55 protein-coding genes and 1 pseudogene (1 of these 56 running past the window's edge) are annotated in these 57,671 nt (G+C 33.7%); 28 read left to right on the top strand and 28 right to left on the bottom strand.

Going from position 1 to position 57,671, the window contains the following annotated elements; translation table 11 throughout:
• Nucleotides 1-410: 410 nt before the first annotated feature.
• The 9 genes from HM990_RS11605 to HM990_RS11565 all read right to left on the bottom strand — a co-directional run bounded on the left by HM990_RS11605 (nucleotide 411) and on the right by HM990_RS11565 (nucleotide 7,896).
• A complete protein-coding gene (locus HM990_RS11605) occupies nucleotides 411-1,598 on the bottom strand; it encodes a M24 family metallopeptidase (protein ID WP_178989095.1) in 1,188 nt (395 codons plus the stop codon).
• A 151-nt stretch (nucleotides 1,599-1,749) separates the two neighbouring features.
• Nucleotides 1,750-2,721: a hypothetical protein gene (locus tag HM990_RS11600; RefSeq protein ID WP_178989094.1), complete on the bottom strand. Its 972-nt coding sequence runs from the start codon at nucleotides 2,719-2,721 to the stop codon at nucleotides 1,750-1,752.
• Nucleotides 2,722-2,786: 65 nt separating this feature from the next.
• Entirely contained in the window at nucleotides 2,787-3,386 is a 600-nt protein-coding gene (locus tag HM990_RS11595) for an IS3 family transposase (protein WP_178989093.1), read from the bottom strand.
• 278 nt (nucleotides 3,387-3,664) lie between these two features.
• The gene (locus tag HM990_RS11590; protein ID WP_178989092.1) at nucleotides 3,665-4,030 is read right to left on the bottom strand and encodes a transposase; all 366 of its coding nucleotides are present in this window, start codon (nucleotides 4,028-4,030) and stop codon (nucleotides 3,665-3,667) included.
• Between the two features lie 369 nt (nucleotides 4,031-4,399).
• Nucleotides 4,400-5,218 carry an SDR family oxidoreductase gene (locus HM990_RS11585; RefSeq protein ID WP_178989091.1) on the bottom strand — a complete coding sequence of 273 codons (819 nt, stop codon included), beginning with the start codon at nucleotides 5,216-5,218 and terminating at the stop codon, nucleotides 4,400-4,402.
• Nucleotides 5,219-5,221: 3 nt separating this feature from the next.
• A complete protein-coding gene (locus HM990_RS11580; RefSeq protein ID WP_178989090.1) occupies nucleotides 5,222-6,166 on the bottom strand; it encodes a dioxygenase family protein in 945 nt (314 codons plus the stop codon).
• A 15-nt stretch (nucleotides 6,167-6,181) separates the two neighbouring features.
• A complete protein-coding gene (locus HM990_RS11575) occupies nucleotides 6,182-6,586 on the bottom strand; it encodes a DoxX family protein (RefSeq protein WP_178989089.1) in 405 nt (134 codons plus the stop codon).
• Between the two features lie 77 nt (nucleotides 6,587-6,663).
• Nucleotides 6,664-7,263: a GTP cyclohydrolase II gene (ribA, locus tag HM990_RS11570; RefSeq protein WP_178989088.1), complete on the bottom strand. Its 600-nt coding sequence runs from the start codon at nucleotides 7,261-7,263 to the stop codon at nucleotides 6,664-6,666.
• 105 nt (nucleotides 7,264-7,368) lie between these two features.
• On the bottom strand, nucleotides 7,369-7,896 hold the full coding sequence (locus HM990_RS11565) for a Crp/Fnr family transcriptional regulator (protein WP_178989087.1): 528 nt from the start codon (nucleotides 7,894-7,896) through the stop codon (nucleotides 7,369-7,371).
• 386 nt (nucleotides 7,897-8,282) lie between these two features.
• Here HM990_RS11565 and HM990_RS11560 point away from each other — a divergent pair.
• Nucleotides 8,283-9,253: pseudogene (locus tag HM990_RS11560) on the top strand (IS110 family transposase).
• A gap of 47 nt (nucleotides 9,254-9,300) precedes the next feature.
• Here the strand turns inward: HM990_RS11560 and HM990_RS11555 are convergent.
• Nucleotides 9,301-10,089, bottom strand: a complete 789-nt coding sequence (locus tag HM990_RS11555) for an energy transducer TonB (protein WP_178989086.1) — start codon at nucleotides 10,087-10,089, stop codon at nucleotides 9,301-9,303.
• A 149-nt stretch (nucleotides 10,090-10,238) separates the two neighbouring features.
• On the opposite strand from HM990_RS11555, the gene HM990_RS11550 reads away from it, so the two are divergent.
• On the top strand, nucleotides 10,239-11,195 hold the full coding sequence (locus tag HM990_RS11550; protein ID WP_178989085.1) for a lipid A deacylase LpxR family protein: 957 nt from the start codon (nucleotides 10,239-10,241) through the stop codon (nucleotides 11,193-11,195).
• On the opposite strand, the gene HM990_RS11545 is transcribed toward HM990_RS11550, so the two are convergent.
• Nucleotides 11,192-11,596, bottom strand: a complete 405-nt coding sequence (locus tag HM990_RS11545) for a hypothetical protein (protein WP_178989084.1) — start codon at nucleotides 11,594-11,596, stop codon at nucleotides 11,192-11,194. The two genes, HM990_RS11550 and HM990_RS11545, sit on opposite strands and share 4 nt — an antisense overlap.
• A 150-nt stretch (nucleotides 11,597-11,746) precedes the next feature.
• On the opposite strand from HM990_RS11545, the gene HM990_RS11540 reads away from it, so the two are divergent.
• A complete protein-coding gene (locus HM990_RS11540; protein WP_178989083.1) occupies nucleotides 11,747-12,400 on the top strand; it encodes a GNAT family N-acetyltransferase in 654 nt (217 codons plus the stop codon).
• 85 nt (nucleotides 12,401-12,485) lie between these two features.
• Here HM990_RS11540 and HM990_RS11535 read toward each other — a convergent pair whose 3' ends face one another.
• The 6 genes from HM990_RS11535 to HM990_RS11510 all read right to left on the bottom strand — a co-directional run bounded on the left by HM990_RS11535 (nucleotide 12,486) and on the right by HM990_RS11510 (nucleotide 20,465).
• A complete protein-coding gene (locus HM990_RS11535; protein ID WP_178989082.1) occupies nucleotides 12,486-13,025 on the bottom strand; it encodes a hypothetical protein in 540 nt (179 codons plus the stop codon).
• A gap of 208 nt (nucleotides 13,026-13,233) precedes the next feature.
• On the bottom strand, nucleotides 13,234-17,196 hold the full coding sequence (locus HM990_RS11530; RefSeq protein ID WP_178989081.1) for an AsmA family protein: 3,963 nt from the start codon (nucleotides 17,194-17,196) through the stop codon (nucleotides 13,234-13,236).
• Between the two features lie 294 nt (nucleotides 17,197-17,490).
• On the bottom strand, nucleotides 17,491-18,255 hold the full coding sequence (locus HM990_RS11525; RefSeq protein WP_178989080.1) for a hypothetical protein: 765 nt from the start codon (nucleotides 18,253-18,255) through the stop codon (nucleotides 17,491-17,493).
• 140 nt (nucleotides 18,256-18,395) lie between these two features.
• A complete protein-coding gene (rsmD, locus tag HM990_RS11520) occupies nucleotides 18,396-18,932 on the bottom strand; it encodes a 16S rRNA (guanine(966)-N(2))-methyltransferase RsmD (protein WP_178989079.1) in 537 nt (178 codons plus the stop codon).
• The gene (locus HM990_RS11515) at nucleotides 18,932-19,738 is read right to left on the bottom strand and encodes a DUF3822 family protein (protein WP_178989078.1); all 807 of its coding nucleotides are present in this window, start codon (nucleotides 19,736-19,738) and stop codon (nucleotides 18,932-18,934) included. The genes rsmD and HM990_RS11515 overlap by 1 nt, the downstream gene beginning before the upstream one ends.
• A 1-nt stretch (nucleotide 19,739) precedes the next feature.
• Nucleotides 19,740-20,465 (bottom strand): hypothetical protein, encoded by a 726-nt coding sequence (locus HM990_RS11510; RefSeq protein WP_178989077.1) that lies wholly within the window; start codon nucleotides 20,463-20,465, stop codon nucleotides 19,740-19,742.
• Nucleotides 20,466-20,633: 168 nt separating this feature from the next.
• Here HM990_RS11510 and HM990_RS11505 point away from each other — a divergent pair, with 168 nt between their 5' ends.
• The 7 genes from HM990_RS11505 (at nucleotide 20,634) to HM990_RS11475 (ending at nucleotide 26,221) form a co-directional block, all read left to right on the top strand.
• Nucleotides 20,634-22,076, top strand: a complete 1,443-nt coding sequence (locus tag HM990_RS11505; protein ID WP_178989076.1) for an ATP-dependent DNA helicase — start codon at nucleotides 20,634-20,636, stop codon at nucleotides 22,074-22,076.
• 8 nt (nucleotides 22,077-22,084) lie between these two features.
• The gene (locus HM990_RS11500) at nucleotides 22,085-22,657 is read left to right on the top strand and encodes a DUF4126 domain-containing protein (protein ID WP_178989075.1); all 573 of its coding nucleotides are present in this window, start codon (nucleotides 22,085-22,087) and stop codon (nucleotides 22,655-22,657) included.
• A gap of 60 nt (nucleotides 22,658-22,717) precedes the next feature.
• The gene (gene kdsB / locus HM990_RS11495) at nucleotides 22,718-23,446 is read left to right on the top strand and encodes a 3-deoxy-manno-octulosonate cytidylyltransferase (protein WP_229719253.1); all 729 of its coding nucleotides are present in this window, start codon (nucleotides 22,718-22,720) and stop codon (nucleotides 23,444-23,446) included.
• Between the two features lie 74 nt (nucleotides 23,447-23,520).
• On the top strand, nucleotides 23,521-24,225 hold the full coding sequence (locus HM990_RS11490) for an HAD family hydrolase (RefSeq protein WP_178989074.1): 705 nt from the start codon (nucleotides 23,521-23,523) through the stop codon (nucleotides 24,223-24,225).
• Nucleotides 24,226-24,230: 5 nt separating this feature from the next.
• Entirely contained in the window at nucleotides 24,231-24,431 is a 201-nt protein-coding gene (locus HM990_RS11485; RefSeq protein ID WP_178989073.1) for a hypothetical protein, read from the top strand.
• Between the two features lie 44 nt (nucleotides 24,432-24,475).
• Entirely contained in the window at nucleotides 24,476-25,558 is a 1,083-nt protein-coding gene (locus HM990_RS11480) for an iron-containing alcohol dehydrogenase family protein (RefSeq protein ID WP_178989072.1), read from the top strand.
• A gap of 114 nt (nucleotides 25,559-25,672) precedes the next feature.
• Nucleotides 25,673-26,221 (top strand): 1-acyl-sn-glycerol-3-phosphate acyltransferase, encoded by a 549-nt coding sequence (locus HM990_RS11475; RefSeq protein ID WP_178989071.1) that lies wholly within the window; start codon nucleotides 25,673-25,675, stop codon nucleotides 26,219-26,221.
• A 113-nt stretch (nucleotides 26,222-26,334) separates the two neighbouring features.
• On the opposite strand, the gene HM990_RS11470 is transcribed toward HM990_RS11475, so the two are convergent.
• The 4 genes from HM990_RS11470 to HM990_RS11455 form a co-directional block, all read right to left on the bottom strand.
• Complete coding sequence (locus tag HM990_RS11470; protein WP_178989070.1) at nucleotides 26,335-26,811, bottom strand: nuclear transport factor 2 family protein; 477 nt, start codon at nucleotides 26,809-26,811, stop codon at nucleotides 26,335-26,337.
• A 164-nt stretch (nucleotides 26,812-26,975) separates the two neighbouring features.
• Nucleotides 26,976-28,073 carry a heparan-alpha-glucosaminide N-acetyltransferase domain-containing protein gene (locus tag HM990_RS11465; protein WP_178989069.1) on the bottom strand — a complete coding sequence of 366 codons (1,098 nt, stop codon included), beginning with the start codon at nucleotides 28,071-28,073 and terminating at the stop codon, nucleotides 26,976-26,978.
• Nucleotides 28,074-28,144: 71 nt separating this feature from the next.
• Nucleotides 28,145-28,516 (bottom strand): RNA methyltransferase, encoded by a 372-nt coding sequence (locus tag HM990_RS11460; protein WP_178989068.1) that lies wholly within the window; start codon nucleotides 28,514-28,516, stop codon nucleotides 28,145-28,147.
• Between the two features lie 37 nt (nucleotides 28,517-28,553).
• Entirely contained in the window at nucleotides 28,554-29,141 is a 588-nt protein-coding gene (locus HM990_RS11455; protein WP_178989067.1) for a non-canonical purine NTP diphosphatase, read from the bottom strand.
• 116 nt (nucleotides 29,142-29,257) lie between these two features.
• On the opposite strand from HM990_RS11455, the gene HM990_RS11450 reads away from it, so the two are divergent.
• Complete coding sequence (locus tag HM990_RS11450; RefSeq protein ID WP_229719252.1) at nucleotides 29,258-30,253, top strand: DUF4421 family protein; 996 nt, start codon at nucleotides 29,258-29,260, stop codon at nucleotides 30,251-30,253.
• A gap of 146 nt (nucleotides 30,254-30,399) precedes the next feature.
• The gene (locus HM990_RS11445; protein ID WP_178989066.1) at nucleotides 30,400-30,699 is read left to right on the top strand and encodes an HPF/RaiA family ribosome-associated protein; all 300 of its coding nucleotides are present in this window, start codon (nucleotides 30,400-30,402) and stop codon (nucleotides 30,697-30,699) included.
• A gap of 37 nt (nucleotides 30,700-30,736) precedes the next feature.
• Here the strand turns inward: HM990_RS11445 and rlmH are convergent, their stop codons facing one another.
• Complete coding sequence (rlmH, locus tag HM990_RS11440) at nucleotides 30,737-31,210, bottom strand: 23S rRNA (pseudouridine(1915)-N(3))-methyltransferase RlmH (protein ID WP_178989065.1); 474 nt, start codon at nucleotides 31,208-31,210, stop codon at nucleotides 30,737-30,739.
• Nucleotides 31,211-31,373: 163 nt separating this feature from the next.
• Between rlmH and nadC the strand changes: the two genes are divergently transcribed.
• Together nadC and HM990_RS11430 are read left to right on the top strand one after the other, a co-directional pair.
• Nucleotides 31,374-32,231: a carboxylating nicotinate-nucleotide diphosphorylase gene (gene nadC, locus HM990_RS11435; protein WP_178989064.1), complete on the top strand. Its 858-nt coding sequence runs from the start codon at nucleotides 31,374-31,376 to the stop codon at nucleotides 32,229-32,231.
• Between the two features lie 82 nt (nucleotides 32,232-32,313).
• On the top strand, nucleotides 32,314-33,303 hold the full coding sequence (locus HM990_RS11430) for a YihY/virulence factor BrkB family protein (protein WP_178989063.1): 990 nt from the start codon (nucleotides 32,314-32,316) through the stop codon (nucleotides 33,301-33,303).
• Here HM990_RS11430 and HM990_RS11425 read toward each other — a convergent pair.
• Nucleotides 33,296-34,030 (bottom strand): LytR/AlgR family response regulator transcription factor, encoded by a 735-nt coding sequence (locus HM990_RS11425; RefSeq protein WP_178989062.1) that lies wholly within the window; start codon nucleotides 34,028-34,030, stop codon nucleotides 33,296-33,298. The two genes, HM990_RS11430 and HM990_RS11425, sit on opposite strands and share 8 nt — an antisense overlap.
• A gap of 116 nt (nucleotides 34,031-34,146) precedes the next feature.
• Complete coding sequence (locus HM990_RS11420; protein WP_178989061.1) at nucleotides 34,147-35,871, bottom strand: tetratricopeptide repeat-containing sensor histidine kinase; 1,725 nt, start codon at nucleotides 35,869-35,871, stop codon at nucleotides 34,147-34,149.
• 246 nt (nucleotides 35,872-36,117) lie between these two features.
• On the opposite strand from HM990_RS11420, the gene HM990_RS11415 reads away from it, so the two are divergent.
• The 7 genes from HM990_RS11415 to priA all read left to right on the top strand — a co-directional run bounded on the left by HM990_RS11415 (nucleotide 36,118) and on the right by priA (nucleotide 43,780).
• Nucleotides 36,118-36,546, top strand: a complete 429-nt coding sequence (locus HM990_RS11415) for a hypothetical protein (RefSeq protein WP_178989060.1) — start codon at nucleotides 36,118-36,120, stop codon at nucleotides 36,544-36,546.
• Nucleotides 36,547-36,571: 25 nt separating this feature from the next.
• The gene (locus HM990_RS11410; RefSeq protein ID WP_178989059.1) at nucleotides 36,572-37,462 is read left to right on the top strand and encodes a tetratricopeptide repeat protein; all 891 of its coding nucleotides are present in this window, start codon (nucleotides 36,572-36,574) and stop codon (nucleotides 37,460-37,462) included.
• 85 nt (nucleotides 37,463-37,547) lie between these two features.
• Nucleotides 37,548-38,090 carry a hypothetical protein gene (locus HM990_RS11405; protein WP_178989058.1) on the top strand — a complete coding sequence of 181 codons (543 nt, stop codon included), beginning with the start codon at nucleotides 37,548-37,550 and terminating at the stop codon, nucleotides 38,088-38,090.
• A 272-nt stretch (nucleotides 38,091-38,362) separates the two neighbouring features.
• Nucleotides 38,363-38,887: a hypothetical protein gene (locus tag HM990_RS11400; protein WP_178989057.1), complete on the top strand. Its 525-nt coding sequence runs from the start codon at nucleotides 38,363-38,365 to the stop codon at nucleotides 38,885-38,887.
• 224 nt (nucleotides 38,888-39,111) lie between these two features.
• Nucleotides 39,112-40,239 carry a hypothetical protein gene (locus HM990_RS11395; RefSeq protein WP_178989056.1) on the top strand — a complete coding sequence of 376 codons (1,128 nt, stop codon included), beginning with the start codon at nucleotides 39,112-39,114 and terminating at the stop codon, nucleotides 40,237-40,239.
• A 6-nt stretch (nucleotides 40,240-40,245) separates the two neighbouring features.
• A complete protein-coding gene (locus tag HM990_RS11390) occupies nucleotides 40,246-41,247 on the top strand; it encodes a T9SS type A sorting domain-containing protein (RefSeq protein WP_178989055.1) in 1,002 nt (333 codons plus the stop codon).
• Between the two features lie 79 nt (nucleotides 41,248-41,326).
• Nucleotides 41,327-43,780, top strand: coding sequence for a replication restart helicase PriA (priA, locus tag HM990_RS11385; RefSeq protein ID WP_178989054.1), 2,454 nt, complete (start codon nucleotides 41,327-41,329; stop codon nucleotides 43,778-43,780).
• A 277-nt stretch (nucleotides 43,781-44,057) separates the two neighbouring features.
• Here priA and HM990_RS11380 read toward each other — a convergent pair whose 3' ends face one another.
• Nucleotides 44,058-44,753 carry a LytR/AlgR family response regulator transcription factor gene (locus tag HM990_RS11380; protein WP_008271090.1) on the bottom strand — a complete coding sequence of 232 codons (696 nt, stop codon included), beginning with the start codon at nucleotides 44,751-44,753 and terminating at the stop codon, nucleotides 44,058-44,060.
• Nucleotides 44,754-44,955: 202 nt separating this feature from the next.
• Here HM990_RS11380 and rpsF point away from each other — a divergent pair, with 202 nt between their 5' ends.
• The 5 genes from rpsF (at nucleotide 44,956) to HM990_RS11355 (ending at nucleotide 47,589) form a co-directional block, all read left to right on the top strand.
• Nucleotides 44,956-45,306, top strand: a complete 351-nt coding sequence (gene rpsF / locus HM990_RS11375; RefSeq protein WP_178989053.1) for a 30S ribosomal protein S6 — start codon at nucleotides 44,956-44,958, stop codon at nucleotides 45,304-45,306.
• Nucleotides 45,306-45,605: a 30S ribosomal protein S18 gene (gene rpsR, locus HM990_RS11370; protein ID WP_173280593.1), complete on the top strand. Its 300-nt coding sequence runs from the start codon at nucleotides 45,306-45,308 to the stop codon at nucleotides 45,603-45,605. The genes rpsF and rpsR overlap by 1 nt, the downstream gene beginning before the upstream one ends.
• A gap of 12 nt (nucleotides 45,606-45,617) precedes the next feature.
• Nucleotides 45,618-46,079: a 50S ribosomal protein L9 gene (rplI, locus tag HM990_RS11365; protein WP_178989052.1), complete on the top strand. Its 462-nt coding sequence runs from the start codon at nucleotides 45,618-45,620 to the stop codon at nucleotides 46,077-46,079.
• Between the two features lie 141 nt (nucleotides 46,080-46,220).
• Nucleotides 46,221-47,090: a glycerophosphodiester phosphodiesterase family protein gene (locus HM990_RS11360; RefSeq protein WP_178989051.1), complete on the top strand. Its 870-nt coding sequence runs from the start codon at nucleotides 46,221-46,223 to the stop codon at nucleotides 47,088-47,090.
• A gap of 25 nt (nucleotides 47,091-47,115) precedes the next feature.
• Complete coding sequence (locus HM990_RS11355; protein WP_178989050.1) at nucleotides 47,116-47,589, top strand: DUF6495 family protein; 474 nt, start codon at nucleotides 47,116-47,118, stop codon at nucleotides 47,587-47,589.
• Between the two features lie 792 nt (nucleotides 47,590-48,381).
• On the opposite strand, the gene HM990_RS11350 is transcribed toward HM990_RS11355, so the two are convergent.
• Nucleotides 48,382-49,623 carry an ABC transporter permease gene (locus tag HM990_RS11350; protein WP_178989049.1) on the bottom strand — a complete coding sequence of 414 codons (1,242 nt, stop codon included), beginning with the start codon at nucleotides 49,621-49,623 and terminating at the stop codon, nucleotides 48,382-48,384.
• A 218-nt stretch (nucleotides 49,624-49,841) separates the two neighbouring features.
• On the opposite strand from HM990_RS11350, the gene hisS reads away from it, so the two are divergent.
• Nucleotides 49,842-51,482, top strand: coding sequence for a histidine--tRNA ligase (gene hisS / locus HM990_RS11345; RefSeq protein ID WP_178989048.1), 1,641 nt, complete (start codon nucleotides 49,842-49,844; stop codon nucleotides 51,480-51,482).
• Between the two features lie 228 nt (nucleotides 51,483-51,710).
• Here hisS and HM990_RS11340 read toward each other — a convergent pair whose 3' ends face one another.
• The gene (locus HM990_RS11340; protein WP_178989047.1) at nucleotides 51,711-54,425 is read right to left on the bottom strand and encodes a LamG-like jellyroll fold domain-containing protein; all 2,715 of its coding nucleotides are present in this window, start codon (nucleotides 54,423-54,425) and stop codon (nucleotides 51,711-51,713) included.
• A gap of 221 nt (nucleotides 54,426-54,646) precedes the next feature.
• Nucleotides 54,647-55,381, bottom strand: a complete 735-nt coding sequence (locus HM990_RS11335; RefSeq protein WP_178989046.1) for a hypothetical protein — start codon at nucleotides 55,379-55,381, stop codon at nucleotides 54,647-54,649.
• Between the two features lie 459 nt (nucleotides 55,382-55,840).
• Between HM990_RS11335 and HM990_RS11330 the strand changes: the two genes are divergently transcribed.
• A protein-coding gene (locus tag HM990_RS11330) for a PKD domain-containing protein (protein ID WP_178989045.1) crosses the window boundary here: on the top strand, nucleotides 55,841-57,671 show its 5' end (the start). 3,845 nt of this gene lie beyond the right edge of the window; only the first 1,831 of its 5,676 coding nucleotides appear in the window; the start codon lies at nucleotides 55,841-55,843; its stop codon lies beyond the right edge, outside the window.

Genomic DNA, 57,671 nt, shown 5'->3' with positions numbered 1-57,671 from the left:
TTCTAAATAAGTTAACTCGTAATTTGCTAACACAAATTTCGATTATTTTATATTAGCAGCACCTATTAACAGAAACTCTTTATTATTATTATTATTTCAATTGATTAGGTGCCGTTTTGCGCTGTCGCATAATTTTTAATTCTGCCAACAAGATAAACGCTTAAATAGTGTCTAACTTTTTGAGGGTAGTTCAAAATCCGCGAGTCGCGATAGCTATCCGGATTCATAAGTAGGCTAGAACTAGCAATTAATAATATACCGTTTAAGTTTACAATTCATTAAATTTAAGCATAGATCAGAAAGAACAAAAGAGAGGGTTGATATATGATGAAAATTATAAAAGTACTTTAGTAAAAAATTAATGAGATTTTACTTGTTTTTTGCCACAGTACTTTGTTGATGGTAGTTATTTATATTCCATACATTTTCTTGATAATGTTTCCTTTTAATTTTTGTATTGGTTTTAAGTTTGTAAAAGTTAAACTATTTATGTCATCAGGACAGTTCGTTAATATTTCATAACCATTTTTAGTAATTAATACTGTGTCAGAATGTCTAAAACCTCCAACGCCTTCTATGTAAATTCCGGGTTCAATACTAACAACCATTTTTTCCTTTAGAACTGTCTTATCTCCTTCAGCTAAATAAGGACCTTCGTGATTTCCTAAACCTATTCCATGACCAGTTCTATGCATTAAGTTTTCTTTAAATCCTTGTTCAATTAAAAATTGTCTCGCAGCTAAATCTACATCTTCTGCAATAACACCTGCTTTTAATACAGCATAACTTCTGCGTCTAGCTTCCATCATTAATTCAAATGCTTCTTCTTGTTTTTTGGTTGGTTTACTTGTGAAAAATGTTCTTTCCAATTCAGCAGAATACCCATTTACTCTTAAAAATGCTAAACTAATATGTGAGCCGTCAACTAGTACATCTGAAACTTTGGGTATTCCGTGAGGCTGATAAGAAATTCTACTAGGCCATGCCGCAACCAAAATATTTGTAGCTAAATAGTCAAAAGGTGTTTCTTTGATTACTTTTTGTTGAATAGAACGTCCAATTGAAAAAACTTCAAGTTCCGACATTCCGAAATATGCATTTTTATTTAATTTCTTAATACTAATATCACAACATCTCGATGCTTGTTTTATTAACTCAATTTCTGTATTACTTTTTATCCAACGCTGTTCTTCCAATATCGAATTTTCTACGATATTAAGATTAACCGAATTCAAAAAAGCTAAAATTTCGAAAGGTGTTTTAGCTCCAATTCCAATAAGTTTACTGTCTTTTACTATTTCAAGAAGTATATCGTTCCAACGTTCTGGTTCTTGAGCAGGATATTCCCAATAACTTTTTATTACATCGACATGATCAACCTTTTTTAAATGAGCAAGTTCCATTTTTGGAACAATAAAACTGACTTCGCTTTCTGTAATTATTAGTAGAAATAATCTTTCAAGACTTTTGTAAGTTAATCCAGTTAAATAGTAAATATCTTCTTCTTCCGAAATGATTAAAGTGTCAAGTTTGTCTTTCTTTAACCTTTCTTTAATTGAGTTTATTCTCTGTTTGTATTCTAATTTACTTATTTTCAAATTTCAGTTTTTATTGCGTTGTTTTAATTACTGCCAACGTTTTTCTTTAGTTTACAATAAATATCTTTATATAGAAAAAGAGGAGAACTATAACGTGTTTTAGATTAGCGATCCCTTATAAGTTGTTGGCAATAGTGATTTTTTTAAAAAACTATTCAGATACTACAAAAGTCTTTAGCATATTTTTACTTGAGGCGTTTGGTACTTCCGAAATTAGGACATATTTTCCAGATTCAAGTTCAGCTGTAAAAAAACCTTTGTTTCCACCAGGCATATCATTAACACCACCAATAAAAGTAACAGCATTTGGCGCTGGTTCTATCAATCCTTTTGGATCTGCCCAATTCATCCAATTTTCCAACTCCTCAAGATTAGCATTTTCATCTAGCTTAACAAGATTAATATCGTGTCCGACAAAATTTTCATGCACAATCTGATCTTTATATTTTACCATAAAGGTGTGTTTACCCGAACTAATGGAGTCATTAAATACAATTCCATCAGTACTCGAAATATTAATGTCAATATCCGCAGTTGGTTCATTGTTCTCCGAATCAGTTCCTGATACTACGATATCTTTTGTCATACCCATAGATGTATGAAACATGCCATTGCTCATTTTTACATAGCATTCAACAATGTATTTTCCTGGTTTTAGATTAAGTGTCGTTTCTCCTATTTGATTTGGCGAGAGTAGTCCTGAACCACCAACAAACTCAACTTCACCAAACCAGTCAGGAAGTTTTGCAAATTCAGCATATCCTTCTTCAGTTTTTCCTTCCATAATTAGTTTCATGGCACTATCAAATACTGGAGCTACTAGTTTTTCCGCATCTTCTGAAGTCTTTCCTTCAGGGTATTTATCTATAAGGAAAAAGTGTGTTTGAGGTGATAAATTCTTATAACGAAAGGTATTCCAGCCAGAGGTAATAGTATCAGCCATTTGAAAATCCATATTCCTTGTTATAATTTCTATAACATTATCTTTTTCTTCAATAACAGTTTCCAGTTGCATTTCTTTTTTATCAGTTTTACAAGACTGCATGAACAAAAATGTAAACGCAACGATTATAAACAATGCTATCGAGCTAGCTTGTACAGTATAATTTTTAAAAGTTCTCATAATTTTGTGTATTTGGTTAGTTGTTATGTTTTGTCCTGAAATATGGCTACAGGTTAAAATTGAATTTACGCTGATAATTTACCCGCCTGCCGGACGGGCAGGTATACCATATTAGGTGTTTTATAATCTAAAGATAAGTGTAATCTTATTTCATTGTATAAATTAATAGCACTTTTTGCAGCTCTCTTTGCGTGTGCTACGTTATCAAAGGTCTGGTCGAGATAAAACTCATCTTTTAAGATGCCATTTACCCGTTCTGCCATGGCGTTTTCATAACAATGGTTTTCTTCTGTCATACTGAGATCTATCTTTTTTCTTTTGAGTATCTGTGTATACACATTACTACAATATTGTATTCCTCTATCAGAGTGATGTATGAGTCCTTTAATGTTTTTAGCTTGATAAATGGCCTTATTAAGCGCTCTTACACATCCTTTTAGTTCTAGGCTATCACTAAGGTCGTAGCCCACAATTTTACGAGAATGCACATCAGTTATTAAAGCTAAGTAACAAAAGCCTTTTACAGTTCTAATGTAAGTGATATCACTCACCCAAACTTGATTAGGTCGCGTTATTTCAAGGTCTTTTATAATGTTGTTATACTTGTAAAAGCGATGATATGAGTTAGTGGTTCTGGCACTGGTTTTCTTTCTAATTGTTAGCATATTATGTTTTCAAAGGACGTTAAATAGCGTATTTCTACCAACTTTAATGTTGGCTTTTTTAAATTCATCATCTAATGATTTTATGAGTTTACGTACGCCTTCTCTAGGAAGGGATTTGCGTTTTTTACTGACTATGTTTATAATCGGTTGTTCTAGTCTTAAACGCTTATCAGCTCTAGATTTGTATTTATAATACGCATCACGTTTAAGTCCAAAACAACTTGCTATAGTAGATAAAGAAGCAAATCCCTTAGCTCTATTTCTAGTTTTAATAAAAGCTAGATATTGAGCTTTTTTTTAAGTTGCTGAACATTTTTATATCCTAATTTTTCTGCAGCTACTTCAAGATAGGATTCCTCCACCATTGCATCCAGATCCTTTTTAAGCATTAGCTTTTTAAGTTTTTCATTCTCTTTTTGCAATGCTTTGATTCTAGATATTTCGTCTTTAGTTTCCACTTTTACTCTGGTGTTCATTAAGTCTTTACGATTATACTTTTTAATCCACTCATTGACTGTTGTGGGTGCAATAGAATAGAGTTTACAAAGTTCGCTCATTGTGTGTTTACCTTTACTAAGTTCGTCAAGAATTTTAAGTTTAAAAGGCTCTGAATACCGTCTAATTACTTTGTCATTTTTGTACATAATATTTAAAATTATGTAGCCTTATTTCAGGACGGGTCAAAATTAGGCACAATGGTTCTGTATATGGTTTGTTGCATGATTAAGCACCTAATTTAGCAAATAAAAACCGAATATAAAATTCACGATAATTTTCGTAAGTAAGCTAGAACTAGCAATAAATTATATACTTTTTTATGCATAGTTATTTATTGAGTTTTATCTCAAATTTTTTAAGACTTGTTTCTTTTCGCCACCATGAGTATTCTATAAGATTAGATGTATAATAAAAGGCTATGACCTTTGGTTTACGAAATACTTATTTAAATATAAAAACGGCTTAGGTAAAACTCAAGCCGTTTTTTTAATATTCTGTAATGTATAGTTTTTGTTTTATTGTGTTAACCAATCACTCAAAGTAATACTTGGTGTACCAAGAAGGTTATTTGTGTCATCACTAATACCAACTTCTTTTGTTTTTTCAAAATACTCGAACATTGGGATGATATTTTTCAATTCCTTGTTTCTTGTGATGAAGGCAATAATTTTAAGCAACCCAAAAGGTGCGTTTGCTACTTTATTTATGCTTGGGTGTTTTACCTTAATATATTGCTCTAATGCTTCTTTAAGGGTCAACTTTTCTGGGCCATAAGAATAAAACTCCCGATTTATAGATGCTTCAATCGCATAGGCTTTACTTAGCTGTTTTGCAAAATCCTTAGAACTAATCCAATGTAATTTTAAAGGCTGTTTTCCCATTACGTTGGCCTTTCCGTTTTGAATCATCATATCCAAGGATTCCATAAACCAGGTAGGTCTAAAAATCATATAGGGTATGCCATTTAATTTAAGTAATTGTTCGGCCTTATATTTATTTCCTACCATGGTAAACCAGCTATTTTCTTTGCTAACCGTTGCACCACTTACATAACTGATACGTTGTATGTTTTTCAATTTTGCTATGGCAACAATGTTTTGAACTGCTAATGCCTCATCTGGTGTGTTGATTGTATTATGTATCGCATCACAGCCGTTAATAGCTCTTTCTAAGTCACTCTTTTTTAATACGTCACCTGGTGCAACTTCATGGTTAGGGTAATTTTCTGCTTTAATTCCTCTAGAAAACAATCGTAACTCGTTTCCTGCTTTTGATAATTCTTTTATGCATTCTTGGGCAATCATTCCTGAAGCACCTATTATTAGTATTTTCATATTTTAACTATTTTCGGGTTGAATAATAAAACTACGCTCGCTAAAGGCAGGAATAGTAGGTGTTGCTTCGTAAAAAAAGTCTAGTTTGTCTATTGTGTCCATCATACCTAAGCTGTAAAGTAATGGTACATAGTGGTCTGGTGTAGGTGCTGCGAGTTTACCTAGTTTATGACTAGTAAGGTAATTGGTTAAGTCTTTAAAGTTTCTAGCTTCAAGTTGCTGTTTTAACCAAGCATCATACTCTGTTTCCCATCCAAAAATAGAGCGATCTCCTGTTCGCATTTTCTGCATCACTAAGCTCAAATTGTGAATTAATGAACCACTACCAATCACCAAAACGCCTTTTTCTCTTAAAGATTTGAGTTGCTGCCCCATATTAAAATGGTATTCAGGTTGTGCGTTATAGTTAATACTCATTTGAAAAACGGGCACATCTGCTGCTGGAAATAAGTGCATCAACATGGGCCAAGCGCCGTGGTCCAAACCCCATTCATCGGTTTCTTCTATTGTAGTTACCAATTTGGTGATTTCCTTTGCAATCTCTGGTGCGCCTTGTGCACTATATTTTGGATCGTAATAATGCTCTGGAAAGCCATAGTAATCATAAATCTGTTTTTGCTGTACCGAATTATTAACCATGGTTTTGCCATTGGTACACCAATGTGCAGAAACCACCAAGGCTGCTTTTACTTCATAGTTCTGTTTCAATTCCTTTCCTAAATCGTATAATTTCATCCAAAAAGGGCGTTCTTCTTTGCTTATAGGAATGTCCATAGGATTACCATGAGAGGTAAATAGAACAGGCATTTTTTTAGACTGCTTTGGTAGCTTGTCGGTATATTTTTTAAGGTCTTCTAATCCGTTCATAGTGTTAAAGGCATAGGTGGCACCAAGTATTATGCTACCACCTAATAAAATGGACTTTTTTGTAAAATCTTTTCTAGTCATGCTAGAATGTTCAATCTACTGTTTTGGGAAAATAGGTGCTTTTTTAGTACGTCCCCATACCACAAACACAGCAAGTATTAAGAAAAAGATATTCATACCTATTAATGATGCTTCTCCTCTTGAAATATGAAAAACACTTGCAGCTATCATCAGTGCAATGGTTCCGTAAGCAGCAAAAACAGATAGTTTGGGCTGTATTTTAAGAGCTGCTGGTAAAATGATGCCTATACCACCAAGTAAATCTATGATTCCTGTAAATGTAAGTAGCCCAGGATTATCCAATGCCCAAGGTAGCATTTTTGCAGTTTCTTCAATGGGTTGAAATAATTTAGCGTATCCTGCCCAAATTAATGTTAGGGCAATAAGGCCTTGTGCTACCCATAAGGCAATGTTTAATCCTTTTGATTTTGTTGTTGTCATTGTTTAGATTGTTAAGTTATTGATTGGTACAAAAATCGGTTTTACAGTACCGTTAAGCATTAATGTAGATTAAGAAATTAAAGCGCGTGGTTCAGCTCCTCCTTTTTAACTGTTAAATAGTCAATATTATACTTGTTGGGTTCTGTTCTAAGCGGCTGCACACTTGTTGAAATGCCAGTAGATTTAGAAATGGTATTTATTTTCTCTGGATTATTTGTTAATAGTTTTATAGATGCAACACCAAGAAAATCAATTACATGAGCAACGATATCAAATGTTCTTAAATCGGTATCAAAACCCAATGAATGATTGGCGGCTATGGTATCTTGTCCTTCGTCTTGTAAAGCGTAAGCATTTACCTTATTAAAAAGACCAATTCCGCGTCCTTCTTGTTTCAAGTAGATAACGGCTCCTTCTTTTTTTTCTGATATCAACTTTAAACTAGCTTCAAGTTGTTCGCCACAATCGCATTTTAGTGAGGTAAAAACATCTCCAGTTAAACATTCTGAGTGCACGCGCATCAAAACATCATCCTTTGCCCTTAAATCGCCCATTGAGACGATTAAATGTTCTTTGGAATCTTGTTCACTTTTTAATGAAACAATATTAAACACACCATATTTAGTTGGCAATTTGGCTGTATTAGAAAACTGTACTTTTTCTTTATGAAATAACATAGTGGTAAATATTAATGTCTAAAACTATTTAAAATGCTTAGTGCAAAGGTTGTTATTTAAACAGTTTTAGACCTTAATCTATATTAATAAATAAAAGTGAAGTGCTTAATCCTTTTTGGTAATCTTGTTTCTTATAGTACTCAAGGCTTCGGGCGTAATTCCAAGATAGGATGCAATCATTTTTTGAGGTATTCGATTGGGTAGTTCTGGATATGTTTGCAGAAAGTATTCATAGCGCTCTCTAGCTGACGCACTCATTAACGATAAAATACGTCTTTGCATAACACCTATTCTTTTTGTTAATGCTTCTAAAATTGATTGAAACTCATTCATGTTTTTTTCTGATTGAGAAAAATTATTGACATCTACGATTACGACTTCTGAGATTTCAATAGCTTCTATAAAAAGTATTGTTTCATTATTAAAGGCTTGGGATTCTATATCTGAGGCGATCCAGCCTTCAGAGGCAAACATAAAAATATGTTCTTTTCCTTTTTCATCTATAATATAACTTTTTAAAAGGCCTTTTTTTACATAAAATGCCTTGGCAAATTTTTGACCGGCATTTTGAAGAATAGCTCCTTTTGAGAACCTCTTTGTGTTACCAGTATTTTTAAAAATTTCATCAAACATTTATTCAGGACGGGTCATAATTATGCACAACGGTGTTGTGTATGGTTAGTTGTGTGTTTCAGCAACTAATTTAATAAACAAAAACGAACGCGAGAAAATTCCGAAGGAATTTTCCAAATAAGCACTTGCCAAAGCAATTAATTATACACGGCTTAAGTTTACAATTCATTAAATTAGAGCATAAATCAGAAAAGACAAAAGAGAGGAATAAGGTTAATATACACGCAGAGACTTTAGATCTCGTCAACATTGAAAATCCCCTCTCTTTTCTTTCGCAGTTTCGAACAGTTCCCCGCCTGAACGGACGGGCAGGTATGAGGCTTTAGACCTCGATTTTAAGTCGTTGAAACTCGCGTAGATTGTCCTTTCAAAAAAAACATTTTCTTATGAATAAAGATATTAAATATTTTGGGATTGACATCAGTCATTTGGTTTTTGATGTTACAGACTCTGATGGTAATTACCATCAGTTCAAGAACAAGTTATCGGGCTTTAAAAAGTTTGCAAAACTCTTGAATTCGAACAGCCATTGTGTGATGGAAGCTACAGGTTATTACCATTATCAGTTAGCGTATCATTTGCTAGAATTGGGTATAAAAGTATCGGTAGAAAATCCATTGTCAGTGAAACGCTTTATCCAGATGGGACTATCAAAAGTTAAGACGGATAAGAGCGATTCAAAACTCATTTGTGATTATGCTCAGGAAGTAGATTTAAAACTTTGGAAAGGCAACTCAAAAGAGGTACAGGAATGTCTCCAGATCGTCAGAACCCTTTCAGTATACACAAAGCAACGTACTGTGATAAAGAACAAATTACATGGGGAATCTGTTTAGGAGAACCAAGCAAAGCTGTTTTGAGATCATTGAAACGAAGTTTAAAACAGCTTGATAAAGAGATGAAAACCTTAGAGGCTAAGTTGTTGATTTTGGTAAAAGAGACACATCAAGATTTATTTACACGTATAAAAACGATACCTGGAATCGGTAGAAAGACCGCCATTATGCTAATAGTTCTAACAGGTGGTTTTGAACGTTTTTCAAGCGCAAGTGAACTATGTAGTTATGCCGGACTTACACCAGTAATAAGGCAAAGTGGGAGTAGTGTAAAAGGACGTCCACGAATAAGTAAAATGGGCAATCAAAAACTCCGGAATTTATTATTTATGTGCAGTTTTACAGCATGTAAATACAATAAAGCATGTAGAGCTATTTTTGAGCGAATAGTAGTCAAGGGAAAGAGTAAAAAATTGGCTTTAATCGCAGTATGTAATAAGCTCTTAAAACAAGCTTTTGCTATCGCAAAATCGGGATTGATATTTGACAACGACTATAAAAGTATGTTAGTGAAAAATTAATAGAATTTTACTTGTTTTTTAGCACAGTACTTTGTTAGCATACGTATTTATTTCGGTCTGTATTCTTCATTAAACATTATTGGTATTGTATAAGCTACATTAATTACTTCGCCTGCTTTAATGTAAAAATCAAATTCAGGTAGTGATTTTAGTATTCGTAAAGCTTCTTTTTCTAATTCTTTGTACTCTGTCCTTGATTTTATTTCTACGCTAAATTCCGTTTTTAAATTTCCAGACTTTATGAGTCCATAAACTATATGATTACCTTTTTCTAAATGAGGTATATCATTCCAATTTATATTCTTTGAAATGAAATCATTCAAACTCTCTTGGTTTTGAGTATAGATTGAGATGTGAGATTCTGAATTGTCGAATTTCTTTTCATTTATGACTTTTCCTTTTCTAATTCCTAATACCCATTCTGATTCATAGATTTTAAATTCTCTATTTATTAATTTTCCATTCGGAACTGATAGTTTACCAGGATGCCAATTTGCTAATACCATTCCATTGTCATATTCTGTTGGAAATAATTTTTTCAAATCAGCTTTGATTTTATTTTCTGAATAGGAATAATCACAACTATAGATATTTGATAAGTAAAGTTTATTCTCAATAATTTTCCACTCTGCAATATATTCTCTCCAACAAGCAGTCGAATATCCAGCATCTTCGTCGCCAAATAAATTCAATTCGTCTAATTTCGGATATGAACCTAATGGATTGCTATGTAAAGAAATTGTGTCATTTTTCCATATCAAAATATCAGGAATTTGTTCGGTAGCGAAACCAAATGTAGAAACCAATAATATTATGATACTCAATGTTCTTTTCATATGTATGCTAACACCAAAATAAAGTTACTTTAACAAGGACAACAACGTTATTTCGCTATAGTATTATCCTCTTGAGTGTTTTCAGTAAAGTTAGCATATTTAATTTGTAATGCTGAAACTTATTATGATCAAATCTCGTAAGTATAAATATGAGAATAAAATTAATCTGGTTACTTTTTTTACTTCCATTAAGTCTGTTGGCCCAAAAAATAGATAATACCGTTTCATTTCGAAATATCGAAAAAGATAGCTATTTCAGGTTTCATTACGATAATGATTATTTTGCTGCCACAGATGAAAACTATACACAAGGTTATAATTTTGAATTGGTATTACCAAGTTTAGAAAAGAACCCGATCAATCATCTGTTTTTTAAACCAAAAGATGTTTCAACCAAATACGGACTCTCCATTGAGCATATTGGTTTTACGCCAAACAATTATGCTAGTGAACTGATCCAAATCGGAGACCGACCTTTTGCCGCAACGATTATGCTAAAAGGTTTTACAATAGCCACGGATACCATTCGTAAAACCAGAATGTCACAAACCTTTAGTCTTGGCTTAATTGGTCCTGCTGCCTTTGGAAAGGAAATGCAAGTTGGAATTCATGAAGCTACAGGCACTAAAATTCCAAGAGGTTGGGACAATCAGATTAAGAATGATGTAATAATTAATTATAGAATAGATTTTGAAAAGCGAGTTTATCGTTTCAATAATTTATTCGGATTACAGGCCAATGCTTCAGCACAATTAGGCAGCTTATTTACCAACGTTTCTGTAGGTATCAACATGCAACTTGGCATTTTGAATTCGGCATTTACTAACCCAAAAAATAAAAATAATTTCCAAGTTTACTTATATGGACAACCTGCATTAAATGTAATTGGTTACGACGCTTCCCTTCAAGGAGGACTATTTAACAACAAAAGTCCTTATACTATTTCATCTCACGATTTAGAGCGTTTTACAGCGCATTACAATTATGGGTTGGTTCTAAAAACCAAAACACTTTATTTCGAATATACCAGATCTGCAATTACTAAGGAATTCAAAACAGGTGCATCCGCAAAATGGGGAGGCATTCGGATTGGATTTACGTTTTAGATTTCTATTTGTTTGGAAGCTAGAGATTTTCCAACTAAGAATCCTACAATTGCCAATACACAATCAGCAACACTAAACCATAAGTCTTTAGGCAACATAAATACAGTAAAAAGAGTTGCCAAAAGCATTAGGCCGCCAGCAATATAAGAAGGTATTATACTTGTTTTGGAAATTTTGGCTGCGACAAACATACCAATTACAATACCTGCAAAGTGTCCGATAACAACAAAGATTTTAGAACCCATTGGTATTTGGTCCATGTTGTTTTTTATCCATTCCATGTTCGAAGGGTCTGCACCTTCTGGAAGTGGAAATAAATTATGACCTATTAAGGATTCAAATATATGAACAGTTATGCCTGCAACAATAATCCCAACGATAGTGGCTAATACATTTTTCATGGTTCTAGTTGATTGGTTAGTGGGATTAAGATAATTAAAAAATAGAGAGGGTTAATGAAAAAGTTTTATGTTAATTGATTAAATGATAACTTAGTTCTCAATTAATATTATTGTTATAGCTTGTCAATCATAAAATTAAACTTCAATTATATGAAAAACAGTATGCTCAGAATTTTTCATTTAATCAAAAAAGGCGAGTTGAAATTTATGATAAACGGTATTTCTAAACGGATTTCATCAACAAATAAAACTTTTGGCTTAAAACGTGATTTGAATATGGAATTTCAAAGTCCCGAAGCACAAATAGAAGTTGCTATAAGACCTTTTAAAGCGGGTGATCTTGAGCACTTTTCAATGGATTTACAAAATGATGGTCTAATTGAAAAAGAAATTCCGACCTGCTATATAGCAACGACCATTGCTGGTACGCCTTGTCACCGACAATGGGTTATAGGCTCCGATCAAAATAATAAAATACAGGAGTTTTGGGGAAATGCATTTCCTGTTTTAGAAGACGATGAAGCTCTGGTAGAAAGTGTTTTTACTATTCCAATGTATAGAAGAAAAGGAATTATGCCAGCAACATTGTCCAAAATTGCCAAAAAAGCACAAGATTTAGGCGTAAGAAGTTTAATAATGTTTGTTGCCACAAACAATATCCCTTCACTTAAAGGTTGTCAGCGTTCAGGATTTGAGCCTTATCTGCTTCGAACTGAAAAATGGTTTTTGTTTAATAGAATGGTGATTTTTGAAGAAGTACCTAAGGAAATGATAGAACAATATTCGAAAGATGTTATAAGTTGAATACATCAATCACGTACCTGAACTCTTAAATTTCATATGTAATTCGGATTTCAAAACTGAAATACGGATTAAACTGCAATTTTAATCAATTGCTCGGAAGAAGATAATTACCATCATAACTACCACTAATTACTTGGCCGTCATTTCTCATAAATGTAAACGTAAACACAATATTGTATGCTGTGAAATTGGTAATGTTTACAGAACTAGATTGGGCAAAGGTATCAGCTTCTGAATCATCGTTAGATAGAAGTATTGTTCCTGGTGAAAATTCACTATTCACGATAAATCCGTTAATTGAAATATCATAAACTTCAATATCAGTATAGTTGGTGACATGTAGGTTTGTATCTTCTATTTCGAAGTTTACAAGGGCAATATCCTCCAAATCTCCGTTGCCAGTAGCTTCTGAACTGGTTTTATTCCACAGACTTATTTTTATAGGGCTTGGATTAGTTGCTGATGTGTTTTCGTCAATGATTATTGCGGTTGTTAAAGGATATGTGACTCCATCAAAAATAAATTCGTTGGTATCTTCTGGAATGGTAGTGTTATCCTCAGGTGAACAAGCGGTAAAAATAAGGACAAGTAATAACGTGAATACGTAGTGTGATTTGGGTTTCATAATGGTATAATTGTCTAATTTATAAGTAGGTATTGGAGGTAAATATATAAATAATTATTTTTATGAATGAATTAGCTATATAACATCGCTCATTTTTGGCATTTATATTTGGCGATGTTTCTCACTTTAAACTTCCCAAGTTATAAGACTGTTGCTTTGAAGGCTTGGTTGTTTCTGTCTTAGCAATAAAAAACCTACTAGGCAATCTCTACTCCCGATTTTGTTTCATCTTTCGCAACTTCCTGTTGCTCAATCTTATCTTAACATCCAGCTTTTTATCCTTATCTTTTTCTTCGGTTTTATCCTGTAATAATTGCACGTAAAATTTGGCACCAGCATCTTCGTATGTGGTTTTTTTAGGTAACGTTAATCCATCATTGCTTTTTAGGTTTTTCCATGGTAAAGAAAGCCAAATATTAATATATTCATCAAACTTAAATCGACCTTCTGCAAATAAATGAATAGCCGAGGATTGGATCTCGGTTCTTGGAATAATAAGTTCACCATTAACGATTTCAAAAGTTTGAATAATAGGTCTAAAAGATAATTTCTCAAACCGTTCGTCTTTCATCAGAAACGAATTTTCCATCACAGGTGTGTAATTATACAGTTCAAAATCCGATAATTCAAAATGCATTCTGCCATTCAGGGAATTCATGTTCAGGCCGCCATCATTTTTTAATTCGCCAGTTGCATCGATATTAATATTAAGATGACCCGCAATCTTATCCGTGTTTTTTAAAGCCTCATCATTAAAATAATCGAATCTTGTTACCAATTCGTGCAAGTCAATAGCATTTGCGTTCATCACAATATTTACAGGAATATTGGTTTCATTGGTCATTCCGAAATCAATATTCATTGTTAGCGAGCCACCATAAAAATTAAGGTGTGTATCTTTAATTTTAAAATTTCCACTGTTGTCAAACAAAAGATCCAAACCAAAATCGGTTAAATCCAAGTCCTCGTGTCTTAATGTGTCAATGGTAACGTTTACCTTTGGATAAAAAGAAGTGTTGATCCCAACCAAGGCCTCCCTGAATTTTTGCAGGTTCGGTTCTTTGTCTTTTGTTTTTTCTGTTTTGGAAGCTGAATTCGCTAAAAATTCTTTAATATCCAATGAATTTAAATAGGGTGAATAAATAGAGAAATACGAGCTACGAAGTTTGCCATCTTGTGTATTATCGATGAAATTGGAAAATTGATTAATTGAACCCGAAAAATATACCGAACTCTTACCTGGTAAATCGATATCGAGCCTTTTGAGCCTGGCAACGTCGTTATCGATTTCCAAATGTAAACTATCCACAGGGATTTGCAGTGCAGCCGTTTTATAATCGACGAGTGAATGGCTAATTTTTAAATCACCAAAACCTGTGGATTTCAAAATGTTAAGATTTTCAGACTGTGCTTTATATCGTCCTTTAAATTCAAAATCACCAGTTTTAAATATGAAGTTTCTAGTATTAAAATAGGCATTCAAATCTTCGGATTTACCTTTTACATCTACCAAAAAATCCAAGTGAAAGGGATTCTGGTTCAACGAATCCAGTTGGTTGGTATGTGCATTGACTTCACCGCTAATATTAGCCGTTGTTTGTTTATATTTAAGTTTTAGATTGTTCAGTTTTAAGATGGAATCATTTTCAAAATAGACCAATGCTTCTACGTTTTCCGTAATTAAATCCTTGTATTTGAGCGTGTCAATTTCCAATTCAATTTTAGGATTGAATTTATTAACATCCTTAAAAACTTGGTATAGATCCCTTTGTTTTTTGGAATGGTTTAATTTTTTTTCATCCTTTAGTGAACTTATGGTAGTCAACAATGTGTCGCCATTAATAAAGGGTGCAGAAATTTTTAAAAAAATTGAACCGGAATCTTTTACATTTTCCATCAAGAAACTTGGGAAATTCTCAATTTTTCCATTGAGTTTCATTGGGTAAACTTCTCCGATTTCTAAATTGAATTTCTTGAGCTGCATATCAGAATTATCAACAAAAAGGGCCAAAGAATCGATAGCAATGTCCATTTTTGCGGGTTCATAATGGAGCTTTGTGTTGAGCAAATTGAAATCACCTTGTGCCGAGTTAAGAATTTCATCAAAGTTCCGAACGTTGCCTTTTACATGTCCAGAAAACTGATAATTACCAGCATCGAATCTAAAAAGTTGAATGTCAAACAGGTTCTGAAATACAGTAATGTCTCCGTTAGACGTGGCGTCGGCATTAATATAAATGGCATCCCGTAAATTACTTTCGGGTTCTGGGACAACAACGCTTCCTTTTAAGTTGGTACGTGCATCTAAATAATTGAAATCAAAATTCCACAGTTGAATGGTTTTGGAATCCACTAAATCTATTTGGGATTTGTGATCATATATGGTCACATCGTTATAGGTTAATTCATCCACATTTATTTCGAAACTAGGATGGAATTGGGTATAGACAGCTTCTAAGATTTCATGTAGATTTTTTCGGTTATCAATATGTTTCCTGGATTTTGGCATGAATTTTTTCGACAACGCAATAAGGTCATTAATATTTAACTGTTCAGAATCGAATGAAATATTACTTGTGGTTGGGATTTCTGGATTTTTAGACAAAAGGCCAGAGATATTTTTAAGTTGGCCTTTAAGTACTAAATCCTCGCCATTTGGAAAGTTGATAATTAATTTTCGCAATGTGGAGTTTTCTCTATTCAATGCTAGGTCAATGGACTGGATTGGTAATTGTAATCCATTTTTTTTGAGAATAACCCGAGTGTCTTTTAATTTGAATTTGCCGGTCGCTTTATCAACAAATTGCCGAGTCGAGGGAATGTCTCCAGAAATAATAGCATTGAACCGAAACGTTCCACCTTGAAAATCAAAATTATCGGTTTCAATTAGTTTTGCCAATGCTTCATTGCTTCCGTTTAAATTAATATTGGCTTCTATAAAGTTCAGCGCTTCTGGTGTGCTCTGAAAGTAAGAATTATCAAGATCAACTTTAATATCATCCAAATTGGCTTTAAAATGATTAAATGTTATTTTTAAATCTTTGGCAGATTTTTTAGCGCTTTTCAAACTATCCGTTGTATAAATCTCATTGGTTAAGTGACCTTTGAAAGCTAAGTTTTTAAGCTGTATCTTTTCTTTAATAGTAACTGTATTGCTATCGGTAGAAAAATCGACTTCAATATTGGGATTACTGCCATAAGCGAAGTTTCCAAAGAGATGCAGATTGGTTTCGATGGGTTTTTCTATATCGTATTTTTCTATTTTTGTAACGATATTATCTGACAATAAGCCTTTGAGAGCATTAAAATCAGTGTTTGAATTTTGAAGTTTAAAATCATATTGATTGCCATCCACCAAGTCAAAACTTGCAATTAAGTTAAAATTCTGTTCATCGACTTTAAATAAAAATTCGGGTACCGAAATGATATCTTTTTCTAAATTTATTGTAAAATCAGGCTGTCCTGAAACATGGGCTCCATTAAAATAAGTACCTTTTTTAGTGTTAAACCCTAATTCATTAACTGTTAAGTTCATGTTGAGGTTTCCATGGAGCTGGAGCGCATCTTTTTTATAAGATCCTTCAATTTTATGGATATCTAAGTCAAAATTCTTGTTTAGAATACTGTCTTTAGTAACGTATTTTACATTTTCCAACAAAAAAATGACACCATCCTCATGCAACCATTTCGGCATTTGTATGCCTTTCCGTTGCTTGTTTTCTTTGTCATATTTTAATAGCTCGTGGTAAGCTAAAGACTTTTCAGAAATGACTTCCGAAGCGATGACGGCATTTTTAATCGTTATATTTTCAAACTTAATATTACCGCGTAACAGATTACCTGCGCCAATAACTATTTTGGCTTCTTCGATTTCAATATTGGAGAATTTATCTGAAATTGAATCAGTATTGGAATGTTTGATGTCTTTCAAAGTGAACCCGACGTTTGGAAAACCGCTTATAAAACTAGCATTCACTTCGCCTATAGTTAACGTCCCAGAATTGTTTTCGAGATACCAATCTTGCAATACGTCAATAATGGTGTCTCTGTTGAGCCAACCTATGGTAAATAGCGTCGTTGGGACTAAAACAATAATCAAAACCGTAACAATTATCCGCTTCCTCCATTTTTGGGAAGTCGTTTTTTTGTGTTTGGGTTTAGGGGTTTCCAACGTAGAATTTTACGGGAAATTAAGAAGAATTTTTGAATTGAAAATGTAACGGGCTAAATACTTTAATATGTGGAAAGTTGAATTTGTACATACGCTTTAATATACTAAGTGAAGCTTTTGTGATTTTCGTCCTAGACTTGAAGCACTTAAATTTGGTTTTGCTGACTTCATCAAAACCAAGTGCTGTTGGAACTATAAGCGTAAATTAAAGTCCCTTCAAGTTTTCCGACTTTTTTATCGAAACACTTGAAGGGACATTTGAGTAAATTTTGAAACTACAACGTTATTTAGAGCTTATTCGTTTGACGGATAGTAGCTCAGTTCTGGTCGAATAGTGGCTTCTACTTTATCATACTTAGTGGCTAATTTTATGACCTCCCAAAGTGCAGCTTCTTGCTCATTTCCTAAAAGCTTCTTGTTTTCTTCTCCTCCTTTTTCTATTTCTAGTCCATCTGTTCCTGCTATGGCCACCATAAAATAGTTTTCATCACTGCCAAAGCCACTTTTATAAACTTCGTATCCAGCCTTTGAATCTTTTGTTTTGTACATATCCTTTACTTTGCCCAAAGCATCACGCATTTCTGCTTCATTTTTAGGAGCGTAATATAGAAAATGGTATTCTCTGTGATTTTTATCTTTTGTACTATAGCCTTCTGGTATAAATGAAAGTTTAGGTACATAATGTATTATGGCATCGCTATGGGAGTCATAGCATTCGTCCATGTCATCAAACATTTTTCCCATTTTTTCTTTTCCCATTTTTTGGGCTAAACCTTGCATAGGATTTGTGTCTAAATCAGCCATGTTCTTAATAGGTGAAACATAGACATAACGGCCGTCTTCAACAGAGATAGTGGTCCAGCTCATATCCTTCATGTCATTTTCTTCGCAACTTTGTTTAAACTTTAGAGCGATTTCTTCGTACTTGGGCATCATTTCAAATTTCACATTGTCTGTGTGTACCACAAACATGGTTGGTTGCTCGTCTTGAGCATTTGAGAAATTGAAAGCAAATAATGCAATGGATAGGATTAAAATCCCTTTTTTTAAAATTTTCATAATTGTTTGGTTTTAATTAATAGCTTTAACCATAACAATCATAGAATAAGACGTAGAAATAATAACAGAATATTCTGTCAAGGCTTATAAATGTAGTAAAAATATTTAATTCAGAATTCAGCTACAAAACTGATAATCAATTAATTTTGAAAAAAACTAAACGCATTTCCTCCATAACTTTTAGAATGGGAATAGTTTTCTAAATAACTTAAGTCGGTATGTTTCGAATGTTCCACAATCAATAACCCTTCATCTTCTAATTGTCCATTTTCAAATATCAATTCTGGAATTTTAGAAAACGCTTCAACATCGAAATCGTAAGGCGGATCAGCGAATATGATTGTATGTTTTTGATTTGATTTTTCTAAAAACTTAAACACATCACTTTTGATAGTATTGATAGGCATTTCAAAAGCTTCAGCAGTTTCATTGATGAATTTTATACAGCCATAATTAGCATCCACAGCAGTAATTTGTTCTGTGCCTCTCGATGCAAACTCATAGCTGATGTTACCTGTGCCAGAGAACAAATCCAAAACCGAGATATCATCAAAATAGTACTGATTGTTCAAGATATTGAACAACGCTTCTTTCGCCATATCTGTTGTTGGCCTCACGGGTAATTTTTTAGGAGCTGTAATTCGTCTGCCTTTATACAATCCAGAGATAATACGCATTAAAAGGAATTTAAAATTAAATAGTGTTGGTGTAAGTGGCTTGGGGCCGTTTCTGCAGTAATATCAAAACTATATTTTTTTTCAATAAAACTTACATGTCTCACGTACATGTAAAGAATCTTAAAGAGTTCATCATCATTGTCTATTTGTCCACTCAATTCGACTGCAGTAGTTTCAACATCTAAATTTAATTGCTCAAATACGAATAGAACATAATAGGTAAAATCTTCTTTACTATGGTATTCAAATACATTAAAGAGCTGCAGTTTGCCATTTTTTATGACCAACAATTCAATGGTGCTTTTATTGACATGAATGTGAATAATTGGCGCTTCTTTGGTTTCAGTATGTTGTAAAAGCGAATCAATAAGGATGCTAGATGAATGTTTATACACAAACTCACCAAAGGTGTCAAAAATATAATTATTGATATTTACATAGGGCACATAAACATTCACGCTTTTATTTACAGGAATTTCATCTTCCGTAATAAAATCGTTACCCAGAATTTTTGAGTTAAATTTCAAATAATCAACTTTATGTGCTGCATCATATAATTGTTCTGGCACTAAGGTTGCCAATTCATTTTGGTGAATCACTAAAACAGCATTGAAATCTTGAGAAAAAACGGTATTACTGCTTAGCTCTGTTTTTAAACGATTGAGAACTTCAACAGGATTAAGTTTTTGCTCAAAGGCAATGGATTTGAGAAATTCAATGGTATGGTTAGTTTTATTTAGAATACAAAAAGAAAGCCCATTCAAATTAATTTGAATGGACAGTTCTTTAATTACGTTTATTTTCAAACTATTCTTTATTTGTGTAGCTTTTTGGCCAGTTTCCTTTTGTGTATACTTCGTTCATGGAGCCCACGGTTAAAGCTGGTCCATTAACACCGTCCACAGAAACCACTTGCTTTTCTTTTTCGATTAAGTATTGCTCTTGGTCATCTAGAATAACTTCTTTATCCACACTTGCTTCAAATACAGCGAATTCATCTAGTCTACCAGCTTTCAAGGTAAATTTAGCACCTTCTTTACCGACACCTACATCCATCATGTTTTTATAACGATCACTACCATCAAATAATGAATCCTTAACGGAATAAAAACTTAAAGTGTCAATTAATGTGATTGTTTTCATGGTTTCAACTCCACCAAAAGCTTTTGTTCTTTCTTCGTCTAAGACCAACGTATCACGTCTCTGGGTAATTGGTACTTTTCCGTTTTCAACAAAGTTTATTAATTTATCAAAACTATCTGTGTAAGAGCCATTTACCTCCTTGTAAGCCAACTGAGAATCCCTGATGTCTATAAGACGATCAATAACCACCTTAAAACGTTTTTCTTTCAATTGGTTAAACTGTATTTCCTTGTAAATAGACATGTATGTAATGTAGCCTAAGAAAATGATCAATGCCCAAAGTACGATGTTAATAATAGGCTTTAATTTCTTTGGAACAAATTTATCTATTAACCACACAATTCCGAAGGTCAATATTATAATAACTACAATCGCTATAATTACATTCATGCTGTTTATTTATTAATTAAGTATTGATTAAGGTCTCTCGCAAATCTACAATTTTTTTTTGTTGGTTAAAACTATCTAAAATAAAATTAATTAAAAAACTATAACTTAATAAGAAAATCATCTATAAAAAATGAGAATAATGCTATCTTGCTTTCTAATTATTTTTATATGATTTCCAATGCTTCTGCATTCTATTCCTTATTAAAATCTAAGTTCCCATTTACACCAACCTCCAAGCAAGATATGGTGTTGATGCAATTGTCACAATTTATTTTTGATTCCAATAAAAATTCGATTTATTTATTGAAGGGTTATGCCGGAACCGGGAAAACAAGCATTATTGGTACCATAGTGTCAAATTTATGGCAAGCAAAAAAAAGTGCCGTCTTATTGGCTCCAACAGGAAGGGCCGCGAAAGTAATTTCAAATTATTCGAAAAAGGAGGCGTATACCATTCATAAGAAAATTTATTTTCCTAAAAAAGATAAAGGTGGTGGAGTTCGTTTTACAATGCAACCCAATAAACATCGTAACACAATTTTTATTGTAGACGAAGCATCAATGATTCCTGATACGCCTTCGGATTCAAAATCATTTGATGGCAGTTCTTTACTCGACGACTTAATGCAATATGTGTATTCCGGTCATGAATGTAAATTACTTTTAATTGGAGATAAAGCACAGTTACCACCTGTGAAATCGGATTTAAGTCCTGCGTTAGACGAAAATAAACTCAGTTTAAATTATAACAAAGATGTGATTGGGATTGAGTTGGATGAAGTCGTCCGACAAGAACAGGATTCAGGAATTTTGAGTAATGCTACAGAACTGCGAGCTGTTTTAGAATCTAATTTTTATGAGAGTTTCAAATTCAATTTGAATGGTTTTACCGACAGCGTCCGCTTAATTGATGGTTATGAAATAATGGATGCTATCAACGATGCTTATAGTGCGGATGGTTATGAGGAAACAGCCATTATTGTACGAAGTAACAAACGCGCTAATGCTTATAACCAACAAATTAGACAACGTATTCTATTTAATGAAACCGAATTGTCTGCAGGTGATTATTTAATGGTAGTTAAGAATAATTATTTCTGGATAAAACCAACAACAGAAGCTGGTTTTATTGCCAATGGCGACATTATTGAGGTGTTGGAGATTTTCAGTATCAAAGAGTTATACGGATTTAGATTTGCTGAAGTAAACGTAAAAATGGTAGATTATCCCAATATGAAACCTTTTGAAACCGTTTTGCTTTTAGACACCATAGATGTAGAAAGTGCTTCACTCAGTTACGAAGAATCCAACCGATTATACCAAGAAGTGTCTAAGGATTATGAAGAGGAACCGTCGAAATATAAGCGCTTTTTGGGTGTTAAGAACAATAAATTTTTTAATGCTTTACAAGTGAAGTTTTCTTATGCCATTACCTGCCATAAATCGCAAGGTGGACAATGGAATACTATTTTTGTGGAGCAACCGTATTTACCAAATGGAATGGATAGGGATTACATTCGTTGGTTGTACACGGCAATTACGAGGGCAAAGGAAAAACTCTATTTAATAGGGTTTAAGGATGAGATGTTTGTAGAGCAAGATTTGAATTGATTTAGACTATGACAGAAACAATTTTAAGTATTTTTCTCGGCATCGGACTTTCAGCATCCGTAGGTTTTAGAGTGTTCTTACCTTTATTTGCCTTGAGTTTAGCAGCCTATTTTGGCGTTTGGGAACTTAACGATTCTTGGTTGTGGATTGGCAGTACAACTGCGGTAATAACTTTAGGTATTGCAACGGTTGTAGAAATCATAGCTTATTACATTCCTATTGTTGATAATGCTTTGGATACCATTGCCATTCCGCTAGCCACTATTGCTGGAACAGCAGTAATGGTGTCAACGGTCGCAGATCTAAGTCCTGCTATCACTTGGGCTTTGGCCATTATTGCAGGTGGTGGAACTGCTGCAGCTGTGAAAAGTTCGGCGAGTGCAACCCGTTTGGGATCTACGGTTTCAACTGCTGGATTAGGTAATCCTGTGGTTTCCACAATTGAAACAGGAACATCAATCGTTATGTCCGTAGTCTCTATATTTTTACCAATATTGGCGATTGTTTTAGTGTTATTCCTATTGTACATGATTTACAAACTCTATAAAAAGTTACGACGAAATCGACCGAAATCATCTTAAAACCTTATTTTTGAAATTGAACTCATTTCAAATTTTGATTTCATCATATAAATCACCTAAATGAAAATTATATCCATGATTCCTGCACGTTATGGTGCATCAAGATTTCCCGGAAAATTGATGCAAGATTTAGCAGGAAAATCAGTCATTCTAAGAACTTATGAAGCTACAGTTGCCACTAATTTATTTAGTGAAGTTTATGTCGTAACCGATAGTGATATAATTTTTGATGAAATCGTAAATAATGGAGGAAAAGCCATTATGAGTATTAAAGAACATGAATCCGGAAGCGATAGGATTGCAGAGGCGGTAGCAAATGTCGATTGCGATATTGTCATCAATGTACAGGGCGATGAACCATTTACGGAGCGTGAAAGTTTAGCAAAAGTAATTAATGTTTTTAAAGATGACAAAGACAAAGAAATTGATTTGGCGTCGTTAATGGTTGAAATTAAGGATTGGGAAGAAATCAACAATTCAAATACCGTGAAAGTAATAGTGGACCAACAGAATTTTGCCTTGTATTTTTCCCGAAATGCAATTCCATTTCCAAGGGATAAAAATGTAGGTGCACGCTATTTTAAACACAAGGGGATTTATGCGTTTAGAAAACAGGCTTTATTGGATTTTACTGTTTTACCTATGCAATTTTTAGAAGCTTCGGAAAAAATTGAGTGCATCAGATATTTAGAATATGGGAAACGCATTAAAATGGTAGAAACCGCAATACAAGGTGTGGAAATTGACACACCAGAAGATTTGGAACGCGCAAAACGTTTGTGGAAATAACATCAAAAATAAGCGTAAGGACAACTCGCGAGTTGTTCACACTTAAGAATAGTTGTCAAAGAAAAAGAATAAAATTGAACAAAACATACGAAAACATAAAAGTAATAGGCTTCGATGCAGATGATACCCTTTGGGTCAATGAAACTTATTTCAGGGAAGCTGAAGAAGAAGCTGGACAGTTATTATCGCTTTACGAAACACCAAATAAAATAGATCAGGAACTTTTTAAAATGGAAATTAAAAATCTTCCAACCTATGGTTATGGTGTCAAAGGTTTTATTTTATCTATGGTTGAGTTGGCTTTAGAATTATCTAACGGTAAAGTGTCTAACGACGTTATTGCTCAAATGCTAAAAATCGGAAAAGACATGATCAATAAACCGATTGAGTTGTTGGATGGCGTAGAAGAAGTGCTTAAAGTATTGTCTAAGGATTATAGATTGATAGTAGCTACCAAAGGAGATTTATTGGACCAAGAACGAAAATTGGAAAAATCCGGCTTGTTAAAATATTTCCATCATATTGAAGTGTTAAGTGAGAAACACGATACTAATTATAAACAATTATTAAAGCGATTAGATATTGAACCAGAGGCTTTTTTAATGGTTGGAAACTCATTGAAATCCGATATTTTACCATTAATAAAAATTGGATCTGAAGCGATTCACGTGCCGTTTCACACCACATGGCAACATGAAACTGTGACCAAAAAAGAAGCTAATGGAATTAATTATGCCACGGTAACGAGTTTAACTGAAATTTTAGATTTTTTTAAATAGAAATTTTGAAAATTCTCAATCAACATACATGGAATAGACGGTCTCATTTTGAGTTTTTTAACACCTACGTAGATTCTTGTTTTGGAGTAAAATGGAAATTAGGAAAAAAAAATAGAAATGCCAATTCCTATAAGTATCAATCCGGCATTGGTAAATGGCATTTTGGTCTGTTTAATGATAAATTACAATTTCATTTAAATAAGTAGTAATTATAAACTAAGTTGTTATTTTTGTTAAAGATATAAAGTAAATGATATACAAAAATTATCCAATGGTGTCCCGAGTTATTTTTGGACGCGGAAGTTTCAATCAGCTCGATGAAATTCTCGCTTCAAAGCGCAAAGGACGTAATGCACCATTTATTTTTTATGTGGATGATGTCTTTAAGGGCAATCATTGGTTAACTTCGCGAATTACTCTGTCTTATAAGGATAAAATTATATATGTGCCAACGGTTGAAGAACCGAGAACTGAGCAAATAGACCAGTTAGTAGAAGATGTTATTCTAGAATATAGCGAATTGCCTTCTGGTATTATTGGTATTGGTGGAGGAATTGTTTTAGATGTCGCTAAAGCGGTGTCTTTGATGCTCACCAATAAAGGAGAATCGAAAGATTACCAAGGTTGGGATCTAATTAAGCATCCTGCGATTTACCATGTTGGTATTCCAACACTTTCTGGTACAGGAGCTGAAGTTTCACGAACTACAATTTTAACTGGTCCAGTACGTAAACTAGGCATAAATAGTGATTATACACCTTTTGATCAAGTGATTTTAGATCCAGAATTAACTAAAGATGTGCCAAAAGAACAATGGTTTTATACAGGCATGGATTGTTTTGTACATTGCGTAGAATCACTAAATGGTACATTTTTAAATGCGTTTAGTCAGAGTTACGGCGAGAAAGCCTTTGAACTTTGTAAAGAAATCTTCTTAAAAGATGTACTCACTAAAGAAGAGGCTCAAGATAAATTAATGATGGCCTCTTGGCATGGCGGTATGAGTATTGCTTATTCACAAGTCGGCGTAGCACATGCTATGAGTTATGGTTTGGGGTATCTTTTAGGAATAAAACACGGTATTGGTAATTGTATCGTTTTTGATCATTTGGAAGACTATTACCCAGAAGGCGTGGCTATTTTTAAGCAGATGAAAGCCAAACACAATATTGAATTACCACAAGGTATCTGTGCCGATTTAGAGGAAGACCAATTCGATAAGATGATTGATGTAGCTTTAAGCTTAGAACCGCTTTGGGAAAATGCCATTGGTAAAAACTGGAAAACCATTATGACAAGGCAAAAACTTCTGGAGCTTTATAAAAAAATGTAATTCCGAATTACATAATAAGCGTATTAAAAAAGTTCATTTTAAATATAATGAATGTCAAAAAGTTTGACTTAGTACTTTAAAAGTCATTCGAGATTAATAAACCTATAGTATTAGATGCGCTGGTTAGCTAAATTCATATATTTTAAATTATTGGGATGGAAAGTTGTCGGTAATACCAATTTTTCTAAAGACACGATTAAGAAAGCTGTAATTATAGCAGCACCACATACCAGTTGGAGTGATTTCTATATCTCGTTATTACTCAGGCGTGTTGTTGATTTGAAAACTAACTTTGTTGGAAAAAAAGAACTCTTTACTTGGCCTTTTGGTTACTACTTTAGAGCTGTAGGAGGAAAGGCTTTAGACAGAACACCTGGTCAAAATAAAGTAGAAACCATTGCTCAATTGTTTGAAGGTGAAGACGAATTTAGATTGGCACTATCGCCAGAAGGCACTAGAAAAAAAGTAGAAAAATGGAAAACGGGATTCTACTTTATCGCAAAAAAAGCCAAGGTTCCAATTATAATGTACACGTTCGATTTTAAAAATAAACAGAATAAAGTATCAGAGCCATTTTATCCTACAGATGATATGGAGGCTGATTTCGAATTTATGAGATCATTTTATAAAGGTGTAGAAGGCAAGGTAAAAGCCTACAGTTAAAATTTATAACAAATTAATTTTTGGCACGAGATTTGAAGTATAAATAACACAATGAAACATAAAGTAAACGTAAGTCCCTAAAAAGAAACATTGTCCCTGAAAAAGCTGTCTAATTAACTAGATAGCTTTTTTTTATTAATGAATTTGTCTAAAAGTGTATTTGTTTGACTCTGAAGTTTATTTTTAAAGAATGTCATACCACCAAAGAAAATCCCTTTTATTCCCATAGCCTGTTTTGCCCATATGTGTAAGTCAAATTCGTCAGTGTGGCGAATGATTAAGCCATCTTTAAATTCAAATGAAGCCTTTATGACGTTATGTACTTTCCGTCCAGTTCTACTAAAAGTATAAAAAGCTTCCCAATGGGCAGACCCAGTTTCGGCATTGGATTCGACATTTGAAAATTCAACTTTAAAATCTTTGCCTTTTTGGGATTCGCATAGCATGGTCCACATGGCTTTGGCGCGTTCGCCTTTTAAGGTTCCAAAGGCAGGATCTTTAAAAATCACATCATCATGATAACAAGCTAGCATGGATTTGTCGTCACAATTATTTAAGGCTGTGTAAAATTTTTCTATGAGTTTTTTCATGATTTTAAATTATATAAAACCTTTACTATTAAAATTACGTAAGTATAATGCTATTAATCTACATTCTATATAAGGAATGGGATTAAATTGCTATGAAAGTGAAAAGATCATCTTTAATTAGGTGGTCTTTTCTTATTTTAAAATTGCGCTAATGTGCCATAATATTATCTGGTATAACGCTTGAACTTATCTACTAATTTCTGCACATTGGAATATACAAATGCATTCGTTTTAGCATAATAAAACGACATAAAACAAACGACAGATAAAAAGAGTGAAGCACCAATGATGGCTTGCCAAGGTAGAAGTGTTTTTCCTATAAATTGCGTTAAACCAAGTCCTGTAAAACTGCCATAAATTATGATGAAGTGAATGACGTATATAGACAATGTTTTTTGTCCAATTCTAAGAATCAAAGGTTGTTTAATATAATTCTCGGCTAAATAAAAAAACGAAAATATTATGAATACATTTCCAAGTCTGGTAAACAAATAATTATAGTAAGCAACCTCTTTAAAAGTCGAAATATCCAACCAATAATACAGTTTCATAAATAACCAAGACGATGTAAAGGTTAATGCAATTCCGAAAACAAAAAAGCCAGAAACAATGGCCATTTTAAATTTCGGTCGTTCTACATAACGATAAAACAATGTCGAAATAAAAGCGCCAAAAGCCACATAGCCAAACCAAGGAATAATGGTAAAAATGGAACCATCAGTTTTAGATAAATAATTTGAAAATAAAACAGGAACTTTTGGTAATTCCAAATAGCGATATAAAGGTTCACTTATAAAAACAGTGAGTCCTAAAACCAACATTAAAATTGAAAATAGCAGTGTTTTTTTTAAAGTGAGTTTATAAATAACGACAACAATAATGAGCGATAAACCAATGCAATGCAAAACATCAATAACCAAAAAATAAGAATTGAATTCCCCTATTAACCATTGAAATATAGGCGCTCTTAGCAAGTAGCCAATGCCAATGAGCATTAAACCTCTTGTGAAACCTTTTCGCATACGTTGCTTTACATTTCCGCTACGTTTAGCCTTGATAAGTAAGTAAGAAAAGATGAGCCCAGAAATGGTAAAAAAAGTAGGCGCCGTTATACCTCTAAAATATTCCCAAATTTTAAAAACAGTATTTCTTTGATCTTTATAGGATGGATCGAGAAGTGTGTCTATAAAATGTCCTTGCAGCATCATTAAGATGGCAAATGCTCTTACGGCATCGATAAAATATAGACGATTGGGATTCAAGTCGGTTACTTTGGTTGTGTTGGTTTAAATATAACTCTAATATTTTAGAAAATATAAAAACGGGAAAAGTGCTATTTCGTTTTCTTTTTAAATTTTCTGGCTTTTACTAAGGGATTAAATTCCAAACACAAATCTAGCCAATAAGGCAAGTCGTTATCTGTATCAAAACCCTCAGGTGTTACAAAAATATAACCTTTTATTGCTCGGTCTGTGAAATCCATTGGTAAACATTCTGGTTTTTTTAATTCAGTTTCGTAAATAGCTTGTCCAATTCTAGCCATTATCAAGCTGTCTCCATAATTATTGTCGATATGAATTCCACAAAGCATTTTATGATCGACTTTTAAGTGTAATCCGCCCATCATTTTCATTTCGTCAAAATGTGTGCGTTTTTCTTTTAGTTGTTGTCTAATGCAGTCTGCTAGAAATTCAGCGTATGCCAAAACATGTAATCATGAAAGTGTAAAGATTAATGTGGGCTTAGTCTGACTCACTTACAGTATTCAAAAAATCAACCAAATGGACGACCGCTTTCCCGCGATGTCCGATTTTATTTTTTTCTTCCAAAGTAATTTCGGCAAAAGTTTTGTCATAACCCTCAGCTTTAAAAATAGGGTCATAACCAAAACCGCCTTTACCCTGTTTTTGGGTTGTAATTTCGCCTTTACAAATGCCTGTAAAGGTTTGGATTTCGCCATTGAGATGTAAGGCAATTACGGTTTTAAATCGCGCATTTCTGTTGGATTTATCTCTAAGTTCGGTGAGCAATTTATTGGTGTTGTCTTCAGCACTGCGTTGTGGTCCGGCATAACGTGCTGAGAACACGCCAGGTTCGCCATTTAAGGCTTCAACCTCTAAACCGGTATCATCGGCAAAGCAATCATAACCATAATGTTTTTTTAGATATTCGGCTTTTTGAATGGCATTCCCTTCAATAGTGTTTTGTGTTTCAGGAATATCTTCAACCCAAGCAATATCCTTCAAACTTAAAAGTTTAATATGTGGTGGCAATATCGTTTGGACTTCTTCTAGTTTGTTTAAGTTATTGGTAGCGAAAACAAGTTGCATAATTTGTCGTTATAAAATGATTTTCAATGTAATTTTGTTTCACTTCTTTAAATTTTTAGTCAACTTAAAACGTTTAAATAAGTGCTTTGTAAAAATAGGAATCTAATACGTATCATTTGTCAAAACAAATTATTTTTCAAAAGGCTATATTCATCAAGGTTTTTCTGCTTCTAGGTATTTATTTCGCTTCCTCAACTATAAATGCACAAAATATTGATGATTTAGATGAATTGCTTATCGATAGGGATATAGAAAATTATTCCATACGTTTATTCACAAATTTTAAGGTTAATAAATTTAGTATTAAAAATGACGATTCTAAGGCAAGATTCGTCCCTAATAATAGACACGGCTTAGGACTGGGTTTTGCCAATAAGAAAGTTATTGTTGATATTGGATTCAACCTTAAAAATCCCAACAAAGAGGAAACAACGCGTTTTGACTTGCAAGGCACGACCATTTTAGAAGATCGGCATTTCGCCAATGTTTATCTTCAAACCTATAAAGGGTTTACCGCTAAAAATGATTTTGATGAACCTTTTGTTTTTAGAAGTGATGTACGCTCTGTGAGTTTCGGGTTTAATTATTTATTCACGTTAGACGATATTGAGTTTTCCTATGCACTTTTAAAAGCTGGTTTTTCAGAAGAACGCCATAAAGATATATTCATCACAGGTGGCTTAGGTGTTTTTGGTGGTTTCGATTACTTCTCTGCAAAGACAAGTATATTGTCTGAAAGTACAAATTCCTATTTCAATGAACAAGGAAATATAAAACGCTATCAAGGTGCTGCGCTTGGCGTTTTGGCTGGATTTATTTCTTATTTTAAACTGCCTGAAAATATTTCAGCGACCATCAACGTAATGCCTGGAGTTGGTCTAGTAAATAAGAAAATTACTTTAGAAGATGATAGTTATAGACCAGCGAATCCAATGCTTTATAAATTGGATTTTCTATTGGGATTGGGTTATAATTTCAATCAATTTTATGTCAGTCTAACTTATAGTAATGGCTTATATTCCACAGACCTGGATTATGATAATAAATACCGCTTAAATTTAACCAAGGCGAAATTGGCCGTTGGTTATAGGTTTAAGAGAAAGAATAAATAAAAGCCTTAATAGGTTGTGTTTTTAAGATTTTCAAAATTCTAGAAAATTAAAAATTTTATCAATTATTTATGATATTTATCAGTCAGAAAACTGACTTAAATCTTTATCTTAGACAAAAGAATTATTCATTTTAAATGCGATAGATTATGACAGTAAAATTTCAATACGTAAACATAGATACAAGTGAAACACTTTCGGCATTAACCGAAGAAAAATTAGAAAAGCTAGCCAATAAATTTGAGTTTTTGATTTCAGCCCAAGTTTATTTTAAACATGATGAAAAAGATCATGATGCGGGTAAAATATGTAATATAGAATTAAGCTTACCTGGACCTCGCATTTTTGCTACTTCAAACAAAAAAAATTACGAAATGGCAATGAATGAAACCATTAATGATTTAACGAGACAGCTTAAGAAACGTAAAGAGATTTATAAAACACATTAATAAAGTTCGACGTTTAATTTCAGAGGGTTTATAGTCTTTAGCGATGATGATAAGGTTCATTTCTAAGAATTGTAAACCCTCTGTACAATTGTTCAATAAAAAACAACCGAACCATTTGATGTGAAAATGTCATTTTGGACAATCCTAGTTTGCCATTCGCGCGGTTATAAACACTATCCGAAAATCCATAAGGACCACCAATTACAAAAATTAAGTTTTTGATACCAGAGTTCATATGTTTTTGCAAATAGCCTGAAAATGCAATGGAATCTAGTTGTTTTCCATTTTCATCGAGTAGAATTAGAACATCAGAGGTTTGGGTTTTTGCCAAGATAAGTTCGCCTTCTTTTTCTTTTTGTTGGGCTTCCGATAGGTTTTTGACCTTTTTCAAATCAGGAATCACATCAAATTCGAACTTAATATAGAAGCCAAGTCGTTTGGTGTAATCTGCAATTAAGGTTTGTAGATTTTTATTGTCGGTTTTGCCTATGGCTATAAGTTTTATATTCATTTTGCAAAATTACGATTTACGATTTACAATTTCAGATTTTTCCTAATCCCTAATCCCTAATCCCTAATCCCTAATCCATAATTCCTAATTCCTTCCTAATTCGTAATTCTAAAATCGTAAATCCTTAATCTATTTCCTATTTTTACACTAAATAAGTATTCAAATGATATCAAAAGTACAATTCGATAAAGAAATAGAATTAATTATCTCTAATGCTATACATGAAGATGTTGGCGATGGCGATCATAGTTCGTTGGCCTGCATTCCTGCTTCCGCTCAAGGAAAAGCGAAGTTATTGGTAAAGGACAAAGGTATTATTGCAGGTGTAGAATTTGCAAAACAAGTATTCGCTTTCGTGGATGACCATATGAAAGTCGAAACTTTAATAGAAGATGGTCAGAAAGTGAAACATGGAGATATTGTTTTTTATGTTGAAGGAGCATCGCAATCCATTCTTAAAGCCGAACGATTAGTTTTAAACGCTATGCAGCGTATGAGTGCTATCGCCACAAAAACCAGACAGTTTGTTGACTTATTGGAGGGTACTGGAACTAAAATTTTAGATACCAGAAAAACCACACCAGGCATTAGAGCTTTAGAAAAATGGGCCGTAAAAATTGGAGGTGGCGAAAACCACAGATTTGCTTTGTATGATATGATAATGCTAAAAGACAATCACATTGATTTTGCAGAAGGTGTGACAAAAGCTATTAACTTAACCAAGCAATATTTAAAGGATACCAACAGAAATCTAAAAATAATTGTTGAAGCCAGAAATCTCGAAGAAATCAAGGAAATCTTGGATTGTGGAGGTGTTTACAGAATCCTTATAGATAATTTTAATTATGAGGATACTCGTAAAGCGGTAAAGCTCATTGGAGACCAATGTTTAACTGAATCTTCTGGTGGAATTAACGAAACTACACTCAGAAAATATGCCGAATGTGGTGTCGATTATATTTCATCTGGTGCATTAACGCATTCAGTTTACAATATGGATTTGAGTTTAAAAGCCGTATAATTCTGAATTTAATGTTCAAAATTCAAAGTTGACGCTCTGACGCAAAACCTTGAATTTTAAATTTAAAACTTTAAACTAACGAATGAGTAAACTCATAGAAGATAAAGTAGATAAAATTCCGGTGCTTAATGTAATTATGCGTTTTTTTAAACAGATTAAATTGCCAGGATTTGAGGGTTTATCCATTTACGATTTGTTGGAACTTTACGTCATGGGCATTGTCAATGGTGCACTTACAACAAGGGCAAGTGCGATAGCTTTTAGTTTTTTTACCGCAATTTTTCCTTTTTTGTTGTTTGTCATTATTGTAATTCCTCATATTCCTATTGACGGATTTCAAATAGAATTTTTAAGTTTTTTAAGATCAATTTTACCACCACAAACTTCCGAATTTTTTATCGATAGTATTTTTCAAGATATGAGCAGTAACAGTAGTGGAGGGATAATCTCATCAGTGTTTTTACTATCTATTTTCTTGATGGCAAATGGTGTAAACGCCGTTTTTTCAGGTTTTGAAACCTCGTATCACAAACAATTATATCGAAATGTCTTTAAACAATATGGAATAGCACTTGGCGTGGCATTGATTTTAGCTTTTCTTCTATTGCTAACCGTTGCTGTTTTTGGCTATTTTCAGATTTATATTATTCAACCGCTTTATGAAAGCTTAAGCGGAAATGCATTTGCGGAAGATGATAAGGGATTGGGTTGGATAATCTTTGTAAAGTATTTGTTCTTCGTCATCATGGCTTATATAGCAACAGCAACTTTATATTATTTTGGAACTAAAGAAGGTAGGGAGTCCAAGTTTTTTTCTGTTGGAGCGTTGTTAACTACCTTACTCATTATGCTAACCTCGTTTTTGTTTGGTATTTATATCGAAAACTTTTCCCAATACAACGAGCTTTATGGATCTATCGGTGCCTTGTTGATTTTGTTGTTGTATCTATGGTTGAATTCCAATATTCTCTTATTAGGTTACGAGCTTAACGCCTCACTTCAGTTTTTAAGAAAGCATCCAAGAGCAAGAAAAGAAATTAAACAAAAAGATATTGAAGAGATTATTAAATAAAATGCTTCAAAAACTCATCTTTTCGCCTTACTGAAATTGGCACTTTCGCATCATTGGACATCAACACATAACTTTGTTTTCCTTTATAATATTTTTTCACATGATCGATATTAATAAGGTGCGATTTATGCGTTTTAAAGAATGCGTTTTCAGCCAATAAATCTTCGTAAAATTTTATCGGTTTAGAAACCATGGTTTTTCCATCCTTAGTAAAGATATGTGTATAACTAGTATCTGCCTCCAAATGAATAATGTCTACCACTTTTAAGGTTTCAAAGCCCGTTAATGACGGAATGGTAATCACTTTCTTTTGATTCGGTTTCAGATTTTCAAACAAATTTTGAAGTTGTTGCTCCATATTTTGTTTGGATAGGTTGTCTTTCAAACGTGAAACTGCAGCATCGAAATCGTCAGTATCTATGGGCTTTAATAAATAATCGAGAGCACTAAATTTGAAAGCTTTTATGGCGAAATTATCAAAAGCAGTTGTGAAGATTATTTTAAAATTAATTGATCCGATTTCCTGTAAAAAATCGAATCCTGTTTTATCATGAATCTTAATATCCAAGAACACTAATTCAGGCTGTAATTGTGGCACAAGGCGCAGCGCTTCATCTACATTGTCTATAACGGCAAGCACATTAAAAGTCTTTGGATGTCTTTCAATGAGACTCAAAACACGATCTGAACAATGGGTTTCGTCATCTATAATTATGGTTTTTATCATATTCATTTACCGAGAAATCGGGAATATTATTATTGAACTTAACTTGACATTTTCTGTTATCTGCGAAAATCAGCTAAATCAGCTCCATCTGTGTTCTGTTATTATTTAATTGTAATCTAATAAGCAAGTTGCATTGGTAATGAAACGTCTATGCGTGTACCTTCGGTTTTATCTGTAATTTCAACATTTCCGTTGGTGTTTTTTAATTTATTGATAATCTCAATTCTACTCTTGGTAATCGCCATTCCCATGGATTTACTTTCAGGATTATTTTTATTTGAAATTGAATTTTTTCGACCAACACCATTATCGTCGACACTACAAATCAACATGTTTTTTTCTGCCTTAAAAGAAATTTTCACTAAACCGAGTTCTTCTTTTCGTGACAAACCGTGAATGATGCTATTTTCAATAAAAGGTTGAAGAATCATTGGTGGTACCAAAATATTATCAGCATCTAAATCAGCTTCTATTTCAATAACATAATCGAATTTATAGTTGAAACGTTTGCGTTCAATATCCATATATGTTCTAAGAAGAGATATGTCCTCGCTTAATAGAATTTCTTTCTTTTCTGAGTTTTCTAGAGTAAGCCGCATCAATTTTGCAAATTTCCCCAAGTAGTCACTGGCCGATTGTGTATCGTTTTTTAAAATATAATCGCCGATGGAATTTAAAGAATTAAAGATAAAATGCGGATTCATTTGAGAGCGTAAGGCTTTTAATTCCGTATCTGAAACCTTTGCATTAAACTCAGCTTCCTTGGATTTTGAAACAGCATCTTGCTTACGGCGGTATAAAACGAAACTAATAATGGAAGCTAGGATAAGTCCAGAACCTCCAATGATTGAGGCGTTTTTAATCGATTTCTGGCGTTCAATCTCTACTTGCGAAATGGCACGATCCTTATCGGCTTCAAACTGAATCTCTTTTCTGGCAATTTCAAGTTTCCGATCTGCGTTAATCAAACTATCCCTTAATACTATATGTTTTTGATAGGTGAGTAAGGCATTTTTGTAATCTTTTTTTTGGGTGTAAATGTTGGCTAATGTTGCTAAAGCACTTTTTTCTGTGTTGAGGTTATTTAAGGATTCGTTAAGTTCTAAACTGCTGGTTGCGAAGTATTCTGCTTTTTCAATGTTGTTATTTATTAAATATATTTCTGCTGCATTTGTGTAAGCAGGAACTCGTAAACTTTCAATGTTATGCTGTTCTATTAAATCTAAACTTTCATTAATGCTTACCAAACCTTCTTCTATAAAACCAGCATTGGTCTGAACCAAGCCTAAATTCGTTTTAATGTTCGCTACATAGAGTAGTTGTTTATTTTGTTCAGAGCCAACAAGTGCTTTCTTATAATAGTAAATTGAGGAATCTAGTTTTTTTTGGTCTCCATAAGTGTTGGCGATGTAAAACTGTGTCATGTATTTCTTATTATTTTCTGGGTACTTTAATAAGGATTTAAAACTTTTCAAGGCTTTTTCATATTCTTGTTGCTCTAAATGAATGAGTCCAATGTTGGTAAGAATAGCAATCACATAGGTATTGAATTTGGGGTATTTATCAAAAATCGCATAACTTTTCTGATAATAATCGAGACCTCCTAATGGGTCAGACAAAAAATAGTGATGAATAATGCCTAAATTGTTATAAGATATAGCAATTCCCTTTGGATAATTTAGTTGTTTAGAAATATCTAATGTTTTATTGACATAAGCTGCCCATGTTGTATCAGCAGGTGTTAAAAACATTTTTCTTGCCGTAAACTTTATTCTTAAGTTCACATAAGTAGTATCCTCTTTTGTATATGTATTGATGACATTTTCTAGAGAATCGAGCATCTTGTTTTGCGAAAAACAAAATATAGAAATAGTTAAAAAGAAGAGGGTTAAGAATCTTTTCATTAATGAAATAAAATTAATAGCTGGTTTAAAAATAGTAATTAAAATCAAAAACGAGCTACAATTGTTACGTTAATACATTCAAAATCAACGTTAATAAATTGGCTATAGTTTTTGTTTAGAATAAGTTGTTGATTTATGTAAAATTAATCAGGATGGTTAATTGCAATTCTTAAAGCAGGCTTTATGAAAACTAAAAATCCTATTTACCGCAAATCAATATTAGCCATTTTTATACTATTCCTATTTTCTACAGGCAGTTGGTCACAAGAAAATCGTATTAAACCACCAAAACGAAAATCTAAAATTACAAGCGTCGATAATTTTGTAAAACATTCATTTGAGTTGTACCACAAAGTTTTTGTTTATGATAGTTTATCTAGGGCAGGAGTTGAAGTGCCAGCTGAAATAGAAGATGAGTTAATGGAACGTGCAGAAAGAGATGTGGATAGCCTTTGGCAAGAAGTGCCAGATATTGCAGATGATATCAGCGATGCGCCTTTTATGAGACAAGCCAAAGCGACGCTCAACCTAAACAAGTCGAAAAAAGCATTGAAATTCTGCATGCTTTCCGTAAAAGCCTATTTCGCAGGCACCGAGGAAGACGAAGAATAATTGCAATGATTTTAAATCCAAACCAATGAAACATACGATTACTGTTTTAATGACGCTAACCATTTTCTCAATTGTAAATGCGCAATCCTATAAAAGTGCATTTAGAACAGATATATGTGCTTGTCTAGAGGAAGAAAGTCTAAAACGAACACTTACGGATAATGGGTTTAAAGCTTGTTTACAAGAAACATTACCTAAATATGCCACGCAAATTGATGCACAAATTGTAGAAGAAGATATTGACAAAAAATTCTATAAAGGACAATTGGCCCGTAAAGACTTATTGGTTGCCATGCAGACTGAACTCATTTACAGTTGTGATGTTTACTACGAACATATCTATTTTATTCGAAACAGTAAAAAACTTATTGCAAGAGAGAATACTAAAGAAAGTGATTTAGAAAAGTACGATCAAATGGTGGCTTTAAGACCCAATGCTATGGCTTATTTTATGCGCGCTAAAGTTCAGTTCAACCTAGGAAATATTAAAGAAACCGAAGCAGACATTAATAAAAGTCTAGAGCTAAATGCCAATAAAAACAATGCAAAATCAACCAGACATGAATTGCTATTGTTGGCTTGGGTTTACGAGGAGCAAGAGCGTTATGCTGAAGCCATTGCACTATATGATAAAATTTATTTTGGAGATTTAGATACGCAAGTTGCACAATTACGAGCACTTGGGGATAAAAAAAATGGCGGTACAATGGCCAATATAGCGAAAACAGGAGCAATTGATACTGAAAAAGAAATTAAATCGTCAACAAGGCGAACGGAAAGCTTAGGAAATACATCTTCAAAACAAATTGAAAACAAAACCCTGGAATCGCACCGAAGTAAAACTGACCAACCAAAAGTTGAAGAAAAGACCGATTCGTCTTCGCTTCGAAAATTATTTAAAATGGGAAAGGGCTAACCATCTAAAGTTCTAATTATTTAATTCTAAAAAACTAACTACTCATGAAATCGAAGATTCACGTAAACAAAAAAAAATAATAAGTATGATGCGTAAAAAATTACTACTATGTTTATTCGCGATTGCTCTGATAAGTTGCGATGTTGAAGATGAAATTATTAACTTGCTTGGAGATGGTACCGTAAAAGCAGATATTAACGGACAGACAAAGGTATTTACATTTGGCCAAAATTCTGTTGCTGCTGCGATTACAAGTGGCGATTCTGGGCCTATTACGGTTTATGCTTTCGGATTGGCAGCATCGACTGATGGTGTGTCAGACAATTCAGAAACTACAGCTATAGGTGTTACGCTAATTATGGACAATCCCGATGTTATTATTGCTGGTGCATCATTTACCTTTCCGGCAGATGCTGTAGGTGGCACTTACACTTTTGAAGATGAAAATGGATCCACAACGATAGATGCGGACGAAACCGTAAGCGCAACATTAAGTATCGCAGAAGTGGATGTTCCAGGAGAAAGAATTTCAGGTACGTTTAGTTTTGTCACCATGGATCCAGATACTAATACAACTTACACAGTGGGAAATGGGAGTTTTACTAATATTCCGTTTTTCATTAATTAAAAACCATAACATTTAGTGTAATTTGATAAGAAAGTAAGGGCAATAACAACGGTTAAGAAACTAAAAATCAATAGTAGTTAAGTTAATAAATTGATTTTCAAGCCTGTAAGTAAATTTCGACTTAAATATTAACTGTTTGTCGTATTTATTTGCGCTTTGATTATTATTTGAGGTTCTTTATTATGCTCAAAATTAAATGGTTAGACTCCCTCTTCTACTTAGCTTATTTCCTGAAAAAGTTTTAAAAAAATTAATCAATCCATTCTATAATTATGAAAACCAATTTTCTTTTTACATTACTCTTTAGTTTATTTTTTTTGTCAACCGTACATTCCCAAAGGATGGGAGAGCCTGGTGTTTTAGGTGCAGGTCTTGCGTCTTCCTATCCAGCTTATGGTATCAGTGGTAAATATAACTTTACAGAACACCATACGGCACAAATAATTTTGGGTGGTGCTTCTTACGGTTATAGTGCTACTGGTTTTTCTTTTGGAGCCTCAGGAAGATACGTTTATAACTTTAACGTTCTTGGCGATTCTTTTTTCTTTAAGCCTTATGCTTATGCACAGGTCAGTTATTTTACCGTTAAATATGATTATTATTTTGGGACTTCCGATTCGTACAATACGCTTGGTTTCGGTCTAGGCGGTGGAGTGGAATGCGAAATTCCAAATTTTGTAGAAGGTTTGGCCTTTAGTGGAGAACTTGGATATATAGGTGGTGATTTCGGTAGCGGTATAGATAGTTTTGCAGGCCTTTCCTATGGTGCTAGTGTGCATTACTATTTTGATTTATAATTAGGAAACTTATTTTCATTTAGCATTTTAAATGATTAATTGTCTGAGACTTATGGTAATGTAATTAAAATATTGCTTATGAAATCATTATGCCAATTTTTAAGCCTTTATTAAAATCAATTACTAAAGCTAATAACTTATATAAATACCTAGAAATAGGTATTGTAACACTATTAAAAATACATTTTATTTAGCTGTTAATTAAACTTTTAAAACCAACAATTATGAAAACAAAACAATTATTTTTAGACATTGCAGTAGTGTTTACTGCATTTTTATTTTCCACACTGGCAAATTCCCAAACTACATGGAGAGTAAACAATCAATCCAATTATGATGGCGCTACGTTATTTGGTGAGAATTATGGTGGAACACCAAGTTTTCCCGTATTTAGTGAAATTGATGATGCTATTGCATATCCGAATGTAATTGATGGTGACACCTTGCATATAGAGGGCTCTACTTTGGTTTACGAAGATGCCACTATTACCAAACAGTTAGTAATTATAGGTCCTGGTTATTTTTTAGCCCAAAATGAAAATGTGTCTAATAACACCTATGATGCCAAACTGAGTAGAATTAATTTTAACAGCGGTTCAGAATTTTCACAAATTATTGGCATGAACATAATTAACGACGGATTAACAACACACGGAACGATTTATATAAATGTTAATGAGGTTACTGTTAAACGATGCAGAATTGAGCGTGACATTCAATTTGCAACACAATTATCAGGTGCTTACATTCTTCAAAATTTTTTTTCAAACATTTATAACACCAATGCTATAGTAAGTAATGGTTTGACGACTTTTATTCCTCCTCAAGATGTAATTTTCAATAATAATATTTGCCAAAAAAGACTCGTTTGGTCCAACAGTTCTTGGGGAACAGGTACATTATTGGAATGCAATAATAATATTTTCGACGGTCCAGAAAACGAATTAAATTTGGAATTCAATACTGGTTCATTTCAAAACAATATATTAAAAGCTCCAGGTATTACGGCTAATATAAATAGTGGCACTAATAATAATGTCCAATATAATACAGTGTCACTTTCTAGTGTATTTACAGGAACAACCGAAAACCTTTGGGTGCCAAGTATGGCAACCTTATTTGTGGCAGATGGTACAGCCGATGGTATTTATCAATTACAATCAGGTTCTACATTTAATGTGGTTGGTAGTGATGGTACTGAGCGCGGAGCTTTTGGAGGTATAGTTCCAGGCAACCGTTACAACCTTTCTGGGCTTGGCGCAATCCCTGTGGTTTACGAAGTAACTACAACAGGGGTTTCAGAAGCAGGAACAGGTTTGCCTGTAACCATCAAAGCAAGAACAAATAATTAATTTGTTATGAAACAGATTATTCTAACTGCCATTTATTTGGCAATAGCGATGCGTATAAATGCGCAATCCAATACGGTCCAAATAGAATATTTTTTAGATACGGATAACGGTTTTGGCATGAACACGGTTATGAATATTACATCGCCCGATATAGATGTAATCGAGACCATTTTAGCAGATATCCCTTCTTCTACAACTCTTGGATATCATAAACTCTATATTCGTACTAAAGATGAAAATGGGAACTGGAGTCATACTTTCAGAAGGCAAGTTCAAGTCTTTGCACCTGTTGTTGAGAAAAATATAGTTATGGGTGAGTATTTCATAGACCAAGACCCAATGTTTGGAGTGGCAACTACTTTTGATATCAACCCACAGGAGGGAGATATTGAGCAACAATTTGCGGCTCAAATACTTGAAACCGTTAGCTTGGGTTACCATAAGTTATACGGAAGGGTTCAGGATTCTTATGGGAATTGGAGTCATACATTCAGAAAAAACATAGAAGTGTATTTAAATCCAGATAGTAATCTGGTTGAAATTGAATATTTCACTGGTGATGATTTGGAATTTGGAAATAACTCAATTATTACTATTGACGTACCAGCAACAGATGGCACTTGGAGTTTTGATGTATTATCATATCCGTCTGGTGTCTATGAGGATATAAATGAAATGGATACACTTTTTGTAAGAGTAAAGGATTCAAACGGAAAATGGTCTATTACAACTACCCTTGATGAGATAAATTCTGGTTTAGGTATCGAAAACAATCTATACAAAACAGTAAGCGTTAACCCTAACCCATTTACCAATACCATTAACCTTGAAGTCTCTAAAAATATAGTATTCAGTAATATAGCGGTATTTGATATCACAGGCAGGGAAGTTTACACTTCAACAGAAGATCTAAGAACCATAAATTTACAAAATTTAGAAGCAGGAACTTACATCTTAAGCTTAGCATCCCAAAACGAAAAAGCAACATATAAAATTGTAAAACAATAATGAGTTGATTTTTTTTAAGTGTTGAAAAACCATCTCCAATCGAGATGGTTTTTTTATTTAAAGGCATTACTTTTGGAGAATGCTGCATTTTATAGACGTCATTCTACCAATTCCGCTTCAAAAAGCATTTACGTATCATATTACGGAAGCTGAAGCTGAATTCCTGAAACCTGGAATTCGTGTGGCTGTGCCTTTTGGTAAGAGTAAAATATATACGGCTTTAGTCTATAGCATTCATCAAAATCCTCCAACGGCTTATGATGCTAAAACCATTCATCAAATATTAGATGATGCTCCCGTAATCACAGAAATACAATTACAACATTGGGAATGGATTGCCGATTATTATATGTGTAGTGTGGGAGAAGTAATGAGAGCAGCCATGCCAAATGCCTTTTTATTGGAAAGTGAAACCATAATTTCTAAAAACGAAAAAATAAATATTAAAGATTCAGAATTAAAGGACGACGAGTTCTTAATTTATGAAGCGTTACAGCATCAATCGTCTTTAAAAATTAATGATGTTGTTTCCATTTTAGATAAAAAGCGCGTATTGCCAATTATCAATAATTTGGTAAAAAAAGGCGTTCTGAATTTACAGGAAGAACTTTACGAAAAATACACCCCAAAATTAGTGCGCTATGTAAAGTTACACCACAACCATAAATCCCAAGAAAAACTTCAGGAATTATTAGAGGAACTGAGTCGTGCGCCAAAACAGCGCGAAGTCGTATTGACCTTGTTTACTATGGAAGCTTCGTTAAAACAGCCCATAAAAGTTTCAGAATTAACGGAACGAAGTGGCGCCTCTTCTAGTATTGTTAAAACATTAATTGACAAGGCCATTTTAGAAGAATACCACATCCAAACCGATCGTATTCAATTCGAGGGTGAAGGTGATGCGGATGCCAAACATTTAAGCGAAGCACAGCAGCAAGCTTACAATGAGGTTACATCTATTTTTGAAGAAAAATCGGTTGCCTTATTACATGGCGTAACATCTTCTGGTAAAACAGAAATTTATGTGCAGCTGATTCAAAAACAACTGGAAATAGGAAAACAGGTATTATATCTGTTACCAGAAATTGCCTTGACCACTCAATTAGTGCAACGGCTTCAAGATTATTTTGGTGAGAAAGTGGCGGTATTTCATTCCCGATATTCAGGAAATGAAAGGGTAGAGGTTTGGCAAAATATGCTTTCGAATTCCGAAAAAGCCCAAGTCATTATTGGGGCACGTTCCTCACTATTGTTACCGTTTACAAATTTGGGATTAATTATCGTCGATGAAGAGCACGAGCAATCCTACAAACAATTCGATCCTGCACCACGTTACCATGCAAGGGATGCTGCCATCGTTTTGGCAAATTTATTCAAAGCAAAAACCCTTTTAGGGTCGGCAACACCAAGTCTGGAAAGTTATTTTAATGCCACTCAAGGTAAATATGGTTTGGTGGAATTAAACACACGCTACAACAATGTGCTTATGCCAGATATTGAATTGGTAGATTTAGCAGATAAGTACAAACGCAAACGTATGAAAGGTCATTTTAGCGACCGACTCATAGAAGAAATGACGCAAACTTTAGAAGAAGGTTTTCAGATTATATTGTTTCAAAATAGACGAGGATTTTCACCGATTATAGAATGTACCACTTGCGGTACATCACCTCAATGTCCCAATTGTGATGTGAGCTTAACTTATCATCAATATCGCGATCAATTGCGTTGTCATTATTGTGGTTATAATTCTGCCATGCTAAAAAGTTGTCAAGGTTGTGGTAATTCTACTTTAGATACCAAGGGTTTTGGAACCGAACAGATTGAAGAAGAAGTGAAAGTACTATTTCCTGAAAAGAAAGTCGCAAGAATGGATTTAGATACTACAAGGGGAAAGTACGGTTTCGAGAAAATTATAAACAGTTTTGAGCAACGTGAAGTTGATATTTTAGTGGGCACTCAAATGCTGACCAAGGGATTGGATTTTAGATTCGTAAAATTAGTGGGCATAATGAATGCAGATAACTTGCTCAACTTTCCGGATTTTAGAGCACACGAACGCAGTTATCAACTCATGGCACAAGTTTCTGGTAGAGCAGGACGAACGGATTTAAGAGGAAAAGTTTTGATTCAGACCTACAATCCGCATCATAATATTTTGCAACAAGTTTCTACAAATTCATACAAGGAAATGTTTGCCGAACAAATGAATGAACGCTACAATTATAAATATCCGCCAATTTTCAGATTAATAAAAATAACGTTCAAGCATAAGGATTATAATCGTGTGAATTTGGCAGCAGATTGGTACGCGAAATCTTTAAAGCAATTGTTTAAAGCCAATGTTTTAGGACCCGAATTTCCACCAGTATCTCGAATCCGAAATTTATACCATAAAAACATTTTAGTAAAGATTCCACAAAAACAATCCTTGGTAAAAACAAAAGAAGCCATTCAGAAAATAGATAATAGCTTTAATGCCGTAAAGGATTTTAGGTCGGTACGTGTGGTAATTAATGTGGATAATTATTAAATTCAAATACTAAAAAAACACCCCTAAAGTCCCCTCAAGGGGACAATCTATATGATAAACTTTTTATTATAGATTGAATATTGTTTCTAAATAAAATAAATTACACTGAAGAAACTTTAATAATTTTGATCAGTATTGTCCCCTTGAGGGGACTTTAGGGGTGTGAAAACTCAATAATTTGTTCGCTCATAAATTTCATTAAAACCAAAAAATCCCAAGCAAATGCTCAGGATTCTTTAAACTTATAATGTAATGCTTTATACATAGAGGTAATGTTCTACATATTATTTAAAGCATCAACTAATTGCGTCTTTTTATTTCGACTCAATGGAATTTCATAAGCTCCAACTTCAACATTTTTACTGTTAAATCGGTCAATTTTATCGAGGTTCACAATATAGGACTTGTGGATTCTTAAAAATTTACCTTCTGGTAACTCTTGTTCAAAAGCTTTCATCGTAGATAATACTACCAAGCTGTTTTCTTCTGTAACCACTTTTACGTAATCACCAAGGGCTTCAATCCATTTAATATCCTTAATATAAACTTTACGTTTTTTAAGGTTACTTTTTACAAAGATATGCTCACCATCAGTTTCGTTAAAGTCCAGTTTCAATTTGTGCTGCTCAATAGCTTTTTCTACGGCAGTATTAAAACGTTCTTTAGTGATTGGTTTCTGAAGATAATCGGTGGCATCGTAATTAAATGCTTTAAAAGCATACTCGGTTTTACCGGTAACAAAAATAATTTGGGGTTTGTTGTTGAGTACATCAAGTAATTCAAAACCGTTTAATACAGGCATCTCTATATCTAAGAAGATAAGATCTACTTTATGGGTATTAAGACCGTTTTTTGTTTCTAACGCACTACTGTACTCTGCAATAAGATTAAGTGAGGAATGATTCTCAATTAACTTAACTATAGAGAGGCGCTGAATCGCGGAATCATCAACAACTACACAGTTTAAAGTCATAACATTATATAATTTTAGGTTAAGATATCGACAATAGTACGATAAATTCGGTTAAAAAACAAATATTACCGACAAACCGTAAAATTTAACATAATTTTTAGGTAATAGAAACATTACTATTTTTACTTCTAAAAAACGTTGTCAAATATAGAATAAATGTGTATTTTTGCAGCCGTTTTAACAATAAACAAAATTATTTATTATGAATCATTATGAAACTGTTTTCATCTTAAATCCCGTTTTATCTGATGAACAGATAAAGGAGACAGTAAAGAAATACGAGGATATGCTCGTATCTAAAGGTGCTAAGATGATTGCCAAAGAAGATTGGGGACTAAAAAAGTTAGCTTACCCAATCCAAAACAAAAAGAGTGGTTTTTACCATTTATTTGAATACCAGGTTGCTGGTGAGGTTATAGAACCTTTAGAGCTAGAGTTTAGACGTGATGAGCGTTTTATGCGTTACTTAACTGTGAAATTAGACAAACATGCGATTTCATGGGCTGAGAGAAGAAGAGAAAAATTGAAAGTTAAAGCAAAAGCAAAAGCGTAATTATGTCATCAATAGAACAACAAGCAAAAGGAAAAAAAGACGGCGAAATTAGATATTTAACACCGTTAAATATTGAGACGTCTAAGACTAAAAAATATTGTCGTTTTCAAAAATCTGGAATCAAGTATGTCGATTATAAAGATGCAGATTGGTTATTAGGTTTTGTAAACGAACAAGGTAAATTATTGCCAAGACGTTTAACAGGAACGTCTTTAAAGTATCAAAGAAAAGTATCTGTGGCCGTAAAAAGAGCTAGACATTTAGCCTTAATGCCATATGTTGCTGATTTATTAAAATAAAATATCATAACAATGGAACTTATATTAAAACAAGACGTTGATAATTTAGGATTTAAAGACGATATTGTATCTGTTAAGAACGGTTATGGTAGAAACTTTTTAATTCCTCAAGGACAAGCCGTTATGGCTACATCTTCTGCTAAAAAAGTATTGGCAGAGACGTTAAAGCAAAGAGAATACAAAGAAAAAACTATTATCGCTGAGGCTGAAAAAACTGCTGAAGCTTTAAAAGGTTTAGATATTAAAATTACCGCTAAAGCTGGTACAGGTGCTACTGCTGGAGACAAGTTATTTGGTTCTATTACCAAGTTGGATTTGGCTGCTGCTCTTAAAGACGCTGGTCACGAAGTTGACAAGAAATTTATCGCTATCACAGGTGGTAACATTAAGCGTTTAGGTCAGTACGAAGCTACAATTAGATTACACAGATCTGTAACAGAGAATTTAACTTTTGATGTTATTGCTGAAGCGTAATCTTAATTAAGATAATTTTTAAAAGCCGTTTAGTTTTCTAAGCGGTTTTTTTATTAAACTTTTTTTAAAAAGATATAATTTAGGTTACAGATACAATCCTTTATGTCTGCTAAACCTGAACAAGTTTTTAAAGTTCCCCAAATGAAACATTTGCTTTTAATTATTACACTTTGTGCTATTGTTGGTTGTAAACAATCAAAACCACAACACACATCGACCGAAGTTCAAGAGTCCAAACTAATTGAGCTATTCAAGCCTTCACGGTCCGATTATCCAAATATTAGTGTACATCGTGGCGGCAAAGGACTAGTTAATTATCCTGAAAATTGTTTAGAAACTCTAGAGTATATTAATGATAGTATCTTTGCAATCTACGAAGTTGATGTCGCACAAACTAAAGATGGTCAACTCGTATTGTTACACGATAATTCAATTGATAGAACCACAGCAGGAAACGGAAAAGTAAGCGACTTAACTTATAATGAATTGAAGCAGTTTAATTTACTGGATGATTTCGGAAATGAAACTGAGTTTAAAGTTCCGTTATTTTCGGAAGTATTAGCATGGTGTAAAAAAAACAATGTTATTTTAACCATAGATATCAAAAAAAGCGTGAGTCAGGAAACGGTTATAAATACAATTAGGGAAGCAAAAGCGGAAGATATCAGTATCATCATTACCTATGATATTAAACAGGCAAAATCGGCTTATAAATTAGCACCAGAGTTATTAATTTCTGTTGCAGCGAGAAATAATGATGAATTTGACCGACTCTTAAAATCAGGAATTCCAACGCAAAATATGTTAGCGTTTACAGGGACACGGTTATCAGAAGCGTCACTTTTTAAGCGATTACATCATAACAATGTGGTGTGTATGCTAGGAACTTTAGGCAACTTAGATAAACGTGCAGAAGCTAGGGGAGACAAGTTATACCGCAAATGGAAAACCAATGGTGCTGACATTATAGCAACCGATAGGCCATTCGAAGCTTTCAAAGCCATAAATTAATTTTAAAAAGAATAATTTACTAAACATGAAATATTCAAGATTAACAAAAGAACAATTTGAAGAATTACACAAAGAATTCATCAATTTTTTAGCCACACAATCTATTACAGCTGATGAGTGGGAAGACATAAAGAAGAACAAACCAGAAGTAGCTGAACAAGAATTAGACGTATTCAGCGATTTAGTTTGGCTCGGTGTTTTGGGCAAGGTTGAGTATTTAGAACATATTTCGCCACAACAAATCCATCTTTTTCAATGCAATGAAAAACACATGCGATTAATTGCCTTAAGAATAGATAAAGAAACCGTGGATTTGACAACCAAAGAAGGTTTCAATTGGTTACGGGATAATTTGCTGTCGGATTCCGTTGAATTCTTCAATGCGAAAAAAGAGTATTCAGATGATAAGCATTTAGATATTTTCAAAATGATCCAATCTGGCGCAAATATCACTAAAGGCGAGTTGTTTGAGTATTTTGCTAATTTAGTAAAAGGGTAAAGAAAAGAGAAAGAAGATTGGGAAAAGACGGAAGACGAAAGACGGAAGACGGAAAATAAGTGAAAATCTTTCGGATTTATACGGCTTCAAGTAAAAATTCAAGTCCTATATCAATGTTTCATTGACCTTTGAAATGGAGAATATAAAAATAAAATCGTTAAGAATTTTTGAAGCCTTGGAGAAAATTTAGATTTTATTTTTAGTTTTTATTCCTTTTAAGGGATAGAAAATTCCTCATTTCAAAATGATTTTTTGGTTCGTTTTGTATCAACACAAAATGAACATTGAAAATGATAAAATTAAGTCTATTTAAGTTTGTAGAATTAAATTAATAACTTTTACTATTGCACAATAATTAATTAAATCTGGAATAGTACTGGAATTTGATCATCAATAGTCTTGCCTGCATGGTTGTAAAGTTTAGTAAAGCTAAAAGGAATTTGTTAGCAATAATTCGGATAAAATATTTTCAATATATTTGAAATCAAATAATTAAATGAATTGATATAAAGAGTATTTCGATAATGATATTTATGTTATTGGTTTTTTCAGGATTGTCAGCACAAGACAAAAGTTATAAACTTGATGAAAACGAGAGTGTCTATTTTGAAGAAATTCTCGAATTTGAAGGTATGTCAAGTAAAGAACTGCATAAAAGGCTAATAAAAACATTAAAAATATCAGATTACTCTTTATTGTATCAAGATGAAACGAGATATATGCCGTTGGTAAATTTGAAGTGCGTTTAAGAAAACACGCATTAGTAGATTCCTTTTTCCAAAGAAATTCTTGTTATTCATATCGCAAACTCTCAATAGGATCTAATCGAGCAGCTTTAGTAGCAGGATAAAGCCCAGAAACCACAGCCACAATAAAGGCAATACTCGTCGCCCAAATCATCGCGACCCAAGGTGTGGAAAATTCAAGATCAAAGCCTTTGGCAACGGCCAGACCAATTAAAATCCCTAGAATAGTCCCTAAAATACCGCCAAGTTGACCTATAATTATGGTTTCCATAAAAAATTGAAATGCTATGGTCTTGCTCTTCGCGCCAAGTGCTTTACGGACGCCAATTTCCCTTGTACGTTCGCTTACCGAAACCAGCATAATATTCATTAAGGCAATGGTAGAACCAAAAATGGTAATAATACTAATAATCCAAGCTGCCACATAAAGTGCTGCCGTATTTTGCGCGACTTGGTTGAGCAAATCTTCACTACGCTCAATACCAAAATCATTATCTTCAATAGGATTGAGACCTCTAATATTTCGAAACGTTAAGATGGCATCTTCTTGTGCAGCTTCCAGCATATCAGTCTTATCCACTTTTACACTTAAGCTGTAATTAATATTAGGATTGGTAAACATGGAACGTGCTTTTTGAATAGGCATAAACACACGCAAATCTTGATTGTTCCCAAACGTCGAACCCTTTTCCTTCAACACGCCAACCACCTTAAATTTAGCGCCACGAATACTTATGGTTTTTCCAACCGGATTCTCAACAGGAAACAGTGCTTTTTGCAAATCACTACCAATGACACAAACGGCATTGCTATTATCAACATCAAATACATTTAGAGAACGACCGTTTTCAATTTCCAATCCTGAGTTTTCAATGTAAAATTCATTAACTCCAAAAACACCAACTTCAGGATCTGTTTTTTTGTTTTCATACTTTACTTCGGCAGTCATTGTTCCCGTGAAAGACACAGCCACTTTTGTAAACGGAAAATTATAATTGTCCTCAAAATCCTTCACATTTCGATAATCGATTACAGGATTAATTTTTTGGCGCTCTCGACTGCTCTGGCGTTGGTTTGTGAATTCGTAACGTTGAACATTAAAAGTATTGGAACCCATGGAAGAGAAGTTACTGGTAATCGTGTTTTCTAAAGCAGATACACCACTCAAAATGCCGACCAAAGCCATAATACCAATGGCGATAATTAAAATCGTTAAAATGGTACGTAGCAATTGGCTTTTTATAGAATCGAAGGCAATTCTAATATTTTCTCTAGCTAATGAAAACATAGTTTTATTTCAAGTTTGTTGGGTGGTTTAAAACATAAGACTACCTAAACACGATAAAGTTACTATAAAATCCAATTATCTTAGTCAGACCTCTAAAAATTATAATATTTTTGTGACCAAATAATAGAAACCCAGAGTTTCTGCGCTCAGTATGACAGTTGAGTTCAATTTTTAACTAAAGTTTCATTAATAAGATTCCTGCCTTCGCAGGAAATAATATGGCACAAAAACCAAGCATACCAAAAGGCACAAGAGATTTTAACGCAGAAGAAGTGGCAAAGCGTTCTTATATCATGGAAACGATTAAGGAACAGTTTCAGGTCTATGGATTTCAACCTATTGAAACACCAAGCTTTGAAAACTCTGACACCTTAATGGGAAAATATGGAGATGAAGGTGATCGGTTGATTTTTAAGATTTTGAATAGTGGTGAATATTTTGATGATGTAAGAAAAGGAATTGATACTGCAATAAGAGGTGGTGAAGTCTTTTATCGTGCAATCTCAGAAAAAGAAGAAGATAGAACTGAATGGAATTCTAGAAACTCTAGGTTTGAATTTGTAGAAAAGTTTAAGGACGCAATAAAGTCTGAAGGTAATAATAAGCTTTTAAATAACTTACCTTCTGATGAGGTGTTACAAAATGTGTTTTCCCTAATTCATGCTAGTTATAAAGAAATAGATGAAGAAGAAAGAAATAGGTCCTTGGGTATGATTTATGCTAACCAACTTTTGAATATCAAATCTAAAGATGTAACTTCTATAATCTCAGAAAAAGCCCTGCGTTACGACCTCACAGTCCCTTTCGCTCGCTACGTTGTCCAACACCAAAACGAAATTGAATTCCCATTCAAGCGCTACCAAATTCAACCGGTTTGGCGTGCAGACCGTCCGCAAAAAGGACGTTTTAGAGAGTTTTTTCAATGTGATGCTGATGTGGTCGGTTCAAAATCCTTGTTTCAAGAAGTGGAATTTGTTCAGCTTTATGATGCGGTGTTTTCAGCTTTAAAATTAGAAGGGGTGACCATCAAAATCAACAATCGTAAAATCCTTTCTGGCATCGCCGAAGTGATTGGTGCACAAGATAAATTGATTGATTTTACGGTCGCTTTAGATAAATTGGATAAAATAGGCGAGGAGAAGGTAAAAGAAGAAATGCGAAGCAAAGGTATTTCCGAAGAAGGTATTTCTAAGCTTCAACCGTTATTTACACTTAAAGGAGATTTTACAAACCAAATTGAAAGTCTAAAAGGAATTCTGGGTTCATCTGAAATTGGGTTAAAAGGCATCGAAGAGCTCGAATTTATAAATACGGCAATTTCAACATTAAAACTTAAAACAGCAACCTTACAACTAGACGTGACTTTAGCAAGAGGTCTAAACTATTATACTGGTGCCATTTTTGAAGTCTCAGCACCAGAAGGTGTAAAAATGGGCTCTATTGGTGGAGGCGGTCGCTATGATGATTTGACCGGAATCTTTGGTCTCAATGATATGAGTGGCGTTGGAATCAGTTTTGGACTGGACCGTATTTATTTGGTTTTGGAAGAGTTGGATTTATTTCCAGCAACCATAGCAGAATCAACTAAAGTGATCTTTATCAATTTTGGAGAGAAAGAAGCGATGGCCTGTTTGCAAGCCGTTACAAAATTGAGACAAGCAGGTGTCAAAGCAGAATTATATCCGGATGCAGCTAAAATGAAAAAACAGATGAATTACGCGAACCGTCGTAACATTCCGTTTGTGGTTTTGGTTGGAGAAGAGGAACTGAAATCTGGTGTCTTTACTTTAAAGAATATGGCTTCAGGCGAACAACATAAAGTTGAGTTTCCTGCGTTGGTGGAATTGTTGGGGAATTAGGTTTTTAGAGATGAGAGGTGAGAGGTGAGAAAGTACAAACCGAAGACTAATATCTAGACGCTATCTAAAAGCTATAACACAAACTGAAAACTGCCAACTGAACATTGAACACTTAAGACTGAAAACTAAGGACTAAAACATCTCCAATAAAGAAAGTCTCAGCAAATATGAGAAACTGAGACTTTCTAATCACTAACTAAAAACAATCAACTAATTCATTTTACCAATTTAAAGTTTAATTGGTAGCATTATCTTTTTACTTATGGCAGCATCCGTTGCGGTTTGTAATTTGATGATATATGTTCCTGCACTGAGATTATGTATTTTGTATTCTGAGTAATTACGTTGTTCTAGCTTATCAATTCTGTAAACGGATTGACCTAACATATTGAACAAAGTCATGGATTTAAGATCAACTTGATTAGGATTAACCACTACAATTTTTTCAAGGCTATTAGAATACAATACATCAATGCTATTTGAAGTTTGGTCTTCGATACCTAATATGTCTTCAGACGTACCGAATGTAATTTCAAAGCGATTATGATATTGACCGGCATTTAAGAAAATATCATAATTACTCGCTCTTAAGTCATGATAGAGGTCTAAATCGATGTCGTGTAAATAAACATTCAGATCATCAGGCACGTGCTCTAACGCTTCAAGCATTATGGTGTTGGTGCCATCGCTGTCCGATTTAAGTCCTAAAGGATAAACCGTAGAAATTTCGGCTTCATTACTCGCTTGAATTATATAAGCGTCATCGTTTATGAGCCAATACATGTCATCAATTTGGTTTTCATTTATTTCACCATCATAAGCCCAGTCGACATCTGGTGTGGTATTTTCATCTATGGTTAATAAAAGTTGGCGACGAATGGTATTAACAGACTTGAATCCTATTCTGAATTTCATTCTAAGGTCTTCTTCTAAAGGTTGGTCTTCGGAGTCTTCACTGTTTTCAGAAGTCGGATTCACAGAATTACGCATAAATACTGAAGAACTATTTTCTCTTTTGAAAACACGTTGTCTATTGTTGAAATTTATAACGCCTGAGTCATTTCCAGTAACAAAGAAGCCTTGACCAACAGGAATATAGCGTCCTGGTCGTTTTGTTAGAAAGCCGTCTGCTGCATCATTTGGGTTGAGGCTACTTTTGTAAGCTGCCTTTACAGCGCCAGATAAGTTATATGTGGAATAACCACCTTGGTAATCTTGTAGCATATGCGATCCTCCGCCCCAATGTTCCCAGAAATAAAGTGTACCACTAATTAAAGGCGTAGAACCTGCTAAGGGTCTGTTGTCGTAGCCCAATTCCGGACCATTATCTTTAATAAATTGATCCGCATCTATAGCAGATGGATAAGGGTTTCCAACCAGATAATCACTATCCGTTGCCAAGGTGAGATTGATATCGCCATTATTTGGTAGGCCTTCAAAAACGTAATTTTGATGTTCTCCTATACCGCCTGTTCCTGGACCTTTCATGGTATAGCCTTCTCCAGGAAGAATGGTTCCTGTTCGTCTTAAATGTTGCCAAGCTGAATAGGTTCCTGCTGGAAAATTAGCATATTTCCAAATCCAATAATCTGCAATCTTTATTGGTGTGGTAGCGGATCCATTATATCCTGAAGATGAAAAGTTAATATCAACAGGGTTATCAGGCTCTGAACCGTCTCTCATCACATCCCTAATCCGAAAATTATCGGAAGTTGAATTTTGAATTTTTACGGGAGAAGACCAATAATTATATGTAAAAGTATCTGCAGTGCCTTGCTGGTCGCATTCAATTTTACCAATGCTTGTAGGTTCTAGGATGCTATCGTCGCATTGTACCAATTGTGATTCCCCTTCGAGATCAATAAAACCATCAAGTTTTAAATACCAAGACACATTAAGTTCAGAGTCATTAGTAACATGATATTCTATAGGATTGGAATTGGTATCGATTTCATTTACAAATAAACCTAAATGCTTTTGTCTGGAATCGAAAGAAACATCATTGTGCACAATCCTAACAATAGACCAATCGTAGGTCACAGCATCATTTCCATTAACACCGTTTGCTGAATTGGTTAATGCTGTTTGAAGATTCCCACTACGTTGTGTAATAAATGGCATTGGTGCGGATTGTGGCTCAATTTGAGTGAGATCCATATTGTGAAGGGTTGCTCCTGTAAAAAAATCAATGTCTGGTGTGGTTAAGTTATCGGTTATATTTCCTCTATAACTATCTAGACGATAGTATTTAATAAGATTGGACCAAGACAGATTATTGATGTCTCTTGGGATTTCTGTACCGCGAACGTCTCCATTGTTTTCAATTTCTTGATATACGATTTTTTGAATGTCGTCACTTGTAAGTGCTTTGTTAAAAAGTCGTACTTCATCCATATGACCTTTAAAATGCCAATAATCCAATCCATAATGTTTTCTACCAAGATAAAAAGGTGTGGAATCGGTAACTAAAGCTCCATCGATAGTTGTGCTGTTGACTTCTTTTCCATTAATGTAAAGTTTAAGACTATTTGATGAGTCACTATAAGTGGCACCAATATGAATCCATTGACTTGTGGGTAAGGTGATATTGTGTAATAAACTTGTGTTATTTGCTTTGATCAATAAACGTCTATTACCCCGTATTCTAAAGGAGAAATTGTCTTGTCCAAATAGAATTTGATTTCCCAAACCTGTTCGATCAATTTTTATCCATCCCATTAGCGAAACTTCTGTTAATCCGCTTAGTAATGATTCATCTTCAACATAATCATCAATGCCGTCAAAATAAAGCTGGAATTTTCCGTCTAAAGTGGTGCTTGAATCAAACCTGTTTGAAGCATCAGTGGTGTTAAAAAAGTTTTGTGCAAACGAGAAGCTTGTAAACAAAAAGAATACACCATAAAATATATACAGTCTTTGAGCATGGTTGGTTAAAGCTCTCATAAGTAGGTTTTTTTAGTTTGGGACTAAATTACCCGACAAACATATATAAATTATCTATAAAATGCAAATAAATCGGATTAAATGTAATTTTTTGTAAATATTTATAGTTTGGTATACACCAATCAACCGATATCAGTAATCAATGATTTGTATGATCAAACAAATAATTTTAGTAAGAAGTTAAAATTGGTATTGTTTTCAGTGGCTGTTTGGAAGTAAGTTTATGAATCTTCTTTGTTTTCGGTATTATCATTTTCCGATGTGCCCACGACCTCGTTTTTAAAGGCCACAATATTTTCAATGGCTTTACCTTTTACTAACCAAGACACGCCAAAAGCAAAGACAGCAACAGTTTCGAAAATAAAAACATAATAATTGTTAATGAAAAAATCAATATGTAATTTTTCCAGAATAACACCAACTATAATAAGTGCCACAGCGATAAAAACGATAGTTCCGCAACGTCTGTATAGGGTGTTGAATTTGGTGTTACGCCCTCTGGTAAATTTATATTTCGACATCCAACCCATACAGAAGATAAAAACACCTGCACTTACCAAGTGAATAGTGCCTAAGGTTGGATTGTTGTGACCAAAAAGCGGTAAATTCTCATTTTCACAAAGTAATGAAATGTAAGTGCTCATACTCTCCTCGCAAACGGTAGGTATGAAAACGACAATTAAAGCGGCAAATCCGCCGATGTTGGTTAAAAAGTCATCACTAATAGTTTCGGTTTCAATATCCTTTTTATAGCCTTTATAAGAAATTAGGAACAAACCAAAAGCCGAAAGAATAATTATAAATAACAACGAGGATAATGTTGAATAGTAATAATGACTAATGGAAGCTAAAAATTGATTTGAAGCTATAGGAAGCAAAATAGGAAGCGCCAAACCTAACGAACCAATAAGCTTGCGAATTCTATAATCGGAATGCTGAAGATCTTGAATAGGCATTATTTTAAGTTTTAATTGGTTAACTAAGTCTGGATTATTACTGTTCTAAAGGTATCAAAATACCTAGTATTAGGTATTTTAAAACTGGATTTAAAATAGGTAATTTACAAAATCATCTACTTTTTTGAGTTGTAATGTGCAATTCAAGGAGTATAAGTATAATCTTATCGAAAAGATAAAAAATTCAAGATTAGATTAACAAGAATTTAACTATTTTGAAAATCTTTAAGTAATTAGCTATTACATATTTATGGGGAAAATTCAATATGGCCTGCTGTTGAGCATTGGTCTTTTTTATAGTATTCTGCACAAAAACTTGATGGCTAATAAAATTGACACTGTTAAGAAATAACCAACCAATTGCAAGCTCATTATTGTATTATGAAGCATACTAAACACATCCACTTTTTAATTGTTTTTTTCCTTATCATTAGTTCTGCCATCGCTTTGAATAAAACCATGGCGACTAAAAACATCGGAACTTATGCAGCACCACCAGATGTGAGTTTTGTTTTTAACAATAACAATGTCTGTTCTGGTCAAAGTGTATCCTTTAATTCTACAGTAACTGGAGATGGCCCGTTTCAATATGCATGGAATTTTGGTGATGGAGGCACTTCTACGCAAGCCAATCCAAATCATGCCTTTCAAGCTTTTGGGTGTGGAAGCCAAAATTTTAATGTATCACTTACCGTAACAGATGACAATGGAGAGGTAAGCACAACTTCCGAAACCATAACAATAAAACGAAGACCCTCTATTGATTTTATAGATCCTGATGCTAATTTTGGAACACCTTTTGAAAATTGTAATGCTACCGCTGTGGATTATGCGATGACAGTTGAGTTAGATCCAGCTTCAAGTAGCTGCGTGGCATCGTATTCGATAAATTGGGGCGATGGAAATTCAGAAAGTAATATAACATTTCCTATTTCACATACCTACCAAGTGTTAGGCTCATTTAATATGGTAATTAGTGCAACAGGGACTAATGGATGTGTGACCAATAAAGCATATCTGGTAAGAAACTCAAGTAATCCTACAGGAGGAATCATAACGCCTGGAAGCACAGTAGATTTATGTTTGCCCGTAAATCCATTGCAATTTGAAATTAGTACTTGGGGAGAAAATCCACCTGATACATTATATGATATTGATTTTGGTGATGGTACAACATTTATTTTAACTCAAGACGATTTAGAATCTTCAATATATTACAATAGCGCAAATCCGGCTGCATCAGACAATTTTCCTATTCCACACACTTATACGGAATCTAATTGTCCAAACTTTAGTTATACCATTCTTTTAGATATTATAACATCATGTGGAACGTCTAATTTAACGGCAGGTCCTATTACGGTTTATAAAAAACCAGATGTGAGCTTTGATATCGATCCAAGTGCGTGTATAAATGTAAATGTTCCAATTACGAACACATCTACAAGCGGATTCAATATTAACTGTACAACAGATGCCAACTGGTTTTGGGATATGGGAGATGGGACGACGTATACGGTTTTTGAACCAGTACACACCTATACAACATCAGGAACTTTTACCATTTCATTATATGCTGAGAATTATTGCGGTGAAACAGATCCAGTCACCCAACAAATATGTATCGAAGGACCGCTAAACCCTGTTTTCTCCACAGATGTAGATGAGGGCTGTTCGCCATTATCCGTTACGACGACAAACGCTACAGATGAATCTGTCAGTTGTATAGTACCAACTTATCTATGGGAAGTCATCTACACCTCTGAATTCTGTGGGACGTCTGAAACTTGGAGTTTTACAAATGGTACGGACGAAAACTCAAAGAATCCTTCTTTCCAATTTGACACCGCAGGAACATACGAACTTATCATGACCGCTACAAATTCATGTGGCGACTTTTCAACCTCTCAATTTATAGAAGTAAAACAACCACCAACCGTAACATTAGATCCTATTGAAGATGCCTGCGGTTCGCTTACGTTTAATCCAGTTGCCGTTGTGGATACCTGTTCACCTGCTTCAGATACCGTAACCTATAGTTGGTCGTTTCCTGGAGGTTCGCCGGCCACTTCAGATCAATTGGATCCTGGAATCATAGCATACACCACTGTCGGAGATTATACCATCACCTTCAGTGTAACCAATAACTGCGGAACAACTACGGAAACAGAAATGTTTTCTATTAACAATTCTCCTACCATTACAAATACGGATACGTCCCAAACCATTTGTTCAGGGGCATCCACAACAGCTATCAATTTGACTTCAGATGATGCCAGCACCACATTTA

Source organism: Winogradskyella schleiferi (assembly GCF_013394655.1).
Classification (GTDB): Bacteria; Bacteroidota; Bacteroidia; order Flavobacteriales; family Flavobacteriaceae; genus Winogradskyella; species Winogradskyella schleiferi.
Note: the sequence above shows the minus strand (reverse complement) of the source record. Positions and strands in the feature narration are given on the sequence as shown.

What these genes read in the sequence shown, in the direction of transcription:
- HM990_RS11600 (WP_178989094.1), bottom strand. Translation starts at nt 2,721, where the DNA reads ATGAGAACTTTTAAAAATTATACTGTACAAGCTAGCTCGATAGCATTG.
- HM990_RS11595 (WP_178989093.1), bottom strand. Translation starts at nt 3,386, where the DNA reads ATGCTAACAATTAGAAAGAAAACCAGTGCCAGAACCACTAACTCATAT.
- HM990_RS11590 (WP_178989092.1), bottom strand. Translation starts at nt 4,030, where the DNA reads ATGTACAAAAATGACAAAGTAATTAGACGGTATTCAGAGCCTTTTAAA.
- HM990_RS11585 (WP_178989091.1), bottom strand. Translation starts at nt 5,218, where the DNA reads ATGAAAATACTAATAATAGGTGCTTCAGGAATGATTGCCCAAGAATGC.
- HM990_RS11580 (WP_178989090.1), bottom strand. Translation starts at nt 6,166, where the DNA reads ATGACTAGAAAAGATTTTACAAAAAAGTCCATTTTATTAGGTGGTAGC.
- HM990_RS11575 (WP_178989089.1), bottom strand. Translation starts at nt 6,586, where the DNA reads ATGACAACAACAAAATCAAAAGGATTAAACATTGCCTTATGGGTAGCA.
- ribA (WP_178989088.1), bottom strand. Translation starts at nt 7,263, where the DNA reads ATGTTATTTCATAAAGAAAAAGTACAGTTTTCTAATACAGCCAAATTG.
- HM990_RS11565 (WP_178989087.1), bottom strand. Translation starts at nt 7,896, where the DNA reads ATGTTTGATGAAATTTTTAAAAATACTGGTAACACAAAGAGGTTCTCA.
- HM990_RS11555 (WP_178989086.1), bottom strand. Translation starts at nt 10,089, where the DNA reads ATGAAAAGAACATTGAGTATCATAATATTATTGGTTTCTACATTTGGT.
- HM990_RS11550 (WP_178989085.1), top strand. Translation starts at nt 10,239, where the DNA reads ATGAGAATAAAATTAATCTGGTTACTTTTTTTACTTCCATTAAGTCTG.
- HM990_RS11545 (WP_178989084.1), bottom strand. Translation starts at nt 11,596, where the DNA reads ATGAAAAATGTATTAGCCACTATCGTTGGGATTATTGTTGCAGGCATA.
- HM990_RS11540 (WP_178989083.1), top strand. Translation starts at nt 11,747, where the DNA reads ATGAAAAACAGTATGCTCAGAATTTTTCATTTAATCAAAAAAGGCGAG.
- HM990_RS11535 (WP_178989082.1), bottom strand. Translation starts at nt 13,025, where the DNA reads ATGAAACCCAAATCACACTACGTATTCACGTTATTACTTGTCCTTATT.
- HM990_RS11525 (WP_178989080.1), bottom strand. Translation starts at nt 18,255, where the DNA reads ATGAAAATTTTAAAAAAAGGGATTTTAATCCTATCCATTGCATTATTT.
- rsmD (WP_178989079.1), bottom strand. Translation starts at nt 18,932, where the DNA reads ATGCGTATTATCTCTGGATTGTATAAAGGCAGACGAATTACAGCTCCT.
- HM990_RS11510 (WP_178989077.1), bottom strand. Translation starts at nt 20,465, where the DNA reads ATGAATGTAATTATAGCGATTGTAGTTATTATAATATTGACCTTCGGA.
- HM990_RS11505 (WP_178989076.1), top strand. Translation starts at nt 20,634, where the DNA reads ATGATTTCCAATGCTTCTGCATTCTATTCCTTATTAAAATCTAAGTTC.
- HM990_RS11500 (WP_178989075.1), top strand. Translation starts at nt 22,085, where the DNA reads ATGACAGAAACAATTTTAAGTATTTTTCTCGGCATCGGACTTTCAGCA.
- kdsB (WP_229719253.1), top strand. Translation starts at nt 22,718, where the DNA reads ATGAAAATTATATCCATGATTCCTGCACGTTATGGTGCATCAAGATTT.
- HM990_RS11480 (WP_178989072.1), top strand. Translation starts at nt 24,476, where the DNA reads ATGATATACAAAAATTATCCAATGGTGTCCCGAGTTATTTTTGGACGC.
- HM990_RS11475 (WP_178989071.1), top strand. Translation starts at nt 25,673, where the DNA reads ATGCGCTGGTTAGCTAAATTCATATATTTTAAATTATTGGGATGGAAA.
- HM990_RS11470 (WP_178989070.1), bottom strand. Translation starts at nt 26,811, where the DNA reads ATGAAAAAACTCATAGAAAAATTTTACACAGCCTTAAATAATTGTGAC.
- HM990_RS11455 (WP_178989067.1), bottom strand. Translation starts at nt 29,141, where the DNA reads ATGCAACTTGTTTTCGCTACCAATAACTTAAACAAACTAGAAGAAGTC.
- HM990_RS11445 (WP_178989066.1), top strand. Translation starts at nt 30,400, where the DNA reads ATGACAGTAAAATTTCAATACGTAAACATAGATACAAGTGAAACACTT.
- rlmH (WP_178989065.1), bottom strand. Translation starts at nt 31,210, where the DNA reads ATGAATATAAAACTTATAGCCATAGGCAAAACCGACAATAAAAATCTA.
- nadC (WP_178989064.1), top strand. Translation starts at nt 31,374, where the DNA reads ATGATATCAAAAGTACAATTCGATAAAGAAATAGAATTAATTATCTCT.
- HM990_RS11430 (WP_178989063.1), top strand. Translation starts at nt 32,314, where the DNA reads ATGAGTAAACTCATAGAAGATAAAGTAGATAAAATTCCGGTGCTTAAT.
- HM990_RS11425 (WP_178989062.1), bottom strand. Translation starts at nt 34,030, where the DNA reads ATGATAAAAACCATAATTATAGATGACGAAACCCATTGTTCAGATCGT.
- HM990_RS11420 (WP_178989061.1), bottom strand. Translation starts at nt 35,871, where the DNA reads ATGCTCGATTCTCTAGAAAATGTCATCAATACATATACAAAAGAGGAT.
- HM990_RS11415 (WP_178989060.1), top strand. Translation starts at nt 36,118, where the DNA reads ATGAAAACTAAAAATCCTATTTACCGCAAATCAATATTAGCCATTTTT.
- HM990_RS11410 (WP_178989059.1), top strand. Translation starts at nt 36,572, where the DNA reads ATGAAACATACGATTACTGTTTTAATGACGCTAACCATTTTCTCAATT.
- HM990_RS11405 (WP_178989058.1), top strand. Translation starts at nt 37,548, where the DNA reads ATGATGCGTAAAAAATTACTACTATGTTTATTCGCGATTGCTCTGATA.
- HM990_RS11400 (WP_178989057.1), top strand. Translation starts at nt 38,363, where the DNA reads ATGAAAACCAATTTTCTTTTTACATTACTCTTTAGTTTATTTTTTTTG.
- HM990_RS11395 (WP_178989056.1), top strand. Translation starts at nt 39,112, where the DNA reads ATGAAAACAAAACAATTATTTTTAGACATTGCAGTAGTGTTTACTGCA.
- HM990_RS11390 (WP_178989055.1), top strand. Translation starts at nt 40,246, where the DNA reads ATGAAACAGATTATTCTAACTGCCATTTATTTGGCAATAGCGATGCGT.
- priA (WP_178989054.1), top strand. Translation starts at nt 41,327, where the DNA reads ATGCTGCATTTTATAGACGTCATTCTACCAATTCCGCTTCAAAAAGCA.
- HM990_RS11380 (WP_008271090.1), bottom strand. Translation starts at nt 44,753, where the DNA reads ATGACTTTAAACTGTGTAGTTGTTGATGATTCCGCGATTCAGCGCCTC.
- rpsF (WP_178989053.1), top strand. Translation starts at nt 44,956, where the DNA reads ATGAATCATTATGAAACTGTTTTCATCTTAAATCCCGTTTTATCTGAT.
- rplI (WP_178989052.1), top strand. Translation starts at nt 45,618, where the DNA reads ATGGAACTTATATTAAAACAAGACGTTGATAATTTAGGATTTAAAGAC.
- HM990_RS11360 (WP_178989051.1), top strand. Translation starts at nt 46,221, where the DNA reads ATGAAACATTTGCTTTTAATTATTACACTTTGTGCTATTGTTGGTTGT.
- HM990_RS11355 (WP_178989050.1), top strand. Translation starts at nt 47,116, where the DNA reads ATGAAATATTCAAGATTAACAAAAGAACAATTTGAAGAATTACACAAA.
- HM990_RS11350 (WP_178989049.1), bottom strand. Translation starts at nt 49,623, where the DNA reads ATGTTTTCATTAGCTAGAGAAAATATTAGAATTGCCTTCGATTCTATA.
- hisS (WP_178989048.1), top strand. Translation starts at nt 49,842, where the DNA reads ATGGCACAAAAACCAAGCATACCAAAAGGCACAAGAGATTTTAACGCA.
- HM990_RS11340 (WP_178989047.1), bottom strand. Translation starts at nt 54,425, where the DNA reads ATGAGAGCTTTAACCAACCATGCTCAAAGACTGTATATATTTTATGGT.
- HM990_RS11335 (WP_178989046.1), bottom strand. Translation starts at nt 55,381, where the DNA reads ATGCCTATTCAAGATCTTCAGCATTCCGATTATAGAATTCGCAAGCTT.